General features: G+C 48.7%; 40 protein-coding genes and 1 tRNA gene. 24 read left to right on the top strand and 17 right to left on the bottom strand.

The window, feature by feature from the left end:
* Positions 1 to 58: 58 nt before the first annotated feature.
* Complete coding sequence (locus EII41_RS05945; protein ID WP_124789828.1) at positions 59 to 1,558, bottom strand: Hsp70 family protein; 1,500 nt, start codon at positions 1,556 to 1,558, stop codon at positions 59 to 61.
* A gap of 497 nt (positions 1,559 to 2,055) precedes the next feature.
* Between EII41_RS05945 and EII41_RS05940 the strand changes: the two genes are divergently transcribed.
* Complete coding sequence (locus EII41_RS05940) at positions 2,056 to 2,754, top strand: M48 family metallopeptidase (protein WP_124789827.1); 699 nt, start codon at positions 2,056 to 2,058, stop codon at positions 2,752 to 2,754.
* A gap of 116 nt (positions 2,755 to 2,870) precedes the next feature.
* Here EII41_RS05940 and EII41_RS05935 read toward each other — a convergent pair whose 3' ends face one another.
* From EII41_RS05935 to purL, 3 genes are all read right to left on the bottom strand, one after another.
* The gene (locus EII41_RS05935) at positions 2,871 to 3,596 is read right to left on the bottom strand and encodes a response regulator transcription factor (RefSeq protein WP_124752325.1); all 726 of its coding nucleotides are present in this window, start codon (positions 3,594 to 3,596) and stop codon (positions 2,871 to 2,873) included.
* 19 nt (positions 3,597 to 3,615) lie between these two features.
* On the bottom strand, positions 3,616 to 5,151 hold the full coding sequence (locus EII41_RS05930) for a sensor histidine kinase (RefSeq protein WP_124789826.1): 1,536 nt from the start codon (positions 5,149 to 5,151) through the stop codon (positions 3,616 to 3,618).
* A gap of 307 nt (positions 5,152 to 5,458) precedes the next feature.
* Positions 5,459 to 9,139, bottom strand: coding sequence for a phosphoribosylformylglycinamidine synthase (gene purL / locus EII41_RS05925; RefSeq protein ID WP_124789825.1), 3,681 nt, complete (start codon positions 9,137 to 9,139; stop codon positions 5,459 to 5,461).
* Positions 9,140 to 9,212: 73 nt separating this feature from the next.
* On the opposite strand from purL, the gene EII41_RS14120 reads away from it, so the two are divergent.
* Positions 9,213 to 9,380, top strand: coding sequence for a hypothetical protein (locus tag EII41_RS14120; RefSeq protein WP_185711844.1), 168 nt, complete (start codon positions 9,213 to 9,215; stop codon positions 9,378 to 9,380).
* A 29-nt stretch (positions 9,381 to 9,409) separates the two neighbouring features.
* Here EII41_RS14120 and EII41_RS05920 read toward each other — a convergent pair.
* The 5 genes from EII41_RS05920 to rlmH all read right to left on the bottom strand — a co-directional run bounded on the left by EII41_RS05920 (position 9,410) and on the right by rlmH (position 15,929).
* Positions 9,410 to 9,482 (bottom strand) — tRNA-Lys (locus tag EII41_RS05920).
* Positions 9,483 to 9,649: 167 nt separating this feature from the next.
* The gene (locus EII41_RS05915) at positions 9,650 to 11,809 is read right to left on the bottom strand and encodes an HRDC domain-containing protein (RefSeq protein ID WP_124789831.1); all 2,160 of its coding nucleotides are present in this window, start codon (positions 11,807 to 11,809) and stop codon (positions 9,650 to 9,652) included.
* A complete protein-coding gene (locus tag EII41_RS05910) occupies positions 11,806 to 12,537 on the bottom strand; it encodes a toxin-antitoxin system YwqK family antitoxin (protein WP_124789824.1) in 732 nt (243 codons plus the stop codon). Before EII41_RS05910 ends, EII41_RS05915 begins: the two co-directional genes overlap by 4 nt.
* A gap of 354 nt (positions 12,538 to 12,891) precedes the next feature.
* On the bottom strand, positions 12,892 to 15,390 hold the full coding sequence (locus tag EII41_RS05905; protein ID WP_124789823.1) for an alpha-amylase family glycosyl hydrolase: 2,499 nt from the start codon (positions 15,388 to 15,390) through the stop codon (positions 12,892 to 12,894).
* A 65-nt stretch (positions 15,391 to 15,455) separates the two neighbouring features.
* Positions 15,456 to 15,929 carry a 23S rRNA (pseudouridine(1915)-N(3))-methyltransferase RlmH gene (gene rlmH, locus EII41_RS05900; protein ID WP_124789822.1) on the bottom strand — a complete coding sequence of 158 codons (474 nt, stop codon included), beginning with the start codon at positions 15,927 to 15,929 and terminating at the stop codon, positions 15,456 to 15,458.
* Between the two features lie 195 nt (positions 15,930 to 16,124).
* Between rlmH and EII41_RS05895 the strand changes: the two genes are divergently transcribed.
* The 3 genes from EII41_RS05895 to EII41_RS05885 are packed head-to-tail and all read left to right on the top strand — an operon-like array spanning position 16,125 to position 20,112.
* Positions 16,125 to 16,496 (top strand): DUF4783 domain-containing protein, encoded by a 372-nt coding sequence (locus EII41_RS05895; RefSeq protein WP_124789821.1) that lies wholly within the window; start codon positions 16,125 to 16,127, stop codon positions 16,494 to 16,496.
* A 39-nt stretch (positions 16,497 to 16,535) separates the two neighbouring features.
* Complete coding sequence (nadC, locus tag EII41_RS05890; protein WP_185711843.1) at positions 16,536 to 17,384, top strand: carboxylating nicotinate-nucleotide diphosphorylase; 849 nt, start codon at positions 16,536 to 16,538, stop codon at positions 17,382 to 17,384.
* Positions 17,385 to 17,406: 22 nt separating this feature from the next.
* Positions 17,407 to 20,112 (top strand): DUF5686 and carboxypeptidase regulatory-like domain-containing protein, encoded by a 2,706-nt coding sequence (locus EII41_RS05885; protein ID WP_124789820.1) that lies wholly within the window; start codon positions 17,407 to 17,409, stop codon positions 20,110 to 20,112.
* On the opposite strand, the gene EII41_RS05880 is transcribed toward EII41_RS05885, so the two are convergent.
* Positions 20,109 to 20,681, bottom strand: coding sequence for an acyltransferase (locus tag EII41_RS05880; protein WP_124789819.1), 573 nt, complete (start codon positions 20,679 to 20,681; stop codon positions 20,109 to 20,111). The two genes, EII41_RS05885 and EII41_RS05880, sit on opposite strands and share 4 nt — an antisense overlap.
* 21 nt (positions 20,682 to 20,702) lie before the next feature.
* A complete protein-coding gene (locus EII41_RS05875; RefSeq protein WP_124789818.1) occupies positions 20,703 to 21,407 on the bottom strand; it encodes an SAM-dependent methyltransferase in 705 nt (234 codons plus the stop codon).
* A 303-nt stretch (positions 21,408 to 21,710) separates the two neighbouring features.
* Between EII41_RS05875 and EII41_RS05870 the strand changes: the two genes are divergently transcribed.
* The 5 genes from EII41_RS05870 to cbiD are packed head-to-tail and all read left to right on the top strand — an operon-like array spanning position 21,711 to position 28,549.
* Positions 21,711 to 22,283 carry a cob(I)yrinic acid a,c-diamide adenosyltransferase gene (locus EII41_RS05870; protein WP_124789817.1) on the top strand — a complete coding sequence of 191 codons (573 nt, stop codon included), beginning with the start codon at positions 21,711 to 21,713 and terminating at the stop codon, positions 22,281 to 22,283.
* A gap of 29 nt (positions 22,284 to 22,312) precedes the next feature.
* Positions 22,313 to 23,731 carry a precorrin-3B C(17)-methyltransferase gene (cobJ, locus tag EII41_RS05865; protein WP_124789816.1) on the top strand — a complete coding sequence of 473 codons (1,419 nt, stop codon included), beginning with the start codon at positions 22,313 to 22,315 and terminating at the stop codon, positions 23,729 to 23,731.
* Positions 23,732 to 23,745: 14 nt separating this feature from the next.
* Entirely contained in the window at positions 23,746 to 24,927 is a 1,182-nt protein-coding gene (cbiE, locus tag EII41_RS05860) for a precorrin-6y C5,15-methyltransferase (decarboxylating) subunit CbiE (protein WP_124789815.1), read from the top strand.
* Positions 24,924 to 26,744, top strand: coding sequence for a precorrin-4 C(11)-methyltransferase (gene cobM, locus EII41_RS05855; RefSeq protein WP_124789814.1), 1,821 nt, complete (start codon positions 24,924 to 24,926; stop codon positions 26,742 to 26,744). The genes cbiE and cobM overlap by 4 nt, the downstream gene beginning before the upstream one ends.
* Positions 26,741 to 28,549 carry a cobalt-precorrin-5B (C(1))-methyltransferase CbiD gene (gene cbiD / locus EII41_RS05850; RefSeq protein ID WP_124789813.1) on the top strand — a complete coding sequence of 603 codons (1,809 nt, stop codon included), beginning with the start codon at positions 26,741 to 26,743 and terminating at the stop codon, positions 28,547 to 28,549. The genes cobM and cbiD overlap by 4 nt, the downstream gene beginning before the upstream one ends.
* Here the strand turns inward: cbiD and EII41_RS05845 are convergent.
* Both EII41_RS05845 and EII41_RS05840 read right to left on the bottom strand, forming a co-directional pair.
* Positions 28,537 to 30,489: an ATP-binding protein gene (locus EII41_RS05845; protein ID WP_185711842.1), complete on the bottom strand. Its 1,953-nt coding sequence runs from the start codon at positions 30,487 to 30,489 to the stop codon at positions 28,537 to 28,539. The genes cbiD and EII41_RS05845 overlap by 13 nt on opposite strands.
* Before the next feature lie 102 nt (positions 30,490 to 30,591).
* Positions 30,592 to 31,236, bottom strand: coding sequence for a response regulator transcription factor (locus EII41_RS05840; protein ID WP_124789811.1), 645 nt, complete (start codon positions 31,234 to 31,236; stop codon positions 30,592 to 30,594).
* A 186-nt stretch (positions 31,237 to 31,422) separates the two neighbouring features.
* Here EII41_RS05840 and EII41_RS14295 point away from each other — a divergent pair, with 186 nt between their 5' ends.
* From EII41_RS14295 to EII41_RS05805, 8 genes are all read left to right on the top strand, one after another.
* Positions 31,423 to 31,614, top strand: coding sequence for a hypothetical protein (locus EII41_RS14295; RefSeq protein ID WP_124752060.1), 192 nt, complete (start codon positions 31,423 to 31,425; stop codon positions 31,612 to 31,614).
* 26 nt (positions 31,615 to 31,640) lie between these two features.
* On the top strand, positions 31,641 to 32,957 hold the full coding sequence (locus EII41_RS05835) for a TMEM43 family protein (protein ID WP_124789810.1): 1,317 nt from the start codon (positions 31,641 to 31,643) through the stop codon (positions 32,955 to 32,957).
* A 48-nt stretch (positions 32,958 to 33,005) separates the two neighbouring features.
* A complete protein-coding gene (locus tag EII41_RS05830) occupies positions 33,006 to 33,197 on the top strand; it encodes a hypothetical protein (RefSeq protein ID WP_124752058.1) in 192 nt (63 codons plus the stop codon).
* 72 nt (positions 33,198 to 33,269) lie between these two features.
* A complete protein-coding gene (locus tag EII41_RS05825; RefSeq protein ID WP_124752057.1) occupies positions 33,270 to 33,812 on the top strand; it encodes a LemA family protein in 543 nt (180 codons plus the stop codon).
* Complete coding sequence (locus tag EII41_RS05820) at positions 33,809 to 35,638, top strand: DUF2207 family protein (protein WP_124789809.1); 1,830 nt, start codon at positions 33,809 to 33,811, stop codon at positions 35,636 to 35,638. Before EII41_RS05825 ends, EII41_RS05820 begins: the two co-directional genes overlap by 4 nt.
* A gap of 454 nt (positions 35,639 to 36,092) precedes the next feature.
* Positions 36,093 to 36,848, top strand: a complete 756-nt coding sequence (locus tag EII41_RS05815; protein ID WP_124789808.1) for a hypothetical protein — start codon at positions 36,093 to 36,095, stop codon at positions 36,846 to 36,848.
* Positions 36,849 to 36,977: 129 nt separating this feature from the next.
* On the top strand, positions 36,978 to 37,556 hold the full coding sequence (locus EII41_RS05810; RefSeq protein WP_124789807.1) for a hypothetical protein: 579 nt from the start codon (positions 36,978 to 36,980) through the stop codon (positions 37,554 to 37,556).
* A gap of 25 nt (positions 37,557 to 37,581) precedes the next feature.
* Entirely contained in the window at positions 37,582 to 38,556 is a 975-nt protein-coding gene (locus EII41_RS05805; protein WP_124789806.1) for a hypothetical protein, read from the top strand.
* A 133-nt stretch (positions 38,557 to 38,689) separates the two neighbouring features.
* On the opposite strand, the gene EII41_RS05800 is transcribed toward EII41_RS05805, so the two are convergent.
* Together EII41_RS05800 and EII41_RS05795 are read right to left on the bottom strand one after the other, a co-directional pair.
* Positions 38,690 to 41,242 carry a TonB-dependent receptor gene (locus tag EII41_RS05800; protein ID WP_260425499.1) on the bottom strand — a complete coding sequence of 851 codons (2,553 nt, stop codon included), beginning with the start codon at positions 41,240 to 41,242 and terminating at the stop codon, positions 38,690 to 38,692.
* Between the two features lie 300 nt (positions 41,243 to 41,542).
* Complete coding sequence (locus tag EII41_RS05795; RefSeq protein WP_124789804.1) at positions 41,543 to 41,875, bottom strand: hypothetical protein; 333 nt, start codon at positions 41,873 to 41,875, stop codon at positions 41,543 to 41,545.
* Between the two features lie 358 nt (positions 41,876 to 42,233).
* Between EII41_RS05795 and EII41_RS05790 the strand changes: the two genes are divergently transcribed.
* The 4 genes from EII41_RS05790 to EII41_RS05775 all read left to right on the top strand — a co-directional run bounded on the left by EII41_RS05790 (position 42,234) and on the right by EII41_RS05775 (position 48,257).
* Positions 42,234 to 45,890, top strand: a complete 3,657-nt coding sequence (locus tag EII41_RS05790) for a DUF1565 domain-containing protein (protein ID WP_260425498.1) — start codon at positions 42,234 to 42,236, stop codon at positions 45,888 to 45,890.
* Between the two features lie 277 nt (positions 45,891 to 46,167).
* Positions 46,168 to 46,752, top strand: coding sequence for an FKBP-type peptidyl-prolyl cis-trans isomerase (locus tag EII41_RS05785; RefSeq protein ID WP_124752050.1), 585 nt, complete (start codon positions 46,168 to 46,170; stop codon positions 46,750 to 46,752).
* Between the two features lie 36 nt (positions 46,753 to 46,788).
* Positions 46,789 to 47,505 carry an FKBP-type peptidyl-prolyl cis-trans isomerase gene (locus tag EII41_RS05780; protein ID WP_124789803.1) on the top strand — a complete coding sequence of 239 codons (717 nt, stop codon included), beginning with the start codon at positions 46,789 to 46,791 and terminating at the stop codon, positions 47,503 to 47,505.
* Positions 47,502 to 48,257 (top strand): FKBP-type peptidyl-prolyl cis-trans isomerase, encoded by a 756-nt coding sequence (locus EII41_RS05775; RefSeq protein WP_411292582.1) that lies wholly within the window; start codon positions 47,502 to 47,504, stop codon positions 48,255 to 48,257. Before EII41_RS05780 ends, EII41_RS05775 begins: the two co-directional genes overlap by 4 nt.
* A gap of 522 nt (positions 48,258 to 48,779) precedes the next feature.
* Here the strand turns inward: EII41_RS05775 and EII41_RS05770 are convergent.
* Positions 48,780 to 49,478 carry a response regulator transcription factor gene (locus tag EII41_RS05770; protein ID WP_124789801.1) on the bottom strand — a complete coding sequence of 233 codons (699 nt, stop codon included), beginning with the start codon at positions 49,476 to 49,478 and terminating at the stop codon, positions 48,780 to 48,782.
* 29 nt (positions 49,479 to 49,507) lie between these two features.
* Positions 49,508 to 51,292 carry a sensor histidine kinase gene (locus EII41_RS05765; RefSeq protein WP_124789800.1) on the bottom strand — a complete coding sequence of 595 codons (1,785 nt, stop codon included), beginning with the start codon at positions 51,290 to 51,292 and terminating at the stop codon, positions 49,508 to 49,510.
* A gap of 367 nt (positions 51,293 to 51,659) precedes the next feature.
* On the opposite strand from EII41_RS05765, the gene EII41_RS05760 reads away from it, so the two are divergent.
* Both EII41_RS05760 and EII41_RS05755 read left to right on the top strand, forming a co-directional pair.
* Positions 51,660 to 52,073 carry an HU family DNA-binding protein gene (locus tag EII41_RS05760; RefSeq protein WP_124752045.1) on the top strand — a complete coding sequence of 138 codons (414 nt, stop codon included), beginning with the start codon at positions 51,660 to 51,662 and terminating at the stop codon, positions 52,071 to 52,073.
* A gap of 75 nt (positions 52,074 to 52,148) precedes the next feature.
* Positions 52,149 to 53,525, top strand: coding sequence for a hypothetical protein (locus EII41_RS05755; RefSeq protein ID WP_124789799.1), 1,377 nt, complete (start codon positions 52,149 to 52,151; stop codon positions 53,523 to 53,525).
* The last annotated feature ends 192 nt before the right edge of the window (positions 53,526 to 53,717 follow it).

Genomic DNA, 53,717 nt, shown 5'->3' with positions numbered 1-53,717 from the left:
CTTTATGGATATGGTATACTACATAAACGGAGGAAGGAATTTCCATTACCCACTCAAATCAACATAGAGCCAGAATTATTTTCGGTGTTTCGTCTTTGGTAATTACTAAAAATGGTTCGCTTGTAATTGGTTGAATGATATTTTTGCCAAAACCATTGTAGACAAGCGAATGAATTGCCGTACCCGATGAGACGTGCGTTTGCAAATCTCTTGGGACTAACAATTCAGATTCTTTAAAGAACTCTTTTAATGATGATTGTACATACGGATTTTTGGAACTTCCACCAATAAATAAGACATAATCAATTTCGTCTTTGGAAAGCATAGCCTTTTTTAAAGCTGTTTGAATCGGACTGAATATAGTTACAAATTCTTCTTCAACATTTTTAGACTTGTATGGAAGTAATGCCGTTAATTTTAAAAACACTTTCATCACTTCGTTAAATTCCGCATAGGAAAGTTTAGGTTCTGTCAATGTCAAAAGTCCCTTTCTTGAATCAATTTCAATACGGTCCCCTACTGATACATAATCCTTACTGATTGCAGCAGTTGGTAATATGCGATTATTTGTTTGCAATGAAATGTTTTCGCATATCATAATTTTCAGTAACTCTGCGGCTTTAAGCAACTGATTAATAATTCTCTGTTTTTCTGGTGTTCTAAGATCTTCGTTTGCTCTTCCGCTTTCTTTGAGTAATTGCGGAAAAAGATACTCAATAGCTATCAGTCGGTCTATATCATCGCCACCAAGTTTTTCAAACTTTGAGATAGATAGATTTTTAGAGTAAATACCGTGTAAATCTTTTCCTAATTCAAGAATGGAAACATCACAAGTTCCTGCTCCAAAATCAAAAACCAATATTTTAGGATTGTCTCCATCAGGAATTGTCATAGTTTTTTTTTCTAAAGAAGATACTTGAACGTAACTTAGAAAAGCAGCATTGGGCTCGTCAATCAAAGATTGCTTGTTAATTGAAATTCCATTTTGTTCTAATGCATAAATCAGTTCTTTTCTTTGATTTGCTTCAAAAGAAGCTGGAATACTTACCGCATATTGAACATTAGGCGGCAAATTATTTATTCTAATATAACGATCAATTTGTGCTTTCAAATATTGAAAAAAAACTTTTGCTGCGTCTTTAGGATTCAAAATAGGGAAGTCGCTTTTTCTGTCAAGTTCACTGTTGTAGTATTTTGAGCCAAGGTCCTCACCTAACTCCATTTTAAATGAGTACCAGATGTTTACGCCTTTTTTGAGTTGATATTTCAAATCAGCCGCACCTTTTCCTACTAAAAGTTGTTGGTTATACCAAGCAATAACAGTAGGAATTTTTTCTGATGACATTATCGCACCATCATAAAGTTTTTGATTCAGCCAAATTGGCTGTGTTAAAATTTTCTTTATCGTCCCGTCAATAGTTGCAACTGAAACAACTGTCGTAGACGTTCCGAAATCAACACCAATAAATGTTGTATTAAAAATGTCTCTCACTGGTCTTACAACTTGAGAGTTTCTTAATGCTGGAAATAAACTCTGAATATTAATATCTGTCGCCATTATTATATCTGGTTCTTGTCAATACAGTTTGGTAGCCTGTCGGTCATATCTACTTTTATGGTAACACATAATAAATAGACACATTCCATCTGTCTCACACTGCTATTTTCGTTTATATAAATTGTATTGTTTTTGCAAAGTAAATAAATAAATAAATATGTATTACATATTGCTTTCTTAAAAAAAATAGTGCAATAAGTAAATCATATTATAGAAAGAGGCTTTAAAAAAACTATAAAAACAACTTGAATCAACCATATAAAAAAGATAACTATTAAATCTTACTTGGGTTACGTAAGTTTTTTCCTTAAAGTATTTGCTAAATATGATCCACAGGAAATACCGTTTAAGATAAACATTCGTCATCCCTTGTTTTATCATGCTGTTTACCATGTCAAGATGCTCGAATATCTCAAAAAGACCTTCCGTTTTTTGTCAGCAGGTCAATTTCCAGAGATTCCGAAGAATCGGTATCTTTGCGCGATCAAATAACAGACATGAGTGAAAAGGAAATTTTCGACGAGATGTTAGGAATGATACGGTTGCGTCGTCATCCGCGGGCACGCCGATATACGTTGCGAGTTGAGAACGGGCAGGTCGTCGGAACGTTGCCGGTACGCGGTAGCGAAGGCGAGATGCTGGCGTTTATCGATCAGCATCGCAAGAAGTTGCAGGAATTGCTCACACGCAATACGACACAACGGTTCGACGAACAAACAGACTGGCAGACGTCAACTTTTCGCCTGCGAATTTTCCGCTGTCCACGGACAGACTTTTATATGACCTTAAAAGAGGGCATACTCCATCTGGCCTGTCCGGAAGCCACAGACTTCGGAAGTGAATCGGTACAGAAAGTCTTACACGCGATGATTCGTCGTGCGCTTCGTCACGAGGCGCTTCGCGTGCTTCCTAAACGACTCGCGGCTCTGGCTGCACGTCACGGGTTTTCATACACCGGGGTGACGGTACGCGATATGAAGACACGTTGGGGCAGCTGCTCTTCGGAACGGCGTATCAGCCTGGCACTTTCGCTGATGGTGCTGCCGGAACACCTGATCGACTACGTCCTGCTGCACGAGCTGTGCCATACGGTCGAGATGAATCACGGCGAGCGGTTCTGGCAGTTGATGGACCGCGTCACGGACGGACAGACCCAAGCGTTGCGCAGAGAGTTGCGCAAGCACTCGATGTGGTAAAAACAGCAGTGTGTAAGAGGGTCTGCCCAAACATGGCGTTTGACACACCCTCTTAACAAGGCTGCCTCGAAAAAATAGGCATTTGATGAGACAGCCCCGACCCTGTTCCGGTCATTTTAAATGATACCGTCTTCGCGAGCTTGTTCTTCGCCCGACTGCGTAATCAGCTTATATCCTTTTCCGTGGATATTGATAATCTCGATTTCCGGATCATCTTTCAGCAATTTACGCAACTTCGTGATGTACACATCCATACTCCGGGCGTTGAAATAATTATCATCGACCCAAATCGTTTTCAGGGCGTAATTACGCTCCAGAATTTCGTTGGCATGTGCGCAGAGCAGACTCAACAGTTCGCATTCCTTCGTCGTAAGTTTCGTGATCTTCTCGCCGATGGTCAGCGTCTGTTTTTGCGTGTCGAACATAAAGTTACCCAGTCTGTAGAAAGGTACGTCCTTCATCTTCTTGCCTTTCACGCGGCGCAGAATCGCTTCGATACGCAGCAGCAACTCTTCCATGCTGAACGGTTTGGTCAAATAATCGTCCGCTCCGATCTTAAACCCTTCGAGGATATCTTCCTTCATCGTTTTTGCAGTCAGGAAGATAATCGGGATATCGGGATTAATGGAACGTATTTCCTGAGCCAGCGTGAAGCCGTCTTTCTTCGGCATCATCACATCCAGCACGCACAAGTCGTAAGATCCTGTCGTAAAGCCTTTATAACCGGCTTCTCCGTCGGAGAACAAGTCGGTAATATAACCTTTGGCCTGCAAGTATTCTCTTAGCAGCATTCCTAAATTTTCATCGTCTTCGCAAAAGAAGATTTTCAATTTTTCGTCCATAATTTCTGATTTTTAATGTTTAGTTTTTAATGAGTGGCAATGTTATAATAAATCGTGTTCCTGATTCCTGTTGTTGTTCGGCACGGATCGTTCCGCCATGATCCTCGACCATCTTGCGCACGTAGGCCAGCCCCAATCCGAAGCCTTTCACATCGTGCACATTCCCGGTGGGCACACGGTAGAAGCGGTCAAATATCTTTTTCAGATGTTCCTTTTTGATGCCGATGCCATTATCTTCGATCGAGATAATCAGTTTACCGTTTTCGCTACGTGTGCGCGCCATGAGTTCCAATGGCACTTCCTTGCGGCGGTACTTGACGGCATTATCGAGCAGGTTGAACAAGACGTTCGTGATATGCATCTCGTCGATATAAACGGACGAATCTTCAGCCTGTAAATCCACGTCGATCGTCCCGCCGTACTTCTCCACTTTCAGAGCAAAGGTGCTGACAATCCCGACCAGCAAATCATTGGCATCAATTTCTTTCAGTTTCAACGTCGCCTTCTGTTTTTCGAACAGCGACATTTGGAGCACCTTTTCTACGAGAAAGCCAAGGCGCTTCGTTTCATCGTTAATGACCCCCGAAATATGTTTGAAGACATCGGGGCTTTTCGTAATATCCGTATCACGCAGCATCTGTGCGGCCAGTGAAATCGTCGATACCGGCGTCTTCAGCTCGTGCGTCATATTGTTCACAAAATCATTCTTCATCTCCGACAGCCTCTTCTGACGGAAAATAATGTAGATCGTTGTAATGAACGTCACCAGCAAAATAAACGAGAACAGCACGGATGGCACGAGGAATGTCACAGAACTCGATATATAATCCCTCTTCGTCGGAAAATAAATCTTAAGATAATTCCATTTCGACGGCGGATCGTTCGGGAATAACACATGGGTGACCACATCGGCAGTCTTCGGCGGTTTATCATACGCTTCGTTCTGATAGATGGTCACGCCATCCTTGTTGACCACCGAAAAAATATACGGAATGTTCAGCCCGCTGCTGATCAGTTCAGACTTGATGTAATTGTTCAACACCTTGAAATCAACTCGTTCATCGATAGGCTTCAGGTTCGGCGTATAAATCATACTGTACAGCACATCATCAATCACACCCGCCTGATATTCATACCGTTTCAATAGTTTCTTCTGCTGCTCTTCGGATGCGCGGATAATCGTATTCTTCGAAGGTACCGAAGTCGTTGCGCTGAAACGATTGAGTTCGATATGCTGAATGCTGCCATTGGCATTTTGCACATGTAACTGGTAACTTTCGCTCTGCGTAATCTTCTGATTGATCTCCATCTGATTGGGAGGACTTTTATACATGAAGCTGTTCCCACCGGACTTGATGTCTTCTTCCAGATACCGATAGACCTCATCCCGTTCGATACTGCCGGACACTTTTTCCAAACAGCGACGTACCGTAGTGTCGAACTGTTCGTTGCTCGTCTTCATGATGATACTGATATAGCTGACCTGCAAATAAAGCAGGCCTGCAAATGCAAATCCCATGACGGTCGCAAGCATCCAAATCGTTGACTTCTTCATTGTCTTTTGCTTCTCCTCTTTTAATGATAACAAATAACGTGCATTTTAGTTTAATATTCACGCAAAAAAGGTGAAAAATATAGCGTTCAACCGTTAATAATAATTAGTAAGATAAATCAAAATGGCTTATTCTCCTCCATTAGAAAGAATATAACCCTTTCTCTGTCAATAACTAAACAGTATTTCCATACATCCATCTAATTGTTAAAATCGAGGCCAAAGAATACTCGATTCTCCGGCCTCTCAATCATTTTAGTGTGTCTATTTTTCCTGTTTCAAACGCCCCGATATGCCAAGGGGACAGAAATCAGTGTGCTTCAATCCATCGACGGGCATTCACAAAAGCCTCGATCCATGGTGTCACGTCGTCGCCGAGGCGGTCGGCGGGATAATATCCGCATTGCCACGGGAAGATAGAGCGTTCGGGATGAGGCATCATGGCGAGATGGCGGCCATCGGCCGAGCAAACGCCGGCAACGGCCCACGGCGAACCGTTCGGATTGGCCGGATAACCATCGTAGCTGTACTTCGCCACAATGTGGTATTGTTTTTCGTCGTACGGAAATTCGAACCGACCTTCGCCGTGCGCAATCCAGACACCAAGCTTCGTGCCCGATAGCGAGCCGAGCATGATGGAATGATTCTTCGGAATATCTATCCCTACAAATCCCGATTCGAATTTATGGGAACGGTTATGCCTCATCTTATGCTTCTCTTCGTGTTCGGGATAGAGCAGTCCCAATTCGGCCATCAGCTGACAGCCGTTGCAGATGCCGAGGCTCATCGTGTCTTCGCGTGCGTAAAAGCGATCGATGGCCTGCTTGGCCTTCTCATTATAAAGAATACCGGCAGCCCACCCTTTGGCCGAACCGAGTACATCGGAGTTGGAGAATCCGCCGCAGAAGACGATGAAGTTCACATCTTCGAGCGTCTCACGCCCCGAAGCGAGGTCGGTCAGATGCACATCCTTCACATCGAAACCGGCCAGATAGAGCGTGTAAGCCATTTCGCGTTCCCCGTTTGTACCCTTGTCGCGCAGGATGGCCGCACGAACACCGCTCCGCTTGCGACGGTCGGCCGTCAGTTTGTACGACGCGAGCGTCCCTGCAAAATCTTTGTGAAACTTGTATTTGAGCGGTTGCATCTTGTAGTTCTCGTACCGGTTGCCGGCGCATTCGCGCCCGCTCTGCTGCATATCGAGCAGATACGATGACTTGTACCAGACATCGCGCATATAATCCACACCGAAATGATAAGTCGCATCATTTTTCGTCACGATGAGGTGCCGTTCGTCTGTCGGCCGTGCAATACGTGCGAATCCGATACCGGCCGCACGCATCTGTTTCTCGAAGACGCTCTTCTCTTTCACCTGAACGAGGATACCCGGATTCTCGGCAAACAGGATTTTAACGATATCTTCTTCGGCTATGGCGTTCAAATCCACTTCCAGACCGCCTTCGACATTGGCGAAACACATTTCGAGCAAAGCGGTGATCATACCGCCTGCCGAAATATCATGTCCGGCAAGTATCAATCCCTTGTTGATCGCTTCTTGTACGGTATGGAATGCGTCGCGGAAATAATCGTAATCTTTGACTGTCGGCGCCTCACTGCCCACCTTGCCGAGTGACTGTGCGAAAGCCGATCCGCCGAGGTGAAGAGCATCGAACGAAAAATCGATATAATATATATAGGTATGTTTGTCGCGAACAAGTACAGGCGAAACGATCTTGCGGATGTCGCTCACTTCACCCGCGGCCGAGATAATCACAGTGCCGGGTGAAAAGACTTTGTCGGTACCGTATTTCTGGGTCATCGAAAGCGAGTCCTTGCCGGTCGGGATGTTGATACCGAGTGCGCAGGCAAAATTCGATGCCGCTTCAACGGCCTTATACAACCGCGCGTCCTCGCCCTTGTTCCGGCAGGGCCACATCCAGTTGGCGCTTAACGAGACACTGGTAAGCCCATCGACCAGTGGAGCAAAGACAATATTCGTCAGTGCTTCGGCGATAGCCATCACCGATCCGGCGGCCGGGTCGATCAACGCGACTTGCGGAGCGTGGCCGATGGAGGTGGCCATACCGGCCTTACCCCGATAGTCGAGCGCCACGGCGCCAAGGTCGCTGAGCGGTAGCTGCAACTCACCCAGACACTGTTGGCGAGCGATCTTACCCGTCACACTGCGGTCGACCTTGTTCGTTAGCCAGTCTTTGCAGGCTACGGCTTCGAGCTGGAGCACATTTTCGAGGTAGCGATGCAAATCGGCTTCCTTATATTTGACAGGGGAATATGCTTCGTCGACCGTTTGATCTTCCATGATGGTCCGCGGTGGCTTACCGAACATGTACTCGAGTTTGATATCGATGGGACGTACGCCGTCCTGCTGTTCGAAAACAAATTTCATATCATCCGTCGTTTGACCAACAACGTACATCGGTGCGCGTTCACGTTCAGCGATACGTCGCACACGCTCGACGTCTTTTTCTTTCATCAATAGCCCCATACGCTCTTGACTCTCGTTGCCGATAATCTCCTTCGCCGAAAGTGTCGGGTCGCCGACAGGGAGTTTCGACATGTCGATATGTCCGCCGGTAGCTTCGACAAGCTCGGACAGACAGTTCAGGTGCCCCCCCGCTCCATGATCGTGGATCGAGATAATGGGATTACTTTCGGATTCCGCAATCGCACGGATCACGTTGGCCGCCCGTTTCTGCATCTCCGGATTGGCACGTTGCACGGCATTCAGCTCGATGCCACTCGTATATTGTCCCGTATCAACCGATGAGACGGCGCCGCCACCCATACCGATGCGGTAGTTATCACCTCCGAGAATCACCACTTTCTCCTTCGGCTTCGGTTCACCTTTGAGGGCATCGCGTTTGTTCGCGTAGCCCACGCCTCCGGCCAGCATGATGACTTTGTCGTACGCATATTTCTTCTCGTTCTCGGTGTGCTCGAAAGTGAGCAGCGATCCGCAGATCAGCGGTTGTCCGAACTTATTTCCGAAATCGGAAGCGCCGTTCGAGGCTTTGATCAGGATTTGTTCGGGCGACTGGTACAACCATCGACGCGGATCGAGTATTTTCTCCCACGAGCGATTTTCTTCGGTGCGGGGGTACGCAGTCATATACACGGCCGTTCCTGCGATGGGAAGAGAAGCCTTGCCTCCGCCCAAACGATCGCGAATCTCGCCTCCCGTACCCGTAGCGGCACCGTTAAACGGCTCTACGGTTGTCGGGAAATTATGTGTTTCGGCCTTGAGCGACAACACGGTGTCGATTTTCTTAACCGAAAAGTAGTCGGGTTTATCGGCAGACAGAGGAGCGAACTGTTCGACCGTCGGGCCGGCGTTGAAGGCCACATTGTCTTTGTAGGCTGAAACCAGCTTGTTCGGGTTCTCGGCCGATGTTTTTTTGATCAGACTAAAGAGGGAATGCTCTTTTTCTTCGCCGTCGATCACGAAGGTGCCACCGAAGATTTTATGTCGGCAATGCTCCGAATTCACCTGCGAAAATCCAAACACTTCGCTGTCGGTCAATTTACGTTTCAGTTTTTGGCTGACTTCGTTGAGGTAGCTCACTTCGTCGGTGCTCAGCGCAAGTCCTTCCTGTTCGTCATAGGCCGCAATATCGTCGATATACACAATCGGATCGGGCGTCCGGTCGATCGTGAACAGTTGCTGGTCAAGGTTTTCATAGACATGTTGCAACATCGGGTCATGTTCCTTTTCCGGCGACAAGGGAATATATTCTTCGATACGCGAAATTCCTTCCAAGCCCATGTTCTGCGTGATTTCGACCGCATTCGTGCTCCACGGCGTGATCATCTCACGACGCGGCCCGACAAATCGTCCCTTAACCACATTCGCCTCTACCGGAGTGGCGCCGCTGAACAGCCAGATTAATTTTTCGATATCGTTCTTCGAAAAGGCATGGGAACTCTCTACTGCTAAGACGGTTTTGTCCGACGATTGAAAAAACTGAATCATATATAATTCCTTATGGTTATTGATTATTTAAATGCGCATCAAAGATAGAAAAAAAAACGGTTCGTTCGAACAAATGGCGAGACGAAGATGTGGGAATAAAAGTCAACTCTTCTTCTGCGGCCGTTGCCCCATGGAGATTTTAGACGGATCATTCGCCCCGACCGGCCCCGATTATACCATCGGCTGTTCTTGTTTTACCGTTTGCCTTAAACGCAAACAAGGTCTTACGGAGGTGCCGTAAAACCTTGTTAAGAACCTTTTTGTATGCTGTGACCCCGGAGAGGCTCGAACTCTCGACCCAATGATTAAGAGTCATTTGCTCTACCAACTGAGCTACGGAGTCATACAATGATAAAGTCTTATCTGACTTAGCGAGTGCAAAAGTAGAAGTTATTTTGTTTTCTGCAAACCTTTTTGTCTCTTTTTTTTGAAGAAAAACACCCAATCATCTGTCTTCTAAAAACTTTTTACGTACGAGCAGTCAAACGCTATCTTCGGCATGAAAAGTTTTCATGAGTCGGTTTTTCGCTTCTTTCTTTTTTTCGTATGATCGGAAGCATCCACGCGTGAACTCAGGCCGTATTTGCGACAATATTCGTTAATGATTTCCAGAAAACGATCGCCGTATTTCTGCGTCTTCACTTTTCCGAACCCTTTGATACACATCAATTCCTCAGGTGTTTGAGGACGCATGTTACATAGTTCGATCAATGTTTTCGTAGCGGCTACGAGATAAGCCGGCGCACCCGTTTCTTCGCACAGCTCTTTTCGTAAGGCAGCCAGCAGGCCGAATAATTCCTGATGCTCCGTTTCCGTCTTCAACTCTTTATGGGCTGCCGCATACGCATTGATGGAGCCGGAAGGAGCGGTAAATGTAGCTTTCAGTTCGAAGTAGCGGGCTATGGAAAACCCATCGCATATCCCGCCCATCAGATGCTTTTTATAAGCCAGACGAGTGAGAATCGTCGTGAGGGCATCGTTATAGTCACGTGCCGACGCACGGCTGTCGGTACGGGCGGGCGATTTCTCTCCGTCGGCGATGAGCGACGTCAGATGCGTAACGAAATAATCCGAGGCGGCTCTGATGCGCTCGTTTGTCCGTTGAGTATCGGAAGTGTGAAGAAGGTATTGCAATTGTTTACGGAATGAGGCCGTGACTTGATTCAGTCGGTCGGTCTGATCCATCATCCGGCTGATAAAAGGAAGCGTTTCGTCATTGAAGGCGCTCTTCTCGTTGACGGTTTGTTCGTAAAGTCTGCGCATTTCATAAAGAATATCGTTGAAATTGAAGATATCAAACAATACTTGTTCGTTATAACGTTCTTTAAATACTGTGATTTGCGCTTCCAACTCGCGGGTCGAAGGTTTTTGTTGAACATAGCGGATGATGTGTCTGTCGACCTGCAAAGCCTGGGTGTTGATAGTCGAAGAGAGGACAATGCCTTCGAGCGAGCGACAGCGACTGAGCGCCACATAGACCTGTCCCGGAGCAAACGCGGCCTGCGCATCGATGACGACCCGATCGAACGTAAGTCCCTGACTTTTATGAATCGTAATAGCCCAGGCCAGTCGCAGCGGATATTGCGTATAGCTGCCGAGCTTATGCTCCTCGATCTGGTTCGTCTCTTTGTTGACGGTGTAATGAATATTTTGCCATGTCTCCCGCTTGACCTCGATCGGTTCATCGTCGTGGTCACCATTTACCCGGATATGCTCTTCATCGATATCGATAACGATCCCGATTTTTCCGTTGTAATAGCGGCGTGGCGTTTCCAGATCATTGGCGATGAACATCACGCGTGCTCCTTTCTTTAACGTCAATCGTTCATCGTTCGGAAAACTTTTTTCCGGGAAATCGCCCTGTACTTGCGCATCAAAATGAAAACTTTCATTGTCGATTTTGTCCAATTCTTCGTAATTGATACGGTCTGCCTTGGCATTGTGCGTCGTAAGCGTAATGTAGCCGTCTTCGTTCGAGGGTCGGAAGTCGGGGATGTAGCGGCTGTTAAGCGATCGTTCGCCGGCTTCTGTCAGGCAGTTATTGCGCACTTCGTTCAGCAGAGAGATGAACTGTTCGTTCGTCTGTCGGAAGATACGATCCAGCTCGATGAAAACGGGTGGCTGCTGCTGAACAACCTTGCTCTGAAAGAAATAAGGCCCTTCGTAGAACTGTGAGAGCAGTTGCCATTCTTCGTCCGGCACGACCGGAGAGAGTTGGTACATGTCGCCGATATAAACGACTTGTACGCCGCCGAACGGTTCGTTGGCACGATAACGAAAATGGCGCAACATGGCATCGACCGCATCGAGCAGATCGGCACGTACCATACTGATTTCGTCGATGACGAGTAGTTCCAGTTCTTGCAGTACTTTTCGGCGGACAGTCGTAAGTTTACTTTTCGCAATCAGGTTTTTCCGTCCCTGCGGGATCGGGGCGAACGGAGTGAAGGGCAGTTGAAAGAACGAATGGATTGTGACGCCTCCGGCATTGATCGCCGCAACCCCCGTAGGGGCAATGACGGCCATCTGCTTCTGCGTATGCTCGCGGAGATGCTTCAGGAAAGTAGTCTTGCCTGTCCCGGCCTTGCCGGTCAGAAAGACGGGACAAGCCGTATGCTCGATGAACTCTTCAGCTAAGGCGTAAATGTCGACAGACGGTGTCTGGGTCATTGCTTCCAATCGTATTTCTTCCTGTTGTCAATCCATTCACCAGTCTTTTCACCATCTTTATAAGTACCTTTCAGACGTATTTTGTCCTTTTTTTTACCTTCGGTATACACCTCGGAATAAGGCCCATGCAATTTTCCGTTCCGATAATTCGAATATTTTACATAGTTCCCGATATTACTCATAATATGTTGTTCTTGTTTTCCTTCGAGAACTCCGTCTTTATAAAACATGTCACGAAGTATTTTACCTGTCTGCCATTCATATTTACGATCAATCCCGTCTTCTATGCTCATTTTGTATCCTTTTTCAGATTGTAGGGAACCGTCAACATAGTACGTTTTCCGAATACCGTTCAACTTGCCTTCGGTGTATGGACTTTCTTCTTTTACCTGCTTACTGTCTGAAAAATAGATTTTATAGACTCCAATTTTACGTCCTTCGGAATACGTTCCTTCTTCGACCATTTTATTATACTTGAAACGCTGAAAACCGCCATGATACATGCCGTCTTTAAATTCAGCCAAGATATACTCCGATCGATAACCATCAATAATGCGATGCTTTCCCTCAAGAGGCTTCTTACTCTCGTTGTCTTCGCGAAACAGAAAACGCCCGTCGCCATAATTGAGCACGGTAATTTCTTCTACCTGATAAACTGCTTCCTGAGCCGTAAGCATCGGCAATAAGATATTGCATAGAAATGCGGAAAATAAGATACGTCGTTTCATGATGTTTTTTTATTTAATTTTAATGTTATGATTCATTCATCTTCATTCGTTCATCCGATTGTATTTTTACGTTGCAAAAGTACATAAAAAGCTCAACCTCCTATCTTTGTCAGCATAAAAAACGCCGTATCCCGGCAGTAGGGTTAAAAGCCTGAATTAATTAGCGTTCAGCATACTGTTTTTAACTGTCAGCTTTAACCACAAGTATCACAAGCCTTTGTTGGATATGCGAATGGCGCGAATCAACGCAAATGGAACTTTGTAAATATGTGTCATATCTTGAATTTTGTTTAAGCTAAAACATATCCTGCAATAAGACTACGCTAATCTTGCGAGGCGCAAACCGATATATGACTATCGGTTAATGACGATCTTCTGGCTGTAGACTTCGCCACTTGCAGTACGTACTGTGACCAGATAAATATCGGATGGAATATCTGCGACATCCAGTTTATCGGCATGGTCGGCGGCGCGAAGCAGATATCCTCCGAACGAGTAGAGACTTATCCGGCTGATTTTTTCTGCACATCGAACGACGACCACTCCATCATGCAAACGAATCTCGCACGGAGCGACAGTTCCGATCTTCTCGTTGGCCGACAATCCGGGCTCCCGCAGATAGAGATGAAAGCCATGAGGTTGTAGCAGCACTTCCCGGTTTTTATCAGTCGCTCCAATCTCCAGAAATGCTTCGGTGTCACTGAAAATGTTTTTCCATTTTCCGGTCGTTGGGAACTGTGCCGGGATAGATAAGGGCTTATCGGTGAAATTACCTAACAACAGCAAATCGGCCCCTGCATGTTGCAGTGCGATACGCCGGCCGTTCTCCCAGTCCGACGTCTCGGTATTCATCATCTCTGAGGTGGGTGAAGCAAACAGCCCGGGGTGTTTCTTGCGCAAAGCGAGCAGCTTGGCATATGTGTCGAACAGATTATGACGGTGCGTATCTTCATAATAGTCCCACCGTACCGGCTTACGTCCCGTACGGCCATTTTCCTCGATCGAATAATCGTAGCCCAACTCACCGAATTGCCAAATCATCTTCGGGCCGGGCGTGCACAGCAGAAATGCGGCATTGAGCGCCGCCCGACGTAGTCTCGTCGCCTCGTCGCTCTTGACCGGCGGGATACCCCACGTTTTTGCTTTGTACATCGTGCGCTCTTCGTCGTGACTTTCCTGATACGTCATCAGGCGATGTTCTTTCCAGCCTCGTGAGGTCGCGCTGCCGCCTTTCAGACCGCTTCCGTCTTTGTATCCCATCGCGGATTGGCAATAGGCATGATTCATATTATTCCAAAGCAGCATTCCGTTGTCGGCCAATTCTTTCTCTTCTTTGTTTTCGCAGAAATGTTCGAGGATCGTGTACGCTTTCGGATTGATTTTTTGAATATGCGCATGGTAATCTTTCAGAATCGCAATACGCGACGCGTCATAACGGGAAGCCGTCGACTCGGTCGATTTCGTTTGCGTAAATCCTTTCGTCAGATCGAACCGGAAACCATCGACCCGATAGACCGTCAACCAGTGGCTCAATACCCGTTTAAAGAAATTACGGGTGCCGGAATATTCGTGATTGAAGTCGGAGAACACGTTGTAAGGGTGCGGTGCATCGACGTTGAACCATGGATTGTCCGCGGCCGGCTTCCCGGTCGTACCATCCCAGTAGAGACGTGCGAAAGGATGCGAGAGCGTCGCATGATTAAAGACGACATCAAGGATGACCGACATGCCCCGTGCGTGAGCCTCATCGATGAAGCGTTTGTAGTCGTTGGGGGTACCGTAGGCCTTGTCGGGCGCAAAATAGAACGAGGGATTATACCCCCAACTGTCGTTTCCTTCGAATTCCTGCACAGGCATCAGCTCGATGGCATTCACGCCCATGGCTTTCAGGTAATCCAGTTTGTCGATGGCCGCTGTGATCGTACCTTCTTTCGTGAAATCGCGAATGAGCAACTCATAGACTACCAGCCGGTCGGCAGCCGTCGGTTCGAATTCGCTCGTTTGCCATTGATACAGCTCTGCTCCGGTACGCATCACCGCGACGATGCCTTCCGTCTGCATCGGATAAGGTTTCAGGCCGGGATAGACGGACGCGGGAATGGCACGGTCATTCCACGGATCGAGTATCTTCTCGGCATAAGCATCCGCAATCTTGAATGCATTATCAATAAGATATTGGAACGCATATTCTTCACCTTTCTTCAGTCCCTGGACCGTTCTCCACCAATGATCGCCGTCACGGTACATCTGCCAGTCGTTACTCTTTGTCCAGTTGTTGAAGTCGCCCAAGAGATGCACATGCTGCTTGCCGGGCGCATAGAGCGAAAGCACGACAGAGCCGTCTTCACGATACGTTATTCCGTCTGTTATCCCCTCCGGACGCGGCTTACGTTCGGGTGCAGCAGGAACAAACGCTTGCTCGTTCAGCGTCACAAAGATATCGGTATTGCCTTCTCCTTTTCCTTCCTTCTGCTTGTCACCGCTGCGGAAAACGAAAGCAAGTTTAAGAATCTTCTCGTCCGTCGGCACACCGTAATACGTCCGAATATTGGGTGAAAGGGTCAGTTGCCAGCGGTCGCCACCCAACGAAGTAAGTTTGTATTTTTCCTGATTGTCTCCCCACGAAGGAGCATACTTCCAGTCGCTTCCGCTTGTGCTCTTGTTCGTTATCACACCTGTATGCGCATAAACCGGACCGGCATATCCTTTCAGGCCGCCATTTCCTTTCGATGCGTCGAAAATGATTTTCACCGTTCCGGCCTCCGTCACTATCGCCGGATCGGTCGTCACCTGCGCCATCGCTACGAACGATGTCAGGAGAAGTAAGAATAAAGAAATAGACCGTTTCATCATATAAAAATTAATGGGTTCTAAAGTGTTATCAATAGGACAAAAATACAATTTTTTTCTCCGGTTCTCTACGGATGATGATACGGCTCACCGCGGAGAATCGTCATTGCTCGATAAAGTTGTTCGACAAATATCGGACGAATCATTTGATGCGAAAATGTCATCTTACTAAGCGATAAACGCTCGGATGCCATCTGATACACCTCATCGCTGAAACCATACGGTCCGCCGATGATAAAAACAAGACGCCTCGATACGATTTGTATTTTCTTTTCTAAATAAGCTGCAAACTCCATGGATGTGTATTCTTTTCCTTGTTCGTCCAACAACACGCACCAATCACCTGCTTGCAATGCTTTTCGTATTAAAACACCTTCCTGGGCTTTTTGTTCAGCTTTCGTCAGATTTTTTGTATTTTTTATATCCGGGAGCACTTGCAATTCAAAGGGGATATAATGCTGCAAGCGCCGCTGATACTCTGTTAGAGCATCTTTCCAATAGGAAGCATCCGTTTTACCGACTGTTAGAAGTATAATATTCATCTGATTCTAATTTGACCGAGTAAAGATAAGACATATTTTTTACTGTAGAGCCATAAAAAGAACAGTTAATTGCAATTTGTTGATAAAAAGTGATCTAAATTTATTTTGGGAGCGTTTTTTTCATTTTTAACGCCCGACTTTGAAAATAATAGATACTTTTGTAATTAAGAATATTAAAGTAAGGAGGAAACAGCAATGAGAAAATTGATTTTTATATTCGTATGCGCTCTCTCTGTTTTGAGTATGCAAGCTGTAGACATTACGCTGGTATCTAATGCGTTTAAGAATGGTGATGCCACAATGTTAGCTAATAATATGAACTCGGAAGTAGATATTGCAGTCCCGAATGTTGCGCAAAAAGGTAGCGCGGCTGACGCAACGGCCGTTCTTACTCAGTTCTTTCAATCCAATAAACCGTCGGGATTTACCGTCGCGCATCATGCCGATAAAAACGACAGCGGGTTTATAGTCGGGAAATTGCAGACATCGACGAAAGAATTTCGTGTAAATATTACGTATATAGTGAAAGAGGGTAAACCGCTCATTCATTCGATACGTATCGAATGAGTGCAGAAGATGGTGTCCCTTCATGACAGGATTATTCAAATGAAAAGTATAGACCAACTGATTGACGAACTGATTACGCTCGCCTTCGCCGAAGACATCGGCGATGGCGACCATACGACCTTATGTTGCATCCCGTCGACCGAGATGGGGAAGAGCCGGCTGATTATCAAAGAACCCGGCGTGTTGGCCGGTGTAGATATGGCGCAACGTATTTTCAGGCATTTCGACCCCGATATGCGAATGGAGGTTTTTATTTGCGACGGGGCCGAGGTGAATGAGGGAGACATCGCGTTTACGGTCGAAGGTAAGGTGCAGTCTCTTCTGCAAACGGAGCGACTGGTACTGAACGTGATGCAACGTATGAGCGGCATCGCAACGACGACACGCCGATACGTGAAAGCCCTCGAAGGAACAAAGACACGGGTGCTGGATACGCGTAAAACAACACCGGGCATGCGCATGCTTGAAAAGGAGGCGGTACGCATCGGCGGGGGAGTCAATCATCGCATCGGGCTGTTCGATATGATTCTGCTGAAAGATAATCATGTCGATTTCGCCGGAGGAATTGAGCAGGCCATTACACGGGCACAAAACTATTTGAAAGAAAAAGGAAAACAACTCAAGATCGAGATCGAAGTCCGCAATTTCAAAGAGCTGGATGAAGTGATGAAAGTCGGGGGAGTAGACCGCATCATGCTCGATAATTTCAGTCCGTCGGATGCCCGTGAGGCTGTACAGCGTATCGGAGGGCGTTATGAGACGGAATCATCGGGTGGGATTACGTTCGATACGCTACGCGATTATGCCGAATGTGGAGTCGACTATATCTCGGTAGGAGCTCTGACTCATTCGGTCAAAAGTCTTGACATGAGTCTTAAAGCCTTGTAGATAGGGGGGGACGGAATGTGATATGCGAAAATATTTTCTTCTCTTTTTCTGCTGGGGGCTATGTCTTTCAGCTGTTTTTTCACAGGCGCAAAGTTTAAAGGGAACGATTTCCGACGCTGAGGGACGACCAGTCTCGTACGCAACAATTTATATTCGTGAGGCTGCATTAGGCATTGTCGCCAATGAGCAAGGTGAGTTTGTGTCGCATCTGGAACAAGGACGTTATGTCGGGGAATTTTCGGCTCTCGGATATGAGAAACAAGTCCTTCCGTTTACGATTTCCGACTCCGAAACGACCTTGCAAATAACGTTGCAGCAGAAAGCGTATTCGCTGCGCGAAGTCGTTGTCGATGGGAGAGGGGAAGATCCCGCATACGCCATTATGCGCAAGGCGATTGCGCATGCTCCTTTTTATCGTTTTCAGGTTAAAGCCTATCAGGCGGATGTCTATATTAAAGGAACGCTCAAAACGGGCAAGCTGCCGTCTTTGGGTTCTGTCCTTATCGGGGATCAGAAGACCAAGATAAAGAACCTTTCGAACAAACTCTTTCTGATGGAGTCGCAAAATGAGGTGAAATTCAAAGCACCGAACACCTACGACCAGAAAGTCGTCGCATTGTCCTCGTCTATTCCTGCCGAGTTCGACGATGAAAAAATGGCGATGAATGTCGTGACCAGCAACGTGTACGATCCCGAACTGTTCGGCGTAACCTCACCATTGGCACCCGGAGCCTTCTCGTACTACAAATTTGTTCTGGAAGGCGTCACAACCGAAGGGAGTCGGGTGATCAACAAAATCAGGGTCATACCGAAGAAGAACAATACACAGTTGGTGAACGGATGGCTTTATATTTTGGACGGTACATGGAATCTGCAACATATTGATTTCACCGTTCGTCAGATGGGAGTAAATTTTCGTAATCATGTGTCGTTTCATGAAGTCAAACCCGATGTGTGGTTGCCCACGGCCTATGATATGAGTTTGAAGATCAATATGCTCGGCATAAAGGCCGAAGGGAAATACTATTCTTCGGTTCAATACCGGCAGGTCGATGTGAATGAGAAACAAGCGCACGCTGCCCAACCCATGCTTCCTGTACAGTCAGCGTTACTCGCAACGAAGCGAGCGACGAAGAAACAGTTGAAAGCCCGTAAAAAACTCGAAGAGTTGGCCGCCAAGGAAGAACTAACTACCCGCGACGCATACAGAATGGCGCAATTGATGCAGGACGCAGCCGAGACACCCGAAATCAAAGAAAAAAGAAAGAGTCTTCAACTTCAATCGTGGGACTCAACGGTTCGCATTACACGCGATTCGCTGATCTTGCTGCGCGATACCAACTATTGGAAGAAGATACGTACGCAACCGTTGCAGACAGACGAAATCCTCAGCTACCGATGGAAGGACAGTCTGAAAAATGAAATTCGGAAAGAAACCCAAAGCGATTCGCTGAAAGGACGAACGTTCGGGAAATGGATGTCGGCATTGTTGATGGGTGAAAAAATCAAGCTGGGCAAACACGCAAGGGTCGGATACGGCGGTCTGCTTCGGGCAGTACCGGAATACAATTTTGTTGACGGCTTTTGGATCGGACAGCGCCTTACTTTCGAGATGGATTTTACGCGAAAAAAGCCGAAGGGCCCTTCGGGCGAAGTCGTCATCTCGTCCTCTTCGGATGATCTCCCTCTCCATAGATCATTCACTTTCTCTCCGGAGATTTATTACACAACAGCTCGTAAGCCCCTTGTTTGGCAAGTGAATGCAGCGTTTCGTTACGATCCCATACGGCATGGAGAACTTGAGCTTTCGGGCGGAGATATCACGGAAGATTATGCGGGAAAGAATGGTACGAACCGCTTGATTAATTCCTTTGCGTCGTTGTTGTTCGCCGCGAATAAGGCCAAGCTGTATCGGATGCGGTTTGCCGACGTTACGCATCGTATCGATGTGGCGAACGGACTGCGCCTGTCGGCGACGATGCATTACGAACAGCGATCAACCCTTGAGAACCATACATCGTATCGTATCTTCGGAAAGGCTCGGCATTCCAATCTCCCTCACGGATACGCTTCGGTTCCGATGCCTAATCATACGGCATGGATCGCCGGCATACAGTTGCGATATACGCCACGTTATTATTATCGGATTCAAGAGGGGCGGAAGATCTACGCGTACTCCAACTATCCGACTTTTAGCTTCCATTATCGGCAAGCTATTCCGTTCGGAGACAGACAAAATGCTTCGTTTACGATGCTCTCGGCCAGTGTGATGCAGACCGTCAAACTGAATCTTTTCAATCGATTCTTTTATGGAGTCGATGCCGGTATTTTTCCGTCAGCGAAGAGACTCTATTTGCCCGATTTTAAGCATTTCATCACGAGTGAACTGCATGTTACCGATCGCCCGATGCAAACGGCTTTCAACTTGATCGATCATTATCGTTATGCGGCGAATGACAAATGGTTGCAGGGACATCTGATGTTCTCTTCCGATTATTTGCTGCTTAAGCATATACGCTTTATGCAAAACTATCTTTTTGATGAAGCGTTACACGTACATTCGCTCTGGATTCCGGGGCGAAACTACAGCGAGGCAGGGTACTCCGTGGGCTTTTCGGGGCTTGGGCGGATCGGAGTTTTTGCCGGATTTAATAACGGACGTTACGATGCTATCGGCCTCACCGTCAGTTTTCCTCCGCTGCAATGGTTGAAGTCGGACGGGCGTTAAGTTTCTCGCCTAACTTTTCCCTCAGTTAACCGATAGGTTTGATGACTTTCGGGACAGATAGCCAGTCCCTCGGCATCGAAGTCGAGACGATGACCGTATTCGCTCACCCAGCCCGTCTGACGTGCCGGATTGCCTACTAACAGCCCATACGGAGGTACATCTTTCGTCACTACGGCTCCTGCACCGATGAGCGCATAGGTACCGATGACGCACCCGCATACCACGGTCGCATTCGCCCCGATGGACGCACCCTTTTCTACACGTGTCGGTAGGAATTCATGCTTGCGCGAGACGGCGCTACGCGGATTAATGACGTTCGTAAACACGCAGCTCGGCCCCAGAAAAACGTCGTCTTCGCACGTCACGCCGGTATAGACCGATACGTTATTCTGCACCTTCACCCCATTGCCCAGACATACTCCCGGCGAGATGACGACGTTTTGCCCGATCGTGCAGTCACGGCCGATGGTGCAGCCGGTCATGATATGCGAAAAGTGCCAGATTTTCGTTCCCTGTCCGATGCTGCATCCCGCATCGATAACGGCTGTTTCATGTGCCTGATATTCCATGTGCTGAAAGTGAAAGATGACTTATTTGTAGAGCGCGAAAACGGTCGGCTTTTTGTTCAGGTCGGGCGTGTTTTTGCCCCATTCTTTTACAGGTTTGGTGCGTATCATTTCGTCTTCGCACGAGAGGTTCGAAGCCACGCACAGCCGGGTCGACGGCCTGCATGTGCGCACCAGCTCGTCCAGCAGCTTGCCGTTTCGGTAAGGCGTTTCGATAAAGAGTTGCGTCTGATCTTCGGAATAGATACGCGCTTCCAATGCTTTGATCCGCGCGGTGCGTTGCGCCGCATCGATGGGCAGGTAGCCGTGAAAGGCGAAGCTTTGTCCGTTGAATCCGGCCCCCATGATCGTCAGCAGAATAGAAGAAGGTCCAACGAGGGGAACGACTTTATACCCTTTGCGCTGCGCGATGGCTACGATATCAGCACCGGGGTCGGCCACGGCCGGACAGCCTGCTTCGGAGATGATCCCGACCGACTCACCCGTAGCCAGCGGTGTCAGGTAGTCTGCGACCATGTGGGGCGACGTGTGCTTGTTCAGCTCGTAGAAATGCAACTCGTCGATCACCAGCGACGGTTCCGTCTTCTTCAGAAACCGGCGTGCCGTGCGTATATTTTCCACCACAAAATGGCGGATACCAAGAATCACTTCGCGATTATACGCCGGTAATACCTTGTGATGTTCCGTTTCGCCCAGCGTGACCGGGATCAGATAAAGAGCTGCTTTCATGTTTTGTTCAACCATTCTTTACGAAGCACAAAAGTACATAAAAAAACGGATTCCGGTATCGCGAACCCACTGTCAGCCTTTTTCAGGACAGGATACTAATGACAATACAATTTTAATGCGTCACCCCTGTCTATTTCCACAGACCTCTGTTTCTTGAACAATGATATGGAAACCGAAAAGAACCGAGTGATTGGCGTTTTTTTCGTCTTGCGTTGTTGAGGGCTCGGCTGATTTCGTTTTTGTCCGGTGAAAAAATAGCGTGTATCTTTGTCCTGAATTTCATTTGAAGAAAAGATAGAACCAATGAAAATTTATACGAAAGGAGGCGACAAGGGACGTACGGGGATTCACGGCGGCCAGCGGGTAGATAAGGATGATATCCGTATCGAGGCGAACGGCTGTCTCGACGAACTGAATGTGTGGATCGGGATGTTACGCACACGGTTGCCGGAAGCGCATGAATGGCAGGCGACGCTCTACGAGGTACAGCGGATACTGATGGTAGTCATGTCGCATGTGGCAACCCCCTCGGCGATACGGGATCAGAACCCGAATGTCTTGCCTGACACGATGGTCACGTTGTGCGAAGAGCAGATCGACCGGATGACGGAAGCGATGGGTGAAAACAGTTTCTTTATCCTGCCGGGCGGTACGGAGGTAGCTTCCTTGTGTCATGTGGCGCGTACGGCCGCCCGACGTGCCGAACGTCGTCTGTGTACGCTTCATAAAGCCGATGCATTGCCTCCTTTGGTGATGGCTTTTGTCAACCGGCTGTCCGATCTGTTTTTTGTCATGGCACGTTATGAATTGCACACATGCGGACGTGGTGAGGAACGCTGGCAGGCCTTCCAATATAAGCGGAAAAGCATTAAATAATTAAGAATATACGAATTACAAAACAAATAATGGAAATAAAGAATCATGCTCGAATCATCGTGATCGGTATCGGACCGGGCTCAGCCGGCGATATAACGTCGGCGGCGGTTGATGCACTGCGTCGTTGCGATGTCGTTGTTGGCTATCATGGCTATTTTCAATATATCAAGCCGTATTTGCCGGAAGGAGTTCCGTGTGTGGACAGCGGCATGAAACGTGAGAAAGAACGTGCCGAGAAGGCGTTCGACCTTGCCGAAGAAGGCAAAACCGTTTGCGTGATCAGTTCCGGCGATGCGGGTATTTACGGTATGGCACCGTTAGTACACGAAATGAAACATCAGCGACGTAGCGAGGTGGCTGTCGAAGTGATACCCGGAGTGAGCGCTTTCCAGAAGGCGGCCGCGTTGCTCGGTTCGCCTGTAGGACATGACTTTTGTGTCATCTCCCTGTCTGACCTCATGACGCCTTGGGCGCTGATCGAACGGCGTATCGTTGCGGCGGCAGAAGCCGATTTCGTTACGGCTGTTTATAATCCTAAAAGTGAGGGACGCTACTGGCAACTCTATCGTCTGAAGGAATTATTTCTGCAAAGTCGTTCGCCGCAGACACCTGTCGGGTTTGTACGTCAGGCCGGACGCGACGGTGAAGAGGTGGTCGTTACCACCTTGCAGGACTTTGATCCGGAGCAGACGGATATGTTTACCGTCGTGCTGATCGGTAACTCGCAGTCGTTCGTCAGCGACCGGACATTTATTACGCCGCGCGGTTATTATCGTGAAGAAGAGCGTGAGGAAGGTGTCGGCATCGGTCAGGAGATTATGATGGAAAGCTTCCGCACCATCGAAGGAGAATTAAAACGGAAAGATATTGCGTTGGATCGCAAATGGGCTTTGCTGCATGCCATTCATACGACGGCCGATTTTGATATGGAGCGTGTCTTGTGGATGGATGAGGGGGCCGTCGCAACGCTTTATGAGACCTTGAGTTCGGGGCGTGTAAAAACGATTGTCACAGATGTTACGATGGTTGCGTCGGGCATCCGAAAAGGTGCTTTGCAGCGTCTCGGCATCGAGGTGAAGTGTTATTTGAACGACGAACGTACCGCAGCGCTTGCTGCCGATAAGCATATTACCCGCACACAGGCCGGTATACGGCTGGCCGTAGAGGAGCATCCCGATGCGCTGTTCGTCTTTGGCAATGCTCCGACGGCGCTGATGGAGCTATGCTCGCTAATCCGTAAGCACAAGGCACATCCGTGCGGCATCGTTGCCGCGCCGGTAGGGTTTGTGCATGTATGTGAAAGCAAACAGATGGTCAAGCCGTTTGTCGGAATACCGAAAATTATCATTGAAGGCCGAAAGGGAGGCAGTAATGTTGCGGCAACACTTGTCAATGCGGTGCTTTGTTTTAACGATGCGGAGCAGCTTCGTCCCGGGCGCGACGTGTGAAAATAATGAGTGCGATGCGTAAATTTTATGTGATCGGAATCAGTGACGAGCGCCGGCTGCACTTCCCTGCCGAGGTGGAACGGATCATTGCTTCAGGACAGGTGTTTTCGGGTGGACGACGTCATCGCGAAATCGTACGGACGATGTTGCCCGATGAGGCGAGATGGATCGATATTACCGTCCCTCTCGATGATGTCTTTGCCCAGTATGAAGAGCATTCGGAGATCGTTGTTTTTGCGTCGGGCGATCCGCTGTTTTTCGGTTTTGCGAATACCCTGCAACGCGTATTCCCCGATGCGCAGACAGTAACCTTCCCTTCTTTTAACTCGCTGCAGATGCTGGCACATCGGTTGGAGATGCCTTATAATGAGATGTCGGTCGTGTCGTTGACCGGTCGTCCGTGGGATGATTTTGATGCTGCTCTTATTGAGGGGAGGCCGCTTATCGGTGTATTGACCGATCGTGAGAAGACACCTCCGGTCATTGCCGAGCGGATGCTTGAATACGGTTACGACAATTACCGCATAGCCATCGGCGAGCGGCTGGGTAACGAAGCCGACGAGCGTGTCCATACGATGCAGCCGGCCGAGGTCGTAAACGGTACCTTTGCTGCTCCCAACTGTTTGATCCTGTCGCGCACAGCCGTTCGTTCGCGTCCGTTCGGCGTGTCGGAAAAAGCGTTTTTCCTGCTCGACGGTCGGGTAAATATGATTACCAAAATGCCCATCCGGTTACTGACATTGAGCATGCTTGACCTGCGTCACCGCAACTCGTTTTGGGACATCGGTTTCTGTACGGGTTCGGTATCGGTCGAGGCCAAACTGCAATTTCCTCACCTCCGTATTACGGCTTTCGAGAAACGTCCCGAAGGGGTTGGGATACTGTCTGATAACTGTCGCAAATTCGGAACGCCGGGTATCACGGCTGTCACCGGTGATTTTATGGAGGTTGAATTGCACGAATATCCTGCTCCCGACGCTGTCTTCATCGGAGGTCATGGTGGGCGACTTATCGACATTTTGAAAAAAGTGGATACGTGCCTGCCGTCGGGCTGCCCCATCGTCTTCAACTCCGTGAGTGCCGCTAGTTGCGAAATGTTTAAGGAAGGAATCCGCGCCATCGGTCGTAACGTGACCGAAACGATCCGTATGACGGTCGACGCGCATAGTCCCATAGAAATAATCAAAGCAGAATGAAAGAAAATGTAGCTATTATCCTTGTTTCGGAGGCAGGCCTTCCGCTGGCTCAGACGATCCGGCGAGAGTTAGGATCATCCTCCGCTATTTATACGATGCACACGTTGGAAGGATGTGAGAACATCTCCTCTTATAACGGGTTCATGTCCGATCGTTTCCATGACTTTGGCGCGTTTGTGTTTATCGGTGCGCTGGGTATTTGTGTCCGCAGTATGGCGATATGTCTGAAAAATAAATATACCGATCCGGCTGTGGTTTGTACCGACAGTGCCGGCCGTTTCGTCGTATCCGTACTGTCGGGACATATCGGCGGCGCCAACGACTGGACGCGGCGCATCGCGGCCATCACCGGTGGCGAGGCCGTGATTACGACGCAAAGTGACAGAGCCGATCTCTGGGCGCTCGATACGCTCGGTCGTACCTACGGATGGAGAACGGCAGCGTCACCGGCCGAGATGAACCGCATGATTGCGCTTTTCGTAGGTGGACGGCGTACGGCTCTGTTGCTCGAGATCAAAGACCGCGGCACGGAGTTTCTGGAGCGCACGCTGCCGGAGCATGTCGATGTTTTCTACACTTATCATGATATACGTCCGCGGGAGTACGAGCTGATTATTGCGGTCAGCCCGTTTATTTATAAGAGCGAGACGCCGATACTTTATTTCCGTCCACGCGTGCTCCATATAGGAGTCGGATGTCGCAGGAACAGTTGTCCCGACGGGGTAGCCGCCTATATGGAGAAGGTGATGGAAGAACATGGACTTTCTCCGCTTGCGATTCGTTCCGTGTCGACGATCACGCTGAAGAAAGACGAACCCCTGTTCGCTGCGTTGGCAGAAGCGTGGGAGGCAGAGACAAATATCTATGAAGCGGCCGATTTGCAGGACATCGAAGTGCCGAACCCGTCGCAGAAAGTGTTTGAAACGACCGGCGTCTATGGGGTTTCGGAAGCGACCTCACAGAAGGCGGCGAAGGGAGCTACCCTTGTCTTGGAGAAACAGAAAGGTATGCTGAATGCGGAGAGTGATTTCACGTTTGCCGTTGCGATGGATGCGGACAGTTTGCGTGGCGGTTTTATCGAAATCGTAGGAGCAGGCCCCGGAGATCCCGAGCTGATCTCGGTACGCGGCAAACGCATGCTCGAAAAGGCTGACCTGATTTTGTACGCGGGCAGTCTGGTGCCGCGCGAACTGACGCTTTATGCCAAACCCGGCGCGACGGTACGCAGCTCGGCCGATATGACCCTTGAGGAACAGTTTGCCCTGATGAAGGAATTCTACGACCGGGGGCTTTTCGTTGTGCGTCTGCATACGGGCGATCCGTGTATCTATGGCGCTATTCAGGAGCAGATGGCTTTCTTCGACCGTTACGGAATGCGTTATCATATCACACCCGGCATTTCGTCGTTTCAGGCTGCGGCCGCGGCCTTGCAATCGCAGTTCACGATCCCCGAAAAGGTGCAGACGATTATTTTGACGCGCGGTCAGGGACGTACGCCTATGCCCGAAAAAGAAAAGCTGCACCTCCTTGCCCGGTCGCAAAGCACCATGTGTATCTATCTCAGTGCGGCCATCGTCGATGAAGTGCAGGCTGAACTATTGCGTGCGTATCCGCCTGAAACGCCTGTTGCTGCCTGTTACAAACTGACATGGAAAGACGAGCGGATTTATCGCGGACAACTTAAAGACCTCGCGCGAATCGTCAAAGAAAATCACCTTACGCTCACGACGCTGCTCGTTGTCGGCGAGGCGATCGATAACCGTAGCGGATTGTCACATCTCTATTCGTCCGATTTCAAACATATCTTCCGACCATGATTCTGATACTGGGCGGTACGACCGAAGGACGAAAAGCAGTTTCTACGGTCGATGAGACGGGACAGCCGTATTACTATTCGACGAAAGAATCGAGTCAAAAGATTGATTGCAAGAATGGTATACGTCTGACCGGAGCGATGGATACCGACACGATGACGTCGTTCTGTCGTGAGAAAGGCATACGCCTTATCGTCGATGCCGCTCATCCTTTTGCCGAATTGTTGCATCAGACCGTTGCGCAGGTGGCCGATCGTCTATCCTTGCCGGTCGTACGTTATGAACGGATTTATCCGCCGCGCAACAGCGAAGTCGTGTGGTGTGACAGTTATGCCGATGCCGTACGAAGGCTCGAAAACGATGGAATTACGTTCTTGTTGGCGTTGACGGGCGTGCAAACCATTACGAAACTGAAAGCTTACTGGCAGAAATATCATTGCGTCTTTCGTGTGTTGGATCAGCCAAGTTCGCTTGAGCTTGCCGAACGACAAGGGGTGGACAGAGAGAATATCGTATTCTATCGTCCGGGAGAGGAAGAAGCGCTGCTTTATCGGGTAAAGCCTCAAGCCGTTTTGACAAAAGAGAGCGGTGAATCGGGGGGCTTCTCGGAGAAGCTTGCGGCAGTGAAGAAAATGAATATTCCGATTTACGCCGTCAAACGTCCGGTATTGCCTTCGACTTTTATTGTGGTAATCGGATATTTCGGGTTACGCAAACAGATCGAGCGTTTCGTCCCGGGATTTTTTTCGTTGCGTAGCGGATATACTACCGGATCGTGTGCGACGGCTGCCGCGAAAGCGGCACTCCTTGCATTACTCAACGGATCGTCACAGAAGAACGTCACGTTTACGCTGCCCGACGACGAAGAGATGACCTTGCCTGTAGCCGAAACGTTGATCGAAAAAGATGCGGCAACGGCAACTGTAGTGAAAGATTCGGGCGATGACCCTGACGTGACGAACGGCTGCAAAATCTGCGTGACGGTCGCGTTAAGCGAAGAGCCGGGTATCCGCTTTTTGCAGGGCGAAGGCGTGGGGAAAGTCACGCTGCCCGGCCTTGGACTTGAGGTGGGCGGACCGGCTATCAACCGTACTCCGCGACAGATGATCATGCATGAGTTGTCTTCGTTGTATGACGGCGGACTCGATGTGACGATCTCCGTGCCCGGTGGTGAAGCGCTTGCGGCACGGACGTTCAACCCGAAGCTCGGAGTCGTCGGAGGGATTTCGATTATCGGAACATCGGGGGTGGTGATGCCTTTTTCGTCGGAGGCTTTTGTCGAGGCGATCCGTCGCGAAATCGAGGTATGTCGTGCGCTCAGTCCCGATCGGCTGGTCATCAATTCGGGGGGGAAGAGCGAGCGGTTTATTAAAAAAGAATATCCCGGGCTGCCTGATCAGGCGTTTGTGCATTACGGGAACTTTATCGGTGAGACACTGAAGATCGCGGCTGATCTGCGTATTCCGAACGTGACGATGGGGATCATGATCGGGAAGGCCGTTAAGCTGGCGGAGGGATTTTTGGATACGCACAGTAAAAAGACCGTGATGAACAAAGATTTTCTGGAGGAAGTGGCCGGCAAGTCGGGATGTACGCCGCAGGCGTCTGACGTCATTCGTTCAATGGTGCTTGCGCGCGAACTATGGACGCAGCTTTCCGTTTCGGACAAAGACTGTCTTTTCCCTGCTCTCCTGCGACTGTGCCTCCATCATTGCATGGCCTTGTTACCTGATACTCATCTTACCATTCTGCTGATTGACGAGGATGGGAATATTCCATACCGGTTGGATTCATCTCATTCTTCATGAGCTGACCGTACCGTGAAGCTGAAGGTGGTTCCCCGGCCTTCGATGCTTTTGACGGTAAGCGTTCCGCCGTTTCGCTCGACGAAGCTCTTGCAGACCATCAGCCCAAGGCCGCTTCCTGTCTCACCCCACGTGCCCGGAGTAGATTGTTCACGGTCGAGTTTGAAGAGATGAGGAATTTTATCGGAAGAGATACCGACGCCGTTGTCTTTCACCGAGACATGTATCTCATGATCTTTCTTTGTAAGGCGAACTTCTATTTTCCCTCCTTGGTTCGTAAACTTAATGGCGTTGGAGAGCAGATTGCGGAAGACGGTGGCAACCATGTTGCGGTCGCCGTTAACGAGGCATGCTTCCGCAAAATCTGTTGTCACTGTAATATCTTTATTTGTAAACGCGATTTGTAATAGTTCGATTTCACTTTTCAACGTGGTCTCCAATTCGAATACGGAAGGATTGTACGGAAGACGTCCGGTTTGTACGCGTGCCCAGTCGAGCAGGTTATAAAGCAGCTCGACCTGCGAGTCGGCCGATTTGAGGAGCATCTCGTAGTACTCGGCGAGTGAATCTTCGTCGAGCAGATGGCCGTTGTTGACCAGTCCCTGCAAAGCATTGCGCTGAGCAACAGCCGGGTTTTTAAGGTCGTGCGAGATGATGGAAAAGAATTTGTCTTTTGTCGCATTCATTTCGTAGAGTTCGCGATTACGACGGCGTTGCAGCCTGATAAAGAAGTACGACAAGACAAGCAGCATAATGAGAATGGAGGCGACGATGATGGACGAGATGAGAATCACACGGCGATTGGCTTTCACCTTCTCGTGCTGCAGGTTCAAGCGATTGATCTCGAATTCGCTTTTCCGCCGCTCGTATCGGATGCTGTTTTGAGCCACTTCCTGTTCGTTGCGTTGCTTGGAGATACTGTCACGATATTGAAGGCATAAGGCTTGCTGTTCAAACGCTTTCTTGTAGTTCCCTTGCTGCCGGTAATACTCGGCCAGACAGTAATACACTTCTTCCAGATGCCCGAACGAACGTAATCTCAGCGCTTCCTGTTCCGTTTCTTCGAGTAAAGTATAAGCCTTGGGCAGATCGTGCTTGAGTAGATAAATCCATGCCATCGATAGACTTGCCTTCAGACGGTTCCACGTGTCGTACCGGCTGTCGTTAAGCAGCTCGTAAGCCTTCTGATGATGGGCAAGCGCCGCGTCGATGCTGTCGTAGTGCATCATAAGCTGTCCGAGGCGGTTGTGGCAGATACCTATCCCCAACCGCGAGCCGGCCTGTATATCGTATTCGAGCGCTTTGTGATACATCACGTAAGCCGAGTCGAACATGTTGCGGTGTTCGTAAAGGTTGCCGAGCGTCGAGTAGTTTTTAGCCATTCCGAGGATGTTGCCCAACTCCTTGTCCAACGCCAGCGCACGACGGAAAAGTGCTTCCGCCTCCTCTCTATTGTTCAGATATTTGTATATGTTTCCGAGATTGTTGTAAATGTACGAACGCAACTCTTTACCTTTCTTCGTGTTGCGGAGCGAGTATTGTTCGGCCATATTGAGCGCCGCGTAGAGCTGGTCCGAAGCTTCGAACATGGTGCCCATGCGTCGGTAACATGTTCCCACGTTATGGAGGATATTGATATGTAGCGCCGTATCTCCCGTATGCTCCGAAGCTCGAATGCCGTGGCGGTAATTCGCGATGGCCGACGTATATTCTTGTTGGTGATGGAGTGCTCGTGCCGAAGTATAGTAGGCCATGGCTACGGCCGTACTGTCGCCGAGCCGTCGGAAGCCGGCAAGGGTGTTCGCCAGAGAGTCGGGATGATCCAAATGGCGTGTTTTAAGTGCGTTCTCCAGTGAGTCTTTCCGTGTTTCAAGTGTTTCCCAGTGCTCTCTGACCGATTCGTTTCGTGTGCAACCGAGACAACCGAGCCCTATCACGATCATAATAATATGACACGAGATAATACATCTGAAAGAACAAAACAACTTTACTATTCTATTATATGTATCCCGTTTCATTATCCTTCTTATCTTACTGGAAAAAACTTAATGAAAGGCAATCAAACCTTTCTCCATCGCGTATTTGATCATTTCGTATTGATTGTTGATCCCCATTTTCGAAAAGATATGCTGCTTATGATTACTGATGGTGCGCGCACTCACAAATAGCTGCTCGGCAATTTCTTTCGTCGAGAATCCTTTGCCGCACAAGTCGATGATTTCGAGCTCCCGTTGGGTAAAGATACCGTCCGACAGTTTTTTTTTCGACACACGTATCGCGTAAATGATTTTCGCGATGTCGCGTCCGAAATATTCGAATCCTTCTTTTACATTATCAATTGCCTGAAAGAGTTCGTAATTCGTGTAGTTTTTACTGATATATCCGTCGATACCGATTTCCATCAATTCGAGTATCGTTTTCTGACTTGATTCGGACGAAAGCATCAGAATCGCAATTTCGGGATATTCGCGACGTAGAATTTTAACGACTTCGATGCCCGACATCTCCGGCATGATGACATCCAGCAGTACAATATCAGGTTTAATTCCTCCTCGGAGCAGCGAAAGCAGTTCTTTTCCCGAACTTGCTTCACCTACGAGTTCATACGCCTCTTTACGCGAAAGAAGCGTGAGCCGGATGCCCGACCGGATGAGCGGATGATCATCCACAGTAATGATTTTGACTTGCATGCCTTTCTATTTAGACGACAAATATACACGTTTTTTTACATACTTCCAAGGTCTCGTTTTAGGAAAAAGACTGTTCTTCCCTCGAAAAAAATGAGTAATTTACTCATGCGAAATTGAGTAATTTACTCATTGACTTCCGAAATTTACTTTCGTACCTTTGTGTCCGATTTAGTTGAAAGAAAATAGATGGCTTTAAAAGAAGTAGACAGGAAGAGACTCGCAATGCGGGCTAAACGTTTGCAGCGATATAACGAAATGTTGCTGGAACTGTGTGAAAACTGGAAAGACTTTCCTGACTATCGCGCACGGAAAGAAAAGAAGGGCGGTTGCTGGCGAAGCATCAGAAACAAATGCTTGAAAAACTTTTTTAAGATATGATGATAAATACTTAAATAATAAAGATTATGGCTTATACAAAAACAACAACAACGAGCTACGGGCAGCGTCTGTCCGGCTCATTAAAGGGAATTGTGGGCGGTTTGGTAATGTTTATTGCCGGCACATGCCTGCTTTGGTGGAATGAAGGTCGCGCGGTCAAAACGGCCAAAGCGATCAACGAGGCGCAATCCGTGGCGGTACACGTCGACGATGTCTCGTCGGTCGATCCTTCGATCAACGGTAAACTTATTCACGCCTCGGCCTTTGCCGATACGAAAGACATCCTAACGGATGATATCTTCGGCGTTCGTGAATTGGCCATCAAATTGAGTCGTACGGTAGAATACTATCAATGGGTAGAGAAAACGAAGACTGAAAAGCGGGACAAAATAGGTGGTGGGGAGGAAACGGTTACCACTTATACGTACGAGGCTAAATGGGTCGGTTCTCCCGTTAATTCGTCCGATTTTGAAGATTCGGAGTACCGGGGAGAAAACTTTGTGCTGACCAATGTGAAAGACGAAAAACAGCTGGCTCCTACCGTGACCTTCGGCGGGTATATGCTGCCCGACTTTCTCAAGGTAGGAATAAGCGGTATGAAACCGGTTCAAGTGAACATGACGGAAGCGCAGATCGCGGAATGGAACAAAGAAATACGCAAGTCGCTCGGGATTGACAGCAATGACTCGTCCAACAGTACAACGGTAGAAAAACTGGCGCGCGAATGGAATCGCAAACGGAATTGGTTGCAGGATGTCGGAGACAGTACGCAACTGGTGCACGTCAAGGATAATGTTGTCTATTTCGGCCAATCGCCGAACAGTCCTCAGGTGGGCGATGTGCGTGTAACGATCGATAAAGTGGAACCTGCCGATGTGTCGGTAATCGCCAAAGTAAACGGATCGACCTTCGAAGACTACCTCGCGAAGAACGGCGAATCGTTCTCACGCATCGAGATGGGAACGATCAGTGCCGAAAACATGTTTCAGCATGCACACGACGAAAACAATATGTTGACCTGGATTTTGCGCCTCATCGGGGTGTTGCTCGTGGTGGGCGGTCTCAAGGCGATGTTCAGTGTCGTGACAACCTTGTTGAAGGTATTGCCGTTTTTGGCGAATATTGCCGATGCGGGAATCGGGATCGTATCCGGAGTATTAGGTATCGTATGGTCGTTGCTTGTGGTAGGGATTGCGTGGCTTGTTTTCCGTCCGCTTATCGGTATCGCGTTGCTTGTCGTGGCTGTCGGTGGAATCGTTTTCCTGAAAAGCCGCGCGAAAAAGAAAACGCAGGATGATGTATTCAATGCTACTCCTCCGCCACCGCCTACCGCAGCGAGATAGAATATATAATAATGTAAGAAAAAGAGCATTTTTTAGTATGGGAAAGAGATGAAAGTTTTTGTAAACGACGTTGAAATTGAAATCTTTTGTGGTGCACGTGCCCGCGATGCCGTTCTGAGTTATCTCGGCGGCATCGGCAGGTGTGCCCGAAAGGAAAAGATTGTCATAAGAGACCGATGGCAGAACGTTATTTCGGACGACAGTCCGATGTCGGAGAACAGACGGATCTATATCGAGTAAGTCATCGGTGGGCGGCAATCAGCAGCCGGAAAGAGAAGAATGAAAAATTGAATGATATAAATAACAAGAAAGATGGAACTAATCGTAATAGGAGGAATGATAGGTGTTGTCACGTTATGGGTCGTTGCGGTGCAGCGTGGGTTGGTACACCGGGAAGAGCTATGTACGAATTCGCTGAGTCAAATCGGCGTGCAGTTATCGAGCCGCTGGGATTTGGTTACCGCTATGGCGCGCATGGTCAAGCAGTATGCCGAGCATGAATACCAAACCTTAACGGGTGTGATCGGGATGCGCAAGGATTTGGATGCCGGGGCTTCGGTGCGCGACATCGAAGAACAGGAGAGCCTGCTTGGGCGTCTGGTCGGAAATATTAAGGTGGTGAGTGAACGGTATCCTACGCTCAAGGCCGATCATGTGTATATCGAAACGATGGACACGATGCGTGAGTTTGAAGAAAACGTACGACTCAGCCGCATGGTGTATAATGATTCGGTGACACGATTCAACCGTTTTGTACGCCAGATACCCAATAATTTCGTGGCGGGAATGTTCGGATTTCAGGTTCACGAATATCTGAAAGACGACATGAAGAAACAGGATTTTCCGCAGGTATGATGAAACGACTCTGGGGCCTATCGGTTCTTTTGTGGCTTATTGTCGCGTCGGGAGCGCGGGCGACCGTTGTACACAGCGTAGACATCGCCGTGGCGCTCGACACCGCCGGGACGGCACGCGTCACCGAAGTATGGAACATCGACGTATCGACCGGTACGGAGTGGTATCTCGTGGCAGGGAATCTCGGTACGATCGAGGTACTCGACCTGACTGTCAGTGACGAAACGGGGCAGACTTATGTGAACGAAGGTGACTGGAATACGGAGCGTACGATGCTCGAAAAAGCCGGACGCTGCGGCATCGTACGTAAAGGAGCAGGAGACTATGAGCTGTGCTGGGGCATCGGTTCGTATGGCAGTCATACGTTCACCGTGTCGTACACGATGACGAACTTTGTCAAAGGATTTTCAGACTTCGACGGGTTCAATCATCAATTCGTTTCGCGCGGATTGAGCCACGCGCCCCGGCAGGTGCGCGTCGTGATCCGCAAGGTTTTGACGGCCGATTCCGTCGTGCCTTTCGTCAAGGAAGAAACCGGCGTATGGGCGTTCGGGTTCAAGGGCGAGATACACGTTATCGGCGGAGAGATTGTGGCAAAAACGAGCAACCCTTTGGGAAAGGAGGATGCCGTGATCGTGATGGCGCGTTTCGAGAAGCATGTTTTCACTCCCTCCGACGTGCGCGACGAGTCGTTTGATACCATCAAAGAACGTGCTTTTAAAGGAAGCGATTATGCGAAGCAAAGCGCGACCGACCGGCTGATGGATTTCGCCACCTACGTCTTCGTTGTGATAGGGCTTCTTGCCGTTTTGCAGATCTTCCTGCCTCGCGGTTGGAAACGAATACTGTATACGGTTCTGCTCGCGCCCGTATGCTTCTTGATCGTCTATTTCGCGATCGAAAAGTTCGAATACGTACTTCTGGGAGGCCTTCTACTCCTCCTTCTCGGTTTCATTGTCTATGCGATTTTGGATGGCGTGGGGATTACCTCACGAAAGCCGGTGTATGGGGTCAGACAAGTCACTGACTGGGGACGCGACATCCCCTTCGACGGCGATTTGCTGGCTGCCAATTATATCATCTGCAAGGCTTACCCTTTTTGGAAGACATGGAACCCGAACATCATCAGCGCGATGTTGTTACGTATGATACAAAATGGGACGATTCGTATGCGTTATCTACCCGGCGAAAAACAGCCGAAACTTTCGTTTGCGACCGAGATGCCCTCCGAATCGGAATTTACGGACGGCATTGAATATCGGCTTTATAAAATTGTACGTGCCGCTGCCGGAAAAGACCTGACGCTGCAACCCGACGAGTTTTCGAAGTGGGCGAAAAGCAGTCACAGCAACGGCGAACGAATGAGTAAATGGATGGATTCGACGAAAAGGTACGGCGAAAAGTATTTCGACCGTAACGGCGCCGTGTTGAAACAGAAATTTACCCGCCGCGGACAGCAGATGGCGCGAACGGTGCCCCAATTCAAAAACTACCTGTCCGATTTCAGTCTCATCAACGAACGTCAAGCCAAAGAGGTGGCCTTGTGGAACGCTTATCTGACATTTGCTTCCCTCTACGGCATTGCCGATCGGGTGCTGAAAGAGTTCAAATCGCTCTATCCCGAATACTTCAGTCAGCATTCTTTTATCGCCGATATGATTACGGCCGATGCCATGACGCGTAAGGTCGGGAAAGATTTTCGTCGCAGTATGGTAAGTTATAAGAACAAGGAGCGTGCCGGTTCTTTTGCAGGCGGAGGAGGTTCATCGTCGTGGGGCGGTGGCGGAGGCTCTACCGGTGGAGGTTATGGCGGAGGATCGAGATAAAAGAAATCTTTTCTTCGTAACGAAAAAAGTACCCCTTGACTGATAGTCGAAGCAATGAAAACGAAAAAAAAGTGCCCATTGACTATTAGTCAAAGTGTCGAAAACGAAAAAAAGCGCCCCTTGACTATTAGTCAAAGTGTCGAAAACGAAAAAAAAAGTACCTTTGACTATTAGTCAAAGCACCGAAAACGAAAAAAAGTGCCCATTGACTATTAGTCAAAGCATCGAAAACGAAAAAAAGCGCCCCTTGACTATTAGTCAAAGCGCCGAAAACGAAAAAAAAGTACCTTTGACTATTAGTCAAAGCATCGAAAACGAAAAAAAAGTACCTTTGACTATTAGTCAAAGCATCGAAAACGAAAAAAAGCGCCCTTTGACTATTAGTCAAAGCATCGAAAACGAAAAAAAACATCCTTTGACTGATAGTCGAAGCAATGAAAAAAAACGAATAGAAATGAAACGAATGATTTTAACGGTCGCACTGTCGACATGGACTGCCCTCGCGTTGTGGGCACAAGATACCGCCGAGAAGGCTTTTACTCAACTCACATGGATCGATGCCTCGCCCGAAGGCGAATATTCGCAGGCACGTTTCGGGTACGACAAGAGTACGTTTACCGTGGTCCGCAAACGCTGTGAGGCATTGCCCGCCGATCACCCGTGTTACGATGCGGAAAATACGATGGAGTATGTGCTGGTGGGAACGTATCGAAACACTTCGATGACGTCGGCCGTCTATATCCTCTACACCCCCGGCATGAGTGCCGACCCGGAGTTTCGCATCGTAGAGGAGAGCGGACGGACACTCTTGGAGGAGCAGGCCGACGAACTGTGCATTCATGCTTCGGGCGTCATCTACACGGCCGGACATACGAACAAAATGATCAACGAACGACGCAAGTACACGTACGCCGCGGGCCGTATCACGGAAACGCCCCAGCCCTATCTCTATGCCGGCATCAAAGGTAAGCTCCTCAAACCGGTGAAGCTGTACAGCGAACGTACCGGCGGCACGGTCGTGGCGAGTCTGCCCGTCGGCTACGAGGTAGAAGTGCTGCTGTCCGAAAACATGGATCCGCTCGCGGAGGAACTGCCGAAGCATTACCTCGTGCGCACGGCCTTCGGACTCGTCGGATGGCTGCGTCTGACGGACGATGATACGTATCACCTCAATCCCGTCGTACGCGGACTGGGCTTTCTGGGAGATTGAAACCGCTTCCGGCCGGAATCACGAAACGAACTCTAACAGCCGGGGCAGGCAGGAGAGGGGAGAGGCTCTTTCTCACCGATCTGCGGCCGTCCGGCCATCATCCATAAACAATTAAAGAAAGAAACGAAAATGAGAACATTACTTTTACTGATGTTTGCCGCCGGCATGTTGGCAGGATGCAAACAAACCCGGGCAGGCGGTATCGCCGCGCCCGAAACGAACGGAAGCGCGGAAACGACACAAACCGCTTCGATCACCGACACGGAGCAGGCCGCCTTGCAGTGGCTGACCCGGCTCTTTACGTGCCGCGACGGAGGCGGATACTGTTTCCCCGACTTCGATACCGAATTTACGACCCAACGTCTGAACGAGTTCTGGGGCGAAGCGCTCGAACTGTACAGCGGATTCTTCGAAGGAAGCGACGAGGAACTTCAGGCGGCCATCGAACGTTACCGGCAGAAATGGAACGCGATCTATCCGATCAAAGAAGAAGATTATAACTATTTCGGCGTTGGAAACGGCGATACGGAGAAGCTCAACGACGTGCGCATTACACCGCAGGGCGATCTGAAATTTCACGTCTTCATCGACTTCGGTTACGCGTCGAGCCATACCGACGTGACGCTCGTAAAACACGCCGACGGCTTCCTGATCGACTACATGAAAGTAAACGATGTGACAATTAACGAAGATGAACAGATCAACTAATCGATCAATGTTTAAACGGAAAAAGATGAAAACGGTTTTTTATTTCTTCGCCATGCTGTTCCTGACCGCGATGGCATGTGCCCATTCGCACGATAATCCCCGCCGGTCTGTTGCCGATTCAGATCGGCTAACTATTGTGGACAACCTCGATGACGAGCATGATGACAACGAGGCGGCCGAGACGTTTATCCCTTCCGACTATCTCTTCTCCATCGCTGTGGGCTGTGACGATGGCAGGCAAATGCTTATCGTCAGTGAAACGGACGAAGACGATGTTTTCGCAGGCATTCGCCCCGATAGCATCACAACCTGCTTTCACAACGGCCGGCTTTATCCGGTTCGCTACGTCCGAAAACAGAAACGAAGCGACGAAAGTACCGGGCGTGAAACGACGCAAAACTTCCGGAACCTCGGAGGGTACGTCTATGAACTGATCTCGGACAGGCTGCCCCTGACGGAGGACGAGGAATATATGTATTATGTATCGCTTTCCGACCGGAAGTTCGCCGGCGATTTTTCGGCCGTAGAGATGCAACATTATACCGCCCGGGATGATGAAGGAAATATCATTTATGACGACTATGCCCTACGACGCATGGAGCAGACCCGCGGCGATTTGGCCAAGCGATACGGCCGGAAGATCAAGACCGTCGAAGTCGTCGCCGCGACATCCGACGGCGAATATTTCGTCTATTCCGTGCAGTTCGAAAATAAAGGTACGCAAGCGCTCGGTCTGGTGGCGATCGAAACCCCCGAGGGATATTCGATCCTCGAAGAACCGGCCGAATACAATGAGATTTCGACTTGGCGCGCCGACGACGAGGGTTCTTATTACGCACCTTATGTGGCCGGACTCTTTCGGAAATACGACGGTTCGCTGCTGATCTTACTTGAACGCTTCGGTGAAGAAGGCGCCAACTTCGAGTTCTATGTAGCGCACGAAGACGGGAAGCTGAAACGATATGACAGGGCATGGTATTTCTATGCCGCCCCCATCTGACGAGATGGTTTTTCGTTGATGGAATGTTGCCTTAAAACACGGTTTGGGTATAAAAGGAGTGGGCAATTCGCCGGTCACAAACGACTTTGGCGGATTGCCCATCTCAAAACAAAAACGACAATTTATGAAAAAGTTATAGGCTGATTTTCACGCCGGCAAAGAAACTGCGCGGCATTCCGGGCCCGTAGATGTAGGCCGAGTCACGCGCCGGTCCTTTGTCAAAATCGTCTTGGAATGCGTTAAACATATTTTGAACGCCTGCGTAAATCTGCATCGTATAGATATTGTAAATCGGGAAGTTGTAGGACAAGCGACAACCCATCTCGAAGAACGCGGGTGTTTGGAACGTGCGCGGACCATAAGTGGTTGATGTTTGTCCTGTACCGTGTTGCATACGATCGGGGTGGATGGTTGCTGACGGTTTGCCGTTGAACATGGTTAAACTGCCATCATCTTCGGTCGGGATTTCATGGCCTGTCAGCATATTTCCCGTGTAGTTTCCGGAAATCGACAAGGTGAAATCACGTGTAAAGTTAACCGTGCTTACGAAGTAGGCATACAAATTCGGTGTGCGATACATGCGGCGCGTTTTGTACGTATCGTCTTCGTGCCACTGTTGTTCCTTATTCCAGAGACTCTTCTGCGCCGTAAGCCCGGCTTGTAATTGCCATGTATTCAGATAGGCGATCTTGCCTTCGAAATTCAGTCCGTACACCTTGGCCCCGTCCGAATTTTCACGTATTTTGAGGATCTGTCCCACACCTTTCACAACGGTATCTTTTTGGTTGAAACTGAAAGCATCGACAAGACTCGTATAAAATCCTTCGGCCAGAAGGTTCAACTGCCAGGCACCCATGCGGTGATACCAGTCGATCGAACCGCTGAAACTGTGCGAGGTCTCTTCTTTCAGATTGGGTGCATTCTGCGATATGATCAGGTCGCCGCCGGCATTGTCGACGTGGAGGTCTTCATCGAAAATCTGAGGAGCCCGGAATCCTTTGCTGTAACTTAAGCGGAAGCTGAAGGCCTGAGACGGATTGTAACGCAAGTTGATACGAGGACTGAAAATCATGTCCTTCACGAGCGAATGCTTGTCTAAACGTGCGCCGACGAGGATGCTCCAATAGTTGTTTTTCCATTCGTTTTGCAGGAAAGCGCTCCGGGTATTTACTTTTTGCATGAGTGGAGCTTCCCGATAACCACTCACGTCGTCAAGCTTATCGTGTGTATATTCCAATCCGGCTGTAAGAGTAGCCGGCAGGAACAGCAGTTTGGACATCTCATAAGCATACTGCGCACCGAACATGTGCGTCAGGCCGCCGGTTCGCCCGTACGAAGCCATACGTTTGTTTAATTCGAGCATATCTTCGTTGCTCAATCCGTTATTTGTTTTCGGGAAGAAGTTGGCATTCAATTCTTCTTCAATTTTTTCATCGGATATCCCGGGGTTGCTTTTCTTCAGATCTTCAATAAACTTGTCCCGTGCGTTTTCGATATTCTTTTTACCCTCGGCTATGATTTCGTTAGCTGTTTTGTCTCCTCCTCCGTAATAGCTTTTACGGTCCACTTTCATAAACGAAGCGTATGCGTTGAAACGATGTTTTCCGTTCGGACTGAACAGGCTGTAATTCAAACTTCCGATATTGTTTGTGTGCTCCAGCTGTTCGGCTACGTGAGCGTTATGCGGCTGCTCTTTGAGCAGGTCGCCGCCACGACGAAACTCATGGGTGTTGTGATATTCGGCCGTCAGTTTCGAGTAGTTGCTCGGCTTGATGAAGGCCCGGAAGCCCAACGTGCGGCCGTCGAGTACCGGTGTTTCGGTATATCCGTCGCCATCGTGGTCATAGCCCGAACGATGACGAGTCTGTCCGAACATCGTAGCCCCCATTTTGTGGTTGTCCGAAACGATCGATCCGTTAAAGTTCGTGGTGTTCTCGAATGTGTTCAGACCGCCTAACGCACGCGTTTGGTGTGAGATACTGGCTGAATTATTCAGCGGTTCGCGAGTGATGATGTTGATCGTTCCGGCGATGGCTGATGAGCCGAACAGCGCGGAACCTCCGCCGCGTACCACTTCGACGCGTTCGATCATGTTGGCCGGAATTTGTTCCAGACCGTATACACCGGCAAGCGCACTGAATACCGGGCGCGAATCGATCAAAATCTGTGAATAAGGACCGTCCATCCCGTTGATTCGTACTTGACTGAATCCGCAGTTTTGACAATTGTTTTCTACGCGCACGCCCGGCTGAAACTTCAACCCTTGCGAAATATCGGTCGACTGGGTACGCTCAAATAATTTCATGTCAAGTACATTCACCAATGTGGGAGCTTCGCGGCGCATCGTCTCGCTCCGGGTAGCGGAAACGACTACTTCGTCGATGGCCAATGCTTCCTCTTCGAGTAAAAAGTTCATTTCAAGCAACGTGTTTGCTTTTGTGGTTACCTTCTTCGTGACTTTCTTGTATCCGATAAAAGAAACTTCGAGCGTAAGGTCTCCTACAGGCAGATCTTTCAGCATGTAGTGTCCCGTTGCGTCGGTCGTTACACCGATGGTCGTTCCTTTAACGATGATGTTGATGAAGGGTAGGTGCTCTTTCGTTTTAGCATCCTGTACATGACCGGTAATGTTGGCATCTGTCCCTCGCTTAATAAGTTCCGGTCTGTCATTTGTTCCGTCGGCCATGATTAACGACGGGAATAAAAGTAAACTTAAAAATAAACAATAGATTGATTTCATAGAATTTGTTTTTAAAATATTAAATGATGATGAAACATCATGTTCTGCAGTCTCTTCAGCATACGTAAATAGATACGAATGGCTGCAAAGATTGGTACATGCCTTGTTTCATCTGTTGATGAATTTTCTTATATAAGTTCTGATAAACTGTATTTCAGTGTATACAGCACATAGCCATGCCGGATGACATGAAAATTCTGTTCAAAAATATGCAAAAGAGCAATGAACAGAAAAAGAGAATGATTTTTAGCAGTAGGGAGGCCCGCGGAGGGATAAAGTGGTTCCTCCGGGTGTTATGTGTTGACTCGTTGTCCGGTCGACGATGGTAGCTGAAAGCAACGTAAAAGGCTGCGAGAAAATACTCGGCAGGAAAGCAAGCATTAACCATGCGGTCAGGGAAGCAATGGTGGCAAATCCTGCCGATGTATGTGTATGGTTTCCGGTGTCGGGAGCATCGGAATAGGGATGCGAATGGGTAACCCACTGCCCGTTGATACGATGCGTATGATAAAAAAGAGTCGTGCAGCCCGCATATCCTATAAATAGGATAAGCAGCCACCCGGCTATTATCTTTTTCATTCTCCGTGTCAAACTCATCGTTTTGTTCTTTCGGACGAGATGGATTTTTTTCCGAACCATACGGAAAACTCCTATTCTAATCCGGCCACAAAGTAAAAACATTCTTTCGGATTACACAATCCCTACTTTTGGGTATATCTTACTGTTTTTGTGTAAATATTTGAATGTTATGTAATTGTTTTGGTTGCTTTGTGGAGGATAGGGAAAAAAAGCCGTATGGCTGTTTGTTAAAAAGGATTTCCCGTCCAGTAAAAGCTTGGAGCCAATGGTGTTTTTACTATCTTTGTCATGGGATTGCTCGGAAAATAGTGGCTCCGAAGACAATTCACATAAAAACATGATATATAAATATGAGGGTATGAGGAGTATTAGAGTACTATTTTTATTTTCCGTGTTATCGTTATCGTATGGTAACGCACAAGATACGGAGTTTTGGTTTGCCGCACCTACGCCGATGCAGGGAGGACAATATAATCAAAATGCAGGTTTTATATTTTCGAATGGTACTCATAGTACGGCGAATGTGAAAATTCATTTTTTCAAGACCGGACGTGATACGAGTTTTACCATTCCGCCACAGGGGGGACGACATATTAAGCTGACCAAGAACGAAATCGAAAAACATCTAACACAGCCTCGCAATACAGAAGGAAAGCTGGGGCTGAAAGCGGGCGTACATATTACTTCGGATCAGAAGATTATTGCTTATTACTTCTTTGATGTCTTTGCCAACAAGGATATGTTTACGCTCAAAGGCCGGCAAGCACTCGGTACCGAGTTTTATGTGCCACAGAGCAGTGATGGATTCTTTCTGAATGGATATTCGCGCCGTACGCCGACAACGATCGGTTATCCGAATTCGCGCGACATGATCGATGTGATTGCCACGGAAAATGATACGAAACTAACCTTTACCGTGCCGCGCAAATGCTATAAGATGGGCGCCTATGTGCCGGCTCAGTTTTATGCAGCCAATACGCCGCATATCGTAACACTTCAGAAAGGCGAAATATTTCGTTTGGCAGAGGTAGAGAAATTAGATCCTCCCGCGACGCTTCCTCCGCCGTCTGGTGTTCTCAGTACATTGGGAGGTACGCACCTACAATCCGACAAACCGATTGCCGTTACTTCGGGCGAAGACTTGTCGAATTATGATATGATGGGTGATCAGGTTGTACCGGCCGATAATTTGAGCACTTTATACGTGGTTGTTAAAGGATACTCAAACGGACAGGTTACCGAATCGACAGACCGTGTCTATCTTACGGCCATGTATCCGAATACCGATGTGACGGTGAATACCGGAAGCGGATGGATTTCGCTGGGTACGGGATTGAATCCGGGCGATATGGTAGCATACGACATGGGAAATCTCTCATCGGGCGCTCCGTTTGTGGCGACTTTCAAATCGACGGAACCGGTAGCCTGCCTGCACTCTACAGCCGAAGATATCCATCCTGCCGCGGGCATCGTGCCGAGTTTGTATAGTCTCGGGCAAAGCGATTTCTCCTATTATCAGATTGGAGATAAAGATAAAGTGCATAATGCCATGATGCTGGTGTACAGAGCAACATGCGATACGAACTTTTACATCAAGTATACTGATCAGGTGACGAATCAGGTTGTTGATGTACGACTCATCGACCGGGCTACCGGTATGCTTCATCCCGCACTCGTGGGGGCTCGTATCGATAGTAAGGGAACAGTGCCGGGCGTCGACGGATGGGAATACATGCGATTGACGCTCTCGAATCGTGCCGACGAATCATTGGTACGGATATCGAACGCTGCTTCTCCTTTTTCGTTCGGGTATTATTCGGGCTGCGTCAATAACGTGCCCAATCCCAATTATCATCAATACAACTCTTACGGGTATATTTCGGCGTTTGGACGGTGGAAGTTTGAAACGGATACGATCTGGAGATGTGCTGACGATCCGAAGCCTCAAACATTACTTGGCGGATATGCGGAGCACTATAAGTGGATTTTTCCTGACAGTTCCATTCACGAAGGATCGAATATGTCTTCTGTCAAAGCGACCCAATCCGGACAATACGTCCTATTGATGAATCAGGGGCAAGGTACGGATGAAACACGTTGGACAACCGATACTTGTTGGATACAAGATTTGACGTTCAATGCAAGTATCAAGCGCTTTCCTCCCGAACCTAAGCCGGCCAAAATAGGCATACCTCAGGTGTTTAAAGCGATCACGAAGGGAATGGATGTGAGTCAGGCCATTTGCCGCTGGACGTTTGAAGGGGGGAAGCCGGAGACAGCGATCGATGCCTCACCTCGAGTGGTTTGGAATAGTACAGGGAAGAAAAAAGTTACCCTGAATATATTGGTCGACAAAGGTGTGGGCGCAGATCGTGTGCTTTGCGACACGACTTTAGAGATGACCGTTGATGTACGTCCGGCAGTAAACGGTTACTTTGTCAACGGTGCTTCGACAGGCGGCCGTCGTGACGGATCGGATTGGGAGAATGCTTTTCCAACGCTTGAGGAAGCGCTTTCGCTCGCTTCTCAAGGCGACTACGTTTGGGTGGCACAGGGTGAATATACTCCGCCAAAGGGAGGCTCGTTCCTGATCGATTACGACAGCGTACACGTGTACGGAGGCTTCAAGGGGACGGAAACGAACTTGAACGAACGCAAGCCTTCCGAGTATCGTACGGTGTTGAGGGGCAACGGCAATTCGGTCGTGATCTTCGACGGGTCGACGACGTATACGAACGGGTTCTGCGGTACAAGCCGCGATACCCGACTCGACGGTTTTACGGTGCTCGGCGGAACGGCTCTTGACGGCGCGGGGATTCTGTTCCGTGCCGGCGCTTCGGGAACGGTGGCCAACAGCGTCGTGAAAGAGAACACAGCCCGTGGGCATGGTGGCGGTATCTATATCGACGGAGCATACGCGGGTTGTACTTCATCGGACGATGTGCTGATTTATAACACGGAGGTGAGCCATAACCGGGCATCGACCGGAGGAGGACTGTACAATAACGGTAGCAGTTTCCTTTCGCTCAATAATACGTTGAGCGGTAACATGGCTTTGTCGGGATCAGGTTTCTATAACAGCGAAGGCCGTCCGACGCTTCGTAATACGATCGTGTGGGGTAACCTCACGGACGGTTCGTTAGGTGGTGATGTACTAAATGGAGGCGGTAGCCCGTACTGGAGGCATTGCAACGTGTCGGGCTGGGGCGGGACGTTGGGACGCGACGGAGGCAACAATATGGATCGTGATCCGCTGTTTCTGCGGAAAGGATATGATTCGGATCTGACACCTCGCAAGGACGGGGATTATCGGCTGAATAACTCCAGCCCGTCCGTAAACTTCGGTTACAACCCGTTCGTTTTGTCGGGCTTCAGAACGATCGTCGGTTTAACGCTCTCTCAGCCAACGGATGGCCAGTATGTTTCATCGTTGCGGAACGATCTGGGGGGCCGTGCGAGAATCTATGACGATGTGGTCGATCAGGGCGCTTATGAATATCACCCGAATCAAGGAACGATCCATCTGGTCCACAGTGTAGAGATCGGTCGTTATCCTCATGTGACGACTTCTCCGGGACAGGGTCTTCACTATGTGAGAAGTCAAAGTACGTTTACGCTTCTGCTGACTCCGGAATCGGGCTATACGTTCGAAGGCTTGAAGGTTACGACGGGAGCTAAATCTCAGGACGAATTGGGCTTTATGACATTGACGCATCATGCGGACGGTACGGTGACGGTACATTTCCGTCATGTGATTGATCCGTTGAAAGTGAAGCTCTCGGGAGTAAGTCCTGTGTCGAACGTTTCGGTAGAGCAAGCCGATGAGGTATGGTCTTCGAATGGTTTGTTGTATGTTCGTACGAGCGCTCCGAAGGATGTTCGCGTTTACTCGCTCACGGGTCAGTTGCTTCATCGTTTGGAAGGTTTTTCGGGCGAACGTTCCCTTCGTCTTTCCCGGGGGGTGTACATCGTGAAGTTGGGCACGGATACGGTGCGGAAAGTGGTCGTGAGATAAGCAACGAAGTATATGCCTTAGCAAGGCGCATATCATTTTTGGTTTTAAAGGTTTATACTTAGAAGACGGTCGTCGGGATGACGACCGTCTTTGTTTGGGAGAGGGGAGAACCGAAAGCCCGAAACCTCTAAAGTCGTTTGCGCGCTATGAAACACCGTCTTTGTGCAAAATTTCTTTTCTTCTTGTGAAAAAAAACAGAGACAACACGTTGTCTATACCGAATATGTTATTACCTTTGCACCCTGATTTACATATAGAAAAGAACAACTGAAAAAAGATGGAAAATGTCAGCTATGCTTTAGGGTTAAGCATTGGTAATAACTTTCGTGCTTCGGGTATCAAGGAATTGAATATGGACGACTTTCTCAAGGGATTGAATGACGTTTTCTCCGAAGCGAAGCCGGCTATCAGTTACGACGAGGCCAAACAAATTCTGAATGATTTTTTTATGAAGTTACAGGCTGAGAAACTTGAAATGAACAAGCAGGCCGGCGCTGAGTTCTTACGTATCAACAAAGAGAAAGCGGGTGTGGTAACGCTGCCCAGCGGTTTGCAGTATGAGGTATTGAAAAAAGGCGACGGAGCCAAACCGAAAGCTTCCGACAAGGTGAAATGCCATTATCATGGGACGCTTATTAACGGCACCGTGTTCGACAGTTCCGTACAGCGCGGCGAACCGGCGACGTTCGGTGTTTCACAGGTGATTCCCGGATGGGTCGAGGCCCTGCAATTGATGAATGTCGGCTCCAAATGGCGTCTGTTCATCCCTTCCGAACTGGCTTACGGTGAGCGCGGAGCCGGCGAAACGATCGAGCCTAACAGTACGCTCGTGTTCGAAGTAGAGCTGCTCGATATTGTATAAGATTGCAATTGATAAATAGAATAAAAATTGAAGAAAATGAAGAAAGTAAGTGTAGTAATGATGGCGGCTGCAGTAGCCGCAGGAATGGCAGTGACCTCGTGTAATCAGCAGGGTGGAGCAGCGAATGTAGCGCTCAGCGCTCCGATCGACAGTGCAAGTTACGCATTGGGTATTAACATCGGAAGTAACCTGAAAGAAAATCTGAAAACGTTCCCCGGCGAAAAACCCGTTAATCACGAAGCTTTTATGAGCGGATTGATGGCCGCAATGAAAGATTCGGCAGCCATGAAGATGACCCCTGAAGTGGCCCAGACGTATATAAACGACTATGTCATGAAGATTCAGCAGACCGAGGCTGAGGCCGAATTGAAAGCCGGTCAGGATTTCCTCGCGGCCAATAAAACGAAAGAAGGCGTTATCACGACCGAGAGCGGACTGCAATATAAAGTGATCACCGAAGGCACGGGTGCAAAACCGACGGCTGAAGATCAGGTAAAATGCCACTATACGGGTAAGCTCCTTAACGGAACCGTATTCGATAGTTCGGTACAGCGTGGCGAACCGACAGTATTCGGGGTAGGTCAGGTGATCCGCGGATGGCAGGAAGTACTGCAATTGATGCCCGTTGGATCGAAATATCAGGTATGGATTCCGTCTGAATTGGCTTATGGTCCTAACGGTGCCGGTCAGATGATCAAACCGAACGCAACCCTCGAATTTGAAGTAGAGTTGCTCGAAATCGTCAAGAAATAATGAAAGTACGAATTCTAATCGCAAGTGTTGCAGCTGTCGGAATGATCGCTGCAACGTCTTGTAATACGACGAAGACAGCTGTGGCTCCTCCCGTTCCTCAAGAACCGGCGATGGTTTCGGAGCTCGACACGGTGAGCTATGCGTTGGGAGTGAACATCGGCACCAGTTTGAAGGAGAATTTAAAAACATTCCCCGACGGACCGGTTAATATGGAGGTCTTCACGCATATTTTGGTGAAAGCCTTGAAAGGGGATACTACCCTGATGATGAGCTCGGAGAATGCACAGAATCGTATTCAGCAATATGTCATGGCTGTGCAGCAGCGTGAAACCGAAGCGTTAAAAGCCGAAGGGGAGAAATTCCTCGCCGAGAATAAAACGAAAGAAGGCGTTGTGACGACCGAAAGCGGCCTGCAATATAAGGTACTTACCGAAGGTACGGGTGCGAAGCCGACCGAAGCCGATCGGGTGAAAGTACATTATACCGGTAAATTGCTTGACGGGACCGTGTTCGACAGTTCCGTACAGCGTGGTGAACCGGCCACCTTCGGGGTTACGCAGGTGATCCGCGGATGGCAGGAAGTGTTGCAGCTCATGCCTGTGGGAGCTAAATATCAGGTATGGATTCCGTCCGAACTGGCCTACGGAGCCAGCGGAGCGGGTCAGATGATTAAACCTCACGCGACGCTTGAATTCGAAGTAGAGCTGTTGGAAATCATCCAGCCCGAGCGCACAGAAAGCACTGAAAAGTAAACGCTCGTACAGAGAAAACGATCGGGAGGGTGTGGTCAAAACGCAATGTTTGGGCACACCCTCTTTCGGTGTGTAAGAAAGGGTGAACCGCTTTTTTTTGTGGTTTCCCCTGCATGGGCATATTCTAAGAAAGAGAGTCCCTGAACCTCCTTCATAGGGGGAAGGTTGCTGCCGAAGACAAGGGGGTTCCGTTCCGAATCGGAATCTGAAGGAAGTCTAAGGCAAATAGTTGACCTGACGTACAGAAGATTGATATACCGAACATTTGGTTCATTATTTGAGAAAGCGGAGAGAAGAGTTTCATAGGCTCCTTGAACCCGGATTACGCGATAGGAGCTTTATTTTAACCCGGATTCCGCAATAGAAAGTATAAGAATCATGTACCCGGTAAATAACGCCGAATCATGTACCCGGTATGACAATTAACCATTGACAATTAACAATTAAATAATGGTAAACGCCGAACAGTGTATCGCGTAATTTGGGTTAAATTCAGGAGGGAGAGGTGAAATGGTGAAAGCCTCACAACTCGGCCAACCCTTCTTTTATGGCAAATTTCACCAGGTCGGTTATGCGCGAGAAGCCCAGTTTGAGAAGAATTTTACTTTTGTGTGTTTCCACCGTGCGCGGGCTTATGTTTAGTTTTTCAGCCACCTCTTTTATTTGCAGTCCGTTGCACAGCAAACGGATAATTTCTTTTTCGCGATCGGTTAAAAAAGTAGCCTCTTCTTTCGACAAACTATCTTTTTCTTTTGCGGCACTTTTTCTTATCGGGGCTTTTTTGCCCTGTTGCTGTGCCAGATAAATATCGTACATCATTTTCGCCACGCTGCGTCCGAAATATTGACATCCCCCGATGACGGTACGAAGAGCGGTTTGAATGTCTTCTTTGCGCGCCATTTTACTCAGGTATCCTTCCACGCCGACATCGAGCAGTTCGGTGATTAATTCTTCGGACACCTCTGCCGAGAGCATGATTATTTTTACGTCGGGGTATTCTTTTTTCAGCCGCCGCGCGATTTCTACCCCCGACATGTCGGGCAAGACAATATCCAGCAACACCAAATCGGGCAGCCGATCAGGGGACAGCAACATGAAAAACTCTGCTCCCGATCCCGCTTCACCGATAATATCGACCGGAAGGTTCTCCATCTTCTGTAACGAGGAGTTCAGTCCGTCGCGAAACAAAGCGTGGTCGTCCACCAAAATAATTTTTACCATAACCTTTTAATCGTTTAATTATTTGACATCTAAACACCCAAACCGAATCCGATCTCCGTCCCCACGCCTTCCGTGCTCCGTATTTCCAGCCGGCTGTTGTTTCGTTCCAGCATTTCGCGGCAGATGGTCAGCCCCAGACCGCTCCCTTTTTCACCCGCGGTGCCGACGAGAATTTTTTCCTCTCCGGCCGCCGGCATTCCCACGCCGCTGTCTTTTACCATGACCCGCGCCAGTTCTCCGTCGCACGTTACCGATACCGCCACTTGGCTCTCGCGGTGCGAAAATTTCACCGCGTTGTTGATCAAGTTGCGCAGGACGGTGTGGATCATGGAGCGGTCGGCCAGCGTCACACAATCGGCCGCGGCCTCCAGACGAATGCTTATACCCTTATTCTGTGCCGGAAGCCGATAAATGTCGGCCACTTCTTTCGCCAGCTCCGTCAGACTGAATCGCGTGGGGCGATACTTTATCTGTCCGGTTTGCATACGCGCCCAGTCGAGCAGGTTTCGGAGCAGTTCATGCTGTGTTTCGGTAGCCTGATGAAAACTCCGAATATGTTCCAGCAACTGCGGTTTGTCCATTTCCTCGAAATTCTCCAGCATCATCTCCGTCGCCATTTTCTGCGCCGCCACGGGCGATTTCAGGTCGTGCGAAACGATCGAGAACAGTTTGTCCTTGCTCGCGTTAATCCGGTACAGCTCCTTGTTGCGCTTGCGGCGCAGGCGAGACACATAATAAAACATTCCCGAGAGCAGCAACGCGAATAAGGTCGAGAGGACAAGCAGCCACTGGTAAAACCGGGTTTGTTTGATTTCTACCTGTTGGCGCGCGATCTCCAGTTCTTTCTCCTGCACGTCGTGTTTGACCCGCATCTCCTGAAGCGACTGATGGAGCTTGTAATCGGATTGTTGCCGCATGAGTTGATGAAATTTCTGATGACTGTTGATCGTCATATTCTCATTGCCCAGATGCGCGTAGATTCCCACCAGATAGTCATACATCTGTATCAGCATGGCATAATTCGTCGGTTCGCACATCCCGATGACGCGATTGACGTATTGCAATGCTTCCCGGTAGTTTTTCTCCACGCGATAATAGCGGACGAAGTTGGCGTAAATACTCAAGATCAGCAGCGGAGTGTGCTGATCGGACGCTATCTGTTCGGCTTCATCCAAATACTGTTTCGCTTTAAACTGGTATTCCGGAATAATGGGGTTTGTCCAGCGGTTCAGGTTGATATAGTAAGCCGCAAAAAGAGTCAGGTTCTGCACGATATAAAAGGTATCTTCCAGCTGTTTGGCCAATTCAAGCGAGTGTTTTGCCAGGGCAAGGCATTCCTCGTTTCGTTCGAGTACGGAATAGAGCTGCGCCAGCGCGTTGTCGATGATCATCAACTCCTGCCGGAACCGTTTTTTCTCCGCCAGCTCCTTGGCGCGGAGCATATAGCCTTCCGCGATCGAGTCGTTATACATCAGGTAATGGACTTTTCCCACGCTCAGGAGCGACAACGAGATGAACTTTTCGTTCTTGTTTCTCTTGCTGATATCATACGCTTGTAAGGCGTCCTCCATGGCCGGTTCGAAAAAGGTCAGGGTACTCAGCACGCGGCTTCTGAACAGCAAAATTTCGGTTTTGCGTTCATATTGGATGCTGTCGGTTTGTTTCAGCGCCGCGCTCAAACACACTAGCGCCGAGTCGTTTTTAGCATCTAAGTAATACCGGTTTGCCTGGGCATAGTGGTCTGCAAGCTGCGCTGCCGCCCGTGGTGCGAACAACAATAAAAGTACGGTCAAGAAGCAGGAAAAAGTACGCATGTTTTTTTATTTGTTCATCATTGAATACGCCACAAATATACAAACGTTTTTTAACAATAAAGGGATAATACGTAGAAATTTCGTATTTCCCCTACGTGTTTTTATGTGGTTTTTACGGATTGACATGCACCCAACATTCCCTTAATTTTGCACAGTGAGAAAGAAGGTATGACGATGACGAGGCAATCGATTGAACGGTTACGAGGAAACCGGCTAAGCGATAACGTCCTTATCTCTTTAACGGACACGAGGCGGTCGCGTCATCGCACAGCATGTCATCGCGACAGAGGTCACGATAACAATTAAACAATTAAACAATTAAACAATTAAACAATTAAACAATTAAACAATTAAACAATTAAACATTATGATTGAATTTGAAGTAAAAGAACGCATCATGTCCATTGGCGAAAAAAAAGGACAAACCGTGTATTACGCTGCTCCCAAAACCGTGCAGCGTATAACCGCGCGACAACTCGAAGACGAAATCGTGCGCGCTACATCCCTTGCGCGGGGCGATGTGCGCAATGCTCTCACCACCTTAGCCGAATTTGTGAGCAGCGGCCTGCAGCAAGGCGCGTCTGTCGACTTGGGCGATTTGGGAGCCATCAAAGTGGTTATCGGTGCGCAACTGATGGATACACCGCAGGAAGTGACCGCCGCCACCCTCAAAACGCCCGCCGTGCGCTTCTTCCCCAAACAGGAAATGCTCAACGCCGCCAAAAGCGTGAAAGTGAAAGTGGTGAACCAATACACCGGAAACGAATCGGAAACACCGTAGTTAAACATTTAAACCATCGTCTGACGTCGGTTGGCAGAAGACAGGAATCATAAATCAGAAATAAAACTGAAGAAAATGAAAAAGTTAATTGCAATCTTAATTCTTGCCCTGTCGGTGCAAGGCGCTGCACAGGCACAGTTGGGGGGCCTGCTTAACAAAGCAAAAACCAAAACCAAAGAAGTCGCTACGAAAGAAGCGAAAAAATCGGTTGAAAAGAAAGCCGAACAAACTCTCGACACAGAGCAAACAAAAGTTTCGGAGGCATTATCCCAAAACGTTCCTTCTGGAGGTGCAAATGCACAAGACATTGATTCGTTTTTAGGCGTATCGATGAGTGCATTGAACGCATCGTACGATAAATTGGATCCGGACATTTATTTTACGCTTCGCAAAGACATGCCGGGCATGTTCTACACCCAAAGCGGCCTTGAAACAGACAAAGCGCAATCCCCGCTGCGTCAGGTTATTTTATACATGATGGCTTCGGGTAAAGAGTGCCCTTGCATCGTCTATCAGCCGGAAAGCGGTATGTATGCACTTCCGGCCGATCTTATAATCAATGCTAATTTTGCCGTATTCAAGGCTTTCCCCAAAGAAACGTATCCCCTTTTTGTCGAAGCGCGCATGATGTTGCGGGCTATGGAGGAGGGGAAAATAAGTCTGGATTACGAAGATCCGAATACGATCCTGTCATTAGCAGATGGCGATAAAATCAAGTTTAATCTATCGGAATACAGAAAATACGGTTACGGCTATAAGGATGTCTTAATCATGTATCCTTCGGGTACACAGAAAAAATCGAACGTTCGTTGGAAAGAGGAAGAGGAGCGGCTCATGGAACTTTATCGCAAGTATGTTCCTTTCGAAAATGTAAAAAACACGTTTTTCAATACGATGATAGGCACCGTGAAGGCCGGCGAAGAGAAGAATTGGGCGCGGGGCGTATATCAGAGTTACAAATTGGCCATAGCAGCCGAAGATATGCAGTCGCATCCGAAAAAAGTCGAGGATCAAGACTATACGGACGCTCTGGCTGCTTATGAAAAGATGAAAGTCAATAATTTTCCCAAGTGGGAAGCGGTCGTCAAAAAAGACTGGATGGAGTTGTATGCCCGAATTAAGAAAAACTCAGGCGGTAAAGCCGAAATTCCTAAAGCAGCCACCAGCAATCCTAAACTTGAAGCGGAGATGATAGCCATAGCCAAAGGAATATACGACGATGGTCGCGTTCCGGTGAAAGCCATTATTCAAGGTGCCGATTGGAGTTACACCCGCAATGCGCTGGGCGGCATCATCGATCGCTACCACACCGCTTTCATCATTTTCAAAATGGAGGACGGTACATACCGGATGGTGGACATAGGCTTCAAGCAGCTCTACAACGGCGGCTCATACGGCAAAACCCAGCTCCGCGGCATAGGGCTGGTGAACGAAGAGGTGGACTATAAATAAATGTGCCCGTGTAAACCGTTATGGGCTATGTGGCAATTCAAGGTGATGGTGAAGTGAAAAGTGAAGCCCTTCGGGCGTTGAGTTGTTGAGATGTTGAAATGTTGAGTTGTTTGCCGTGTAGGGGCGAACCTGTGTGTTCGCCCTTACACGACCGACCGCCTGAAACAGCCCTGAAAGGGCGAGATAATTCAG

The organism is Tannerella forsythia (genome assembly GCF_003860135.1).
Lineage (GTDB): Bacteria > Bacteroidota > Bacteroidia > Bacteroidales > Tannerellaceae > Tannerella > Tannerella forsythia_A.
The sequence above is the reverse complement of the archived record's forward strand: the minus strand, read 5'-3'. Positions and strand labels throughout refer to the sequence as shown.

What these genes read in the sequence shown, in the direction of transcription:
- EII41_RS05945 (WP_124789828.1), bottom strand. Translation starts at nt 1,558, where the DNA reads ATGGCGACAGATATTAATATTCAGAGTTTATTTCCAGCATTAAGAAAC.
- EII41_RS05940 (WP_124789827.1), top strand. Translation starts at nt 2,056, where the DNA reads ATGAGTGAAAAGGAAATTTTCGACGAGATGTTAGGAATGATACGGTTG.
- EII41_RS05935 (WP_124752325.1), bottom strand. Translation starts at nt 3,596, where the DNA reads ATGGACGAAAAATTGAAAATCTTCTTTTGCGAAGACGATGAAAATTTA.
- EII41_RS05930 (WP_124789826.1), bottom strand. Translation starts at nt 5,151, where the DNA reads ATGAAGAAGTCAACGATTTGGATGCTTGCGACCGTCATGGGATTTGCA.
- purL (WP_124789825.1), bottom strand. Translation starts at nt 9,139, where the DNA reads ATGATTCAGTTTTTTCAATCGTCGGACAAAACCGTCTTAGCAGTAGAG.
- EII41_RS14120 (WP_185711844.1), top strand. Translation starts at nt 9,213, where the DNA reads ATGGCGAGACGAAGATGTGGGAATAAAAGTCAACTCTTCTTCTGCGGC.
- EII41_RS05915 (WP_124789831.1), bottom strand. Translation starts at nt 11,809, where the DNA reads ATGACCCAGACACCGTCTGTCGACATTTACGCCTTAGCTGAAGAGTTC.
- EII41_RS05910 (WP_124789824.1), bottom strand. Translation starts at nt 12,537, where the DNA reads ATGAAACGACGTATCTTATTTTCCGCATTTCTATGCAATATCTTATTG.
- EII41_RS05905 (WP_124789823.1), bottom strand. Translation starts at nt 15,390, where the DNA reads ATGATGAAACGGTCTATTTCTTTATTCTTACTTCTCCTGACATCGTTC.
- rlmH (WP_124789822.1), bottom strand. Translation starts at nt 15,929, where the DNA reads ATGAATATTATACTTCTAACAGTCGGTAAAACGGATGCTTCCTATTGG.
- EII41_RS05895 (WP_124789821.1), top strand. Translation starts at nt 16,125, where the DNA reads ATGAGAAAATTGATTTTTATATTCGTATGCGCTCTCTCTGTTTTGAGT.
- nadC (WP_185711843.1), top strand. Translation starts at nt 16,536, where the DNA reads ATGAAAAGTATAGACCAACTGATTGACGAACTGATTACGCTCGCCTTC.
- EII41_RS05885 (WP_124789820.1), top strand. Translation starts at nt 17,407, where the DNA reads ATGCGAAAATATTTTCTTCTCTTTTTCTGCTGGGGGCTATGTCTTTCA.
- EII41_RS05880 (WP_124789819.1), bottom strand. Translation starts at nt 20,681, where the DNA reads ATGGAATATCAGGCACATGAAACAGCCGTTATCGATGCGGGATGCAGC.
- EII41_RS05875 (WP_124789818.1), bottom strand. Translation starts at nt 21,407, where the DNA reads ATGAAAGCAGCTCTTTATCTGATCCCGGTCACGCTGGGCGAAACGGAA.
- EII41_RS05870 (WP_124789817.1), top strand. Translation starts at nt 21,711, where the DNA reads ATGAAAATTTATACGAAAGGAGGCGACAAGGGACGTACGGGGATTCAC.
- cobJ (WP_124789816.1), top strand. Translation starts at nt 22,313, where the DNA reads ATGGAAATAAAGAATCATGCTCGAATCATCGTGATCGGTATCGGACCG.
- cbiE (WP_124789815.1), top strand. Translation starts at nt 23,746, where the DNA reads ATGCGTAAATTTTATGTGATCGGAATCAGTGACGAGCGCCGGCTGCAC.
- cobM (WP_124789814.1), top strand. Translation starts at nt 24,924, where the DNA reads ATGAAAGAAAATGTAGCTATTATCCTTGTTTCGGAGGCAGGCCTTCCG.
- cbiD (WP_124789813.1), top strand. Translation starts at nt 26,741, where the DNA reads ATGATTCTGATACTGGGCGGTACGACCGAAGGACGAAAAGCAGTTTCT.
- EII41_RS05845 (WP_185711842.1), bottom strand. Translation starts at nt 30,489, where the DNA reads ATGATCGTGATAGGGCTCGGTTGTCTCGGTTGCACACGAAACGAATCG.
- EII41_RS05840 (WP_124789811.1), bottom strand. Translation starts at nt 31,236, where the DNA reads ATGCAAGTCAAAATCATTACTGTGGATGATCATCCGCTCATCCGGTCG.
- EII41_RS14295 (WP_124752060.1), top strand. Translation starts at nt 31,423, where the DNA reads ATGGCTTTAAAAGAAGTAGACAGGAAGAGACTCGCAATGCGGGCTAAA.
- EII41_RS05835 (WP_124789810.1), top strand. Translation starts at nt 31,641, where the DNA reads ATGGCTTATACAAAAACAACAACAACGAGCTACGGGCAGCGTCTGTCC.
- EII41_RS05830 (WP_124752058.1), top strand. Translation starts at nt 33,006, where the DNA reads ATGAAAGTTTTTGTAAACGACGTTGAAATTGAAATCTTTTGTGGTGCA.
- EII41_RS05825 (WP_124752057.1), top strand. Translation starts at nt 33,270, where the DNA reads ATGGAACTAATCGTAATAGGAGGAATGATAGGTGTTGTCACGTTATGG.
- EII41_RS05820 (WP_124789809.1), top strand. Translation starts at nt 33,809, where the DNA reads ATGATGAAACGACTCTGGGGCCTATCGGTTCTTTTGTGGCTTATTGTC.
- EII41_RS05815 (WP_124789808.1), top strand. Translation starts at nt 36,093, where the DNA reads ATGAAACGAATGATTTTAACGGTCGCACTGTCGACATGGACTGCCCTC.
- EII41_RS05810 (WP_124789807.1), top strand. Translation starts at nt 36,978, where the DNA reads ATGAGAACATTACTTTTACTGATGTTTGCCGCCGGCATGTTGGCAGGA.
- EII41_RS05805 (WP_124789806.1), top strand. Translation starts at nt 37,582, where the DNA reads ATGAAAACGGTTTTTTATTTCTTCGCCATGCTGTTCCTGACCGCGATG.
- EII41_RS05800 (WP_260425499.1), bottom strand. Translation starts at nt 41,242, where the DNA reads ATGGCCGACGGAACAAATGACAGACCGGAACTTATTAAGCGAGGGACA.
- EII41_RS05795 (WP_124789804.1), bottom strand. Translation starts at nt 41,875, where the DNA reads ATGAAAAAGATAATAGCCGGGTGGCTGCTTATCCTATTTATAGGATAT.
- EII41_RS05790 (WP_260425498.1), top strand. Translation starts at nt 42,234, where the DNA reads ATGAGGAGTATTAGAGTACTATTTTTATTTTCCGTGTTATCGTTATCG.
- EII41_RS05785 (WP_124752050.1), top strand. Translation starts at nt 46,168, where the DNA reads ATGGAAAATGTCAGCTATGCTTTAGGGTTAAGCATTGGTAATAACTTT.
- EII41_RS05780 (WP_124789803.1), top strand. Translation starts at nt 46,789, where the DNA reads ATGAAGAAAGTAAGTGTAGTAATGATGGCGGCTGCAGTAGCCGCAGGA.
- EII41_RS05770 (WP_124789801.1), bottom strand. Translation starts at nt 49,478, where the DNA reads ATGGTAAAAATTATTTTGGTGGACGACCACGCTTTGTTTCGCGACGGA.
- EII41_RS05765 (WP_124789800.1), bottom strand. Translation starts at nt 51,292, where the DNA reads ATGCGTACTTTTTCCTGCTTCTTGACCGTACTTTTATTGTTGTTCGCA.
- EII41_RS05760 (WP_124752045.1), top strand. Translation starts at nt 51,660, where the DNA reads ATGATTGAATTTGAAGTAAAAGAACGCATCATGTCCATTGGCGAAAAA.
- EII41_RS05755 (WP_124789799.1), top strand. Translation starts at nt 52,149, where the DNA reads ATGAAAAAGTTAATTGCAATCTTAATTCTTGCCCTGTCGGTGCAAGGC.